This window comes from Candidatus Dormiibacterota bacterium (assembly GCA_035544955.1).
GTDB lineage: Bacteria > Chloroflexota > Dormibacteria > CF-121 > CF-121 > CF-13.
Genome location: DASZZN010000009.1, coordinates 170,142 through 226,968 on the forward strand (window position 1 = coordinate 170,142; position 56,827 = coordinate 226,968).

The following is a 56,827-nucleotide window of genomic DNA, read 5'->3' on the forward strand; positions in this document are numbered from 1 at the left end:
CCGAAATCAGACGCAAGCGTTGCCAGACCTGACCAGTCAGCCCAGCCATCGCCTTCAAGCGCACTCACGCCTATCTTGCTTCGCTACGTAGAGCAACCTCACCGAGGAAGCTAGTCGGAGCCGACTGGTCCCCGTCGGTATTTGGGTCCATCCGCCTGGAGCTCGACCGCATAGCCGAAGGCCCGGGGGGTCACATCTGATCGGCCGCCAAATGTCCGCGCAATCTCAGCAAGCTCGGGACCCAGACTGGTGGCCACCTCATCGAAGACGGCGGCGGGATCGCCGCCGAGACGCCTAACGCAGTCATGGAAAGGAGCAAGGCCGACCATGACGTCACGGTCGTCGAGGACAGGCTCGCAGGAACGTAGGTATGCGATCAATCCCTCCCTGAGGACCGGGAGAGACCGACGGCGCAATGCCCGGGTACACACTTCGAGCGACTGAGATTCCGGTCGCGGCATCTCGCTGAAAATACCGTATTCTCCGGTCTCCGCCGGAGCCGGGTCCTAAGTCCTGCTTTGGATCATAGATCGGGCTTCTCTAAGAATGGAATGGTGCCGAGAAGGCTCCCGATTAGCCTCCTCGGAAGCTCGTCTACCTCAGCGATGAGAGTTGCTAACCCTGACCAGTTGACCCAGCCATTGTCCACTATCGGTTCCTCGACGCCGCGGACGACCCGAGCCTCAAGCCAGGCCACGGACGAACCGCCTTCTCTCGGCGGCATCTGTTCACTCATAGGTCTTCGCAGCGTGAAGGATCTTAGCCACCAGGCCCCATGACGGCTCACGGGGCTCCTCGATATGCTGGTTCTTGAAAAAGCCTGGCATGTCGTGAATCCATGCCGCCAGCGCCTCCAGGTAGCGGTCGAGCGTCGGATTTTCCCAATCGTCTTCCGACACGCGCAGATCGTCTCGAAGCGCATGGACAAAAGCGGCCAAATCTGTTCGCGTCTGAACAGCCTCTTCACGCGCGAGTAGCTCCATGTTAGGCAAAGTCATCATCTCCCGAAGCTGAATCGTAGCTGGATTGAGAGGCCGTCGCTGATCGTTGTCTAAAGGCTGGCCCAAAGGTATGCGATCTCATTGGGCGTGGTCATTCTGAGCTGACGTCAACGCCCAGGAGACGATGCAGAGAGACAGCGACTGCTTCGGTGACCTCGGCTAACAGAGTTGCGAACTCTGACCAATTGACCCAGCCTTCGCCTTCAACCGACCTCGGCGTCTGCCGGCGAGGTGAAGGTACAGTCTGCCGTTGCAGAACCGAGATATAGGCAGGCCGCCCCTACGGCCTGCCGGTCAGGTAGCGGCGCGGGTTGTCGACAAGTAATTTGGAAATCGTGTCCTGCTTCACGCCGGCGGCCCGGAGCCGGGGAACGATCGCCTTCAACACGTGAGAGTACCCGTTGCCGCCGAAGCGGATAAGCTGGAGTTTGGTGCAGACATCCTGCGAGAGGAGAATCTGGGCTGACCACCCGGCTTCGAGCAGCCGGAGGAGCGCATCGAGCCGCTGGTCGTCGGTCGGCTCTTTTGAATCCGGCCCGAAGACCTCTTCCGAGCCCAGCGTGTCGAAGCTGAGCCAGGCGCCGCGGACCGCCAGCGAGCAGTGGTAATCGTAGTCGAGCTGCTCGTCCATGTGGCTCAGCGCCACCCGCCGAAGATCGACGCCCTCCGCCTGCAGGATGTCGAGGATACGTGGGCCTTCGCGATGGAAGATCGCGGGATGGACATTGATCGACACCCCGGTCTTAAAATGCGCGCGGGCCGCAGCGCGCAGTACCTTGACCTCCTCGGGCAGGATGGGTGAGGAGGTGCCCAGCTCGCCTAGCAGGCCGGCGCGCACGCTGGTCCCGTTGATGCCGACCAGGATCGCCCCAACGAAGCGGGCCGCAAGCTCGTCGACGGTCATTCCGGCGACCCAGGGCGGATGCGCGAACGCCCGGTAGACGCCAGTCCCCACAACGATCTGGACGGCACTGCGCTGCGAGATGCGCCGCAACGCCTCTGGCTTTGGATCGAGGCCGTCGACCGTCATGTCGATCACGCTGTGCCCGCCGGCTTGCCCGAAGGCGCGCAGCTCCTCGGCCGCCGCGTCCTCGTCGTCGATGAGTAGGTTGTCGCGCGACTCATAGGGGTTCTGGACCCAGGTCGCCCGCGACTGCACCGTGACCGGCGTCTGTGCCAGGGCCCGGCGCTCGTCGGTCGCGGGTTCGTTCCACAGCCCACGCAGATCGATCAGGAGGTGCTCATGCCCAAGGGTGACCCCGAGCGTCTCCGGCTCGATCGGACCGCAAACCGTCTGGATCATGCTGACGTGGTCGGATCCACCGGCGACCAGCATAGGGCGCCGTGGAGCCCCGCCTTCGGCCCGCCGTTAGCTGGCCCTGTTGCTGTGAGAAGACGATTCAGTCCGGCGGCGAAATCACGGCCCAGATGGGCTAAGCGAGTTGCCAAATCTGACCAATTGACCCAGGCATCGCCTTCGACTTACCTGCGTCGCATGAGCGACGCCGCGTCACGAATCTGGTTTACATTTTCCAGGGAACCATTTTCGAGGCAGCTCGGTCGAAATATGGTCCCCGCTCCAGGCCAGTCCGCACCGTCAATCCCATTGTCAACGGACATGCGTCCAGCCGCGTGGCTCCCCGCGACGGCGGGTGCCTATCTCCTCCCTTCTCGCAGCGCTCGCCCAGCTAATTCAGACACCGAGCAGTCCGAGCTCATTCCCCTCTAAGTCGCTTATGACGGCAAACCGGGCGGCCGCAGCTGGAAGCTTCGTCGGGGGCACCACCGTCGAAGCTCCGAGCGAACGCGCTCGTGCGAGGGCGGCTTCGAGGTTGTCAACCTGGACATAGAACGTCAGCCCGGGCGAACCTGACGGCGACGGCATGATTCCGCCCGGGATCCCGGCGCCTGGCGTCGCGTAGCGGTGCTCAGGGTTGGTATCGATCATCGAGTAATTCAAGAGCTCGCTCTCGGGGCCCAGCTCCCAAGCGAAGAGCGCGGAATAGAACGATTTCTGGCGCGTCAAGTCCCGCGCGCGGATTTCGAAATGAACTACAGGGTTACCCATGCTTCTGATCTCCTCTCTTGCCTCTCCCTTCATCGCGATGGCGGATGGCACGCCGGTTGGCTATTAAGGATACGTGGCTCACTCTTGGTTGTCCGGCGGCGTAGGCGCATGATGGCATTGCTATCAAGCGGAAGCCGCCTCAGTAACAGACGAAGGCTGGCGTCAACGCTCCCCAAGAGAGTTGCTAATTCCGACCAATTGACCCAGCCAATCGCCTTCAGCCAGCCACGGATACCATGGGGGTGCAACTGGCCGGCGCGATGAAACGGTAGGCGCGCAGCTTCGCCCCGGTCAGAACACCCGACGGCCCTCTCGGTATCGATCAAGCAGCCCCGGATAGTCCATAAAAACCTCGACCTCGGCCTCATTGATCTCTTCGATCAGGTCTGTAATGGTTATTTGCGCCCCAGTTATGGGCTGAGCGTCTGGGCCTACGAGCGTGAGGCCAAGGGAACTGACCCGCCGTCTGTACTCTGTGAGCTTCGCCTGATCCGTGGCTGCTTCGCCGCTCCAGGACACCGCCTCGGCGTACAGCCTGATGATTGGCTTGAACTCGGCGTATCGATCATTAGGTAAGAAATGGCCTCCATACACGCCCATTGATTCATCCGCCCACTCCAAGAGTGTCTCGCCGATGTCGACGGCATTGGCCAAGAGGTGAAAGCTAGGGAGTTGAGCTGGATTGTGCACCGTCTGTAAGGGTCTCACAGGAATTAATGACACGAACGGGCGCTGGTCTGGACTCGCCCTTCGGTGCTCGGGTATGGCTTAGGCCTTCACCACCGCAAGCTTGAGGGTCGACGACGCAAGGAACCAGGAGGCGATGCAGGGCGCCGACGACCTCTTGAGTGACAGCGGCCATTAGAGTTGCCAAACCTGACCAATTGACCCAGCCATCGCCTTCAACCAGACTTGCCGGCGCTGCGAATGGTCTCCAACTCAGCAAGAACGAGAAATAGGATGCCTGCGCCCACCGCTAGCGTCCCCCAGACTTGGCCCACGGCTCCGGGGGCGTCGGGGAACACGACTGATGCCGCGCCGACGAAGATTGATGCCGCTCCGGCGCTCCAAGCCGAAATCCTCCAGCCCTTTGTTTTCAAGCAAGCGAGCATGCCAACCAGCACGATGGCAATAGCGGCGGCCGCCATCTCCGCGAAACGGTCGGCATGGTGAGGCGGGCCGACGAACTGACGCGCCTGCGCAAGCATGTTTATGGCGTAGGCAACAGCCGGGACGGCCCCGACTATGCAGACTGCAGCCAGCGAGGCGGTAGGACCAGCCCCCCGCTTGAAGAATTCTCGGCGGGCTGGGTGGAGAACAACCAGGATCGCCACCGCGGCCAGGAAGAGTAGCGACGCCTGCAGGGGCTCTTGCCGACTACCGATCAGCGCCGTGATAAGGAAGGCAAGAATCCCGAGGACGGCCTGCTGCACCCCAGCGATCCTGCGTGCGGGCGACCGCAGCTGGACCAGCAACCCTACAGTAATGATGATCCCGGCGAGCGCGCCATGACTGAGCTCGCTGACCGGGGTGGACACCCCGAAGGGTTTTTCGAACCACCCGATCACGAGCACGGTTAGCCCGAAGAAACCGATTCCAAACGCCAGTGACAGGACGGTAGCCCAGAGGAAGAATGCGATGCGACGGACGGAACTGGGTGCGGGGGCTACCGGGGCGCCCACGTGGTGCTTCCGCCTCCGTGGGATCGCCCAAGGGAATTCGCGCGACTGCTATCTGCCTTTCGGCACATCGGTATCGGTCGCATCTTGGCGCTCAAGAATAGCCGGACGAGACGGTTCACGGACGGTTCGACCCGGTGGCAGAGGCGGGCCAACCGAGTTGCTAACTCTGACCAGTTGACCCAGCTCTGCCCCTAACCGCCAATGGGCGACACCAGCAAGCTTGCGGTAATCAAACCTCAGCCCAGGTTTCCGGGTAACACCCCGACCATGGCGCCCGGCGTATCCATTGGACTGACGGCCCCACTCGAAGTGTCAAAGAGAGCCAGTTTTCCTTGTGGTGTCTGAAAAACCAAATGCCTCGAATCTACCCAACCCTGTGCAGTACCCCCGACGTTCGTGGATACCCGTTTCCCCGACAGGTCGACGAGAGTGATGGATTCTCCACCGCCGCAGCCACCATCTGGCTGCTGGTGACGAAAAACAGTGGCGATTTGCCGGCCATCTGGGGATACCGGACCGCCAACTCCACAGACGTCGCTTGGGATAGTACGGCTACTTCCATCCCAGCTCTCGAGCAGCGACTGATGGTGGCTGTCGCCGTAGTGCACCTCGCATTCGATCCCTGCTGGAGTCGGGAGCCCAAAGGAGACTGCACCCGAAGGCCCGGAGCAAATGGTAGCGAGCCGCGTTGCAGTGGTCGCGTCGGCGACGTGATATTCGTAAGCCCGATAGGCGCAGATGTCGCACGGGTTCTGGCCATATGGACCGCCGGCTACGCCGATGACAAGCTGACCAGCGTGCCAGCCAATCGGCCACTCGACCGCGCTCCGCGATTCGAAGAGGTCAACGTGGTGGCCACCACCTAATAAGTCCTCGACATATAGTCGCGTATGGATGCTCCCCATTGAGACGCTCGGGTAATCAACGACGGTCACGGCAATGCGTTGATCGTCAGGACTAACCGCAAACGCCGCGTGAGTCAGTGTTCCGGCCGGCAGCGTATGTGCAAGTCCAGCCGATCCGCTGAGCGCCACGAAGCGGACGGCTGATTCTCCGTCCAAATAATAGACGCGATTGTTGGACGCGCTCACTTGTGGGAGGGACGTCGGATGTCCGTAGCCATCGTCGGTGAAATGGATCTCGGACCAACTCCGGTTTGCCGCAGTCGCCGTCCGGATAGTTTTGCCGGTGAGGTCCACCAACGAAACGGTGTAGCTTGGTGGCGTCGGGTACATGTCTAAGCCACTGATGATCACGGCGAGCGGCGTGATCTGTACCTGACTTGTAGTCGGCGTGGGACTCGAGCCAGGCGCCGTCAGGCTAGGGCCTTGCGTTTTTGCGGGAGGTGACGCCGTCTGGGCGCCGCAGCCGCTCGTTAGGACGGACAGCCCAAGGAGCGAGACGACGATTACCCGCTTCACTGCCTGCTTAACGAATCAACTAGGGGTTTGGTTTCGAGGCCATCGATATCCTGCCCGCTCGTGAGACCGAGGAAATCGGTCCCATAAGCGACCGCGTCTCACCGTTTCGTGCGGTTCGGCTGAAGAGGCATAAGCACCGCGAGGCGGTTAATGACCGCCATGAGTGCGCCATCTACGTCTGTCACCAGAGTTGCCAAACCGGACCAATTGACCCAGCCATCGCCTTCAATACGGGAAGATCTCGTGAGGACCTCGCTCAACCGCGATTACGACGCTCAGATGTCGCATGACGGAGCATGTTGCGAGTGGCGTCATGGGCCCAGACGTCGACTGGAGAAGCCCCGCCTGCGGTTCCGGCGACAGGACGACAACTGCAAGCGGCCGAAACCGTGGGTCGATGAATGCTTCGGCGGCTCCGAGTGCGTAACCCGGTTGCTGCAGTTGGCGTTACCCTTCGCGTGAGGCGGCTGATCCCGGCTGCTATCTTGCCGTTGATGCTCGCGGCATGTGGTAGCAAAGCCCATCTGGCGGCTGCATCGCATCCCTCGCACTCGGCCAGTCAACCTAGTGCCACCGTTACCGCCACCGCCGCGGCCACCACGACGCCAGAGACGGCTAGTCCCTCGCCGGGCAACCCCAATTGCAGGTTACCGGTGGCTATCGACCAGGTTGGCGGTTTCGTGGCCTTCCCGGGCGCTGCTTTCACATCCGATCCTGCCAGCAAGCTAACCTTCGACGGCGCGACAAACACCTTCCGCACCGAGGCCTCGCCGGTGTTGCACGGACCGAATTCCGGCAGCACTCTCAGCTACGACCCGGGCCACGGTCGCTGGCTCCCGGTCGACACCACGGCCGTATCGCCGGACGGAGCCAGTTATGCCTATGCGCAGGGCATTGTGCCGCCCGACGCGCAGGGACCGATCGTTCCCAGTGGATCCCACATTCACGTAGTCGCCATCAAGACCGGCGCCGACCGCATCGTGTACAGCGGTCAGCTGCTCGCAGTCGTCGGATGGCGGCGCGAGGGAATCTATCTCACTCATCCCTGCGCTGAGGGCTGCGGCGAAGCGGGTGGCCTATGGCTACTCGATCCGTCCGCTGGTTCGCTGCAGCAAGTCGTTCCGCTGCCGACGCCAAATCCTGAACGTGTAGGGGCCGTGACCTGGTCGGGCTTGGGTGGCGGGGCGGCCTGGGCAGTTACGGGCGATCCCAGCAATCCGAATTCGCCGCCTGATCGGCTTCTCCGCCATGACCTGAACGGCGGACCCCAGGAGCCCTGGTTTACGAAAGCGGGCAGCCAGATGAGTTTGCTTACCGTTGCCGGGACCCAGCCGATCGTGTCCGTATATACGGCTGCCGAGACGGACGTTTGGCTGGTGACGGGGCGAAACCAGGCCCAGCTTTTGGTTGCCACGCCTGCTTCCGAAACCAACGGCCTACTCTATCCCACCGTTGCCAGGCGGGATGCTAATGGGATCTGGTTTGGCAGCTCCTCGGGCGTTTTTCTGTGGGCCAACGGTTCCATCAATGAGCTTTACAGCCAACGGGCCTCGCCTGCCGGCGTTTGCAGCTAGTGGCCTCTCAGGAGAGCATCGACCGAGCTTGCAAACGGACGACGGTCCATTCCGGCCCGTCGCCCAGGTCCTGAAGTTTGCGCGGGAAGCCGTTCGATAGCTTGCGCTAGTTCTCCGATCACATTGGCAACTTCAGTTGCTAACCCTGACCAATTGACCCAGCTCCCTCGGAATCCAGTAACCGGTCAAGTTGGCGGCGATTCGACCGCGACCACGGAGCGCTCGGGCGATGGGTGATCTCCTAGAGAAGCGAGCCAGTCAGTTCCGAGAGACGCTCGGCAATCATGATCGTGGGGATGTGCGTGAAGCCCGAGGGCACGTTGGGCATGATCGACGCGTCGATAACGCTCAGTCGATCCGTGCCGTGGACAGGCCCGGAGGCGTCTCCCACCGCGCCAGCCTGTGGCCGCAGGCCCATCGAGCACGTTCCGACGACCGGCGCGGGCGGATCGGCGCAAAGCTGTCGAATCGCTGGCTGGCGAGCAGCGTCCAGCGCCCGGTCGTGCTACAATACGCATATGTCGACACCAATTAGTGCGTTACAACGCAATGCATCACGGGTAGTACGGCGGGTGGCCGCATCCGGGGTGGCTGAGGAGATCACCGATCATGGCCGCGTCGTCGCGATCCTTGCTCCGCCGCCTCGTACAGAGGGCCTCGAGCGTCTGCGCCAAGCCGGCGCGGTGCGCCCCGCCAAGCCAGGTCGGCTCGACGAGGTCATCAAGGAGCTTGGGACGCTGCCTGAGCTCGGACTCATGGACGCTCTGCAGGAGCAGCGTGACACAGACCGGTGAGTAAGAAGGAATCGCTCGAAGCGCTCTACGTTGACTCGTCGGTGTTGGTTGCGCTCCTCGCCCCGGGTGACAGGCATCATCGATACGCGGCCCGGCTTGCTCGTGCCGACCAGCGGCCAATGGTGACCTCGTCGGTAAGTGAGGTCGAGATCGGTCGCGCCTTGGGCCGGCGGGCAGCCCCCGCTGCGGTCCAGGCGGCAGCTCGCGAGCTACTGGATCACTGCGAAATTGTGGACCTCACTCCCGAAATCCGGCTCCGGGCGATCGAGGTGCGTCCGGCCAGCGTCAGATCGTTAGACGCCATTCACGTCGCCACAGCGATGGTCGCAAGGATCAATCGCTTCGTATCCTTCGACGCCCGGCAGCGGATCGCCGCCGAAGAGATGGGGATGAAGCTCGTTGGGGCCAGCACCTAAGAGAGGAGTCGACGCAGACCAGCCGAAATTCCCTGGCTGAGGTCAGCGGCGATCGTCCGAAGCCTCGGAGGGATGTCCAACTGCGCTGCCAACCAATGCTGAGCTCGGTGACTTGACAGAACGCCAATGTTGAGCGCAGAGTGAAAATGGACTCACCGGCCCATCTCGCGCCCCTCTCACTGGAGTCGGGATTCTGATCCGCCCCTGAGTTGAGCGAAGAGCTTCGCACGTTTCTTGGCGGGAAGGATTCTAGGAGGTGCACGGCAATGACTCGGCTGACAAGGCCCCTGATGGCCTCGCTTATCTCCGTCTCAGCGTTGGTCCTCTTCGCATGGTCGATGGCGGCGCTGGCGTCCACGGCCCCAGACCTCGGGAAGGCCAAAAGTTTCGCGGTGCTGGCGGGCACAACGGTCACCAACACCGGCCTGACGGTGATTACGGGCGATCTCGGGGTGAGTCCCGGCACCGCCGTCACGGGTATGACCGGCCCCCCGGATGGAACCCTTCACGGGACGCAGCACACTGGTACCGACGCGCTGGCGATACAGGCCAAGAATGACCTGACTACGGCGTATGGCGTCGCAGCTTCGTCCCCCTGCAATTTCAATGAGACTGGCAAGAATCTCGGGACCCAAACTCTCACGCCTGGCACCTACTGTCAGACCACGGCGCCGACGCTAACCGGGACGCTCACGCTCAGCGGCAATGGGGTCTTCATCTTCCAGATCGGGAGTACCCTCGTCACCGGACCCGGCGCAACCGTACACCTCACGGAGGGGGCTCAGCCCTGCAACGTCTTCTGGCAGGTCAGCAGTTCGGCAACCCTTGACACGACGACCACCTTTGTTGGAACCATCATGGCGCTTTCAGATATCAGCCTTAAGGACGGAGCAAGCATCCAGGGCCGAGCTCTGGCACAGACCGGCCAAGTGACGTTGATCCACAATCAGATCACGGCGCCGACCGACTGCAGCGAAGTCACCGTGCCGGGCCCGACAGCCAGCCCCACACCGACACCCACGCCAACACCCACGGCCAGCCCCACACCGACACCCACACCGACACCCACACCGACACCCACGGCCAGCCCCACACCATCCCCGGCACCCGCGCTCGCGACCACCGGCGATGGTCCGCAGAACGCTCTTCCCTTGATGCTGGTGCTGATCGCCGGGTATTGCGTCGCGGGCTTGGGCCTGATCGTTCGAGAGCGGGGCCGCAGAGTGTAGACGGCGAGCGATTCGCCAGGGCGGCCGATTGAGGACTGAGCGCACGGCCGCGGCTCGGCCAGATCCAGCTCTCGTACCTTTTTGTTCCGACAAGCGTTCACTAACGGGATGACGACTGCCGGTCGATCGGGCCTTGCCAGCCTCGCGGCACTCGCCATCACCGCGGTTTCTCCCGGCGCGGCGAACGTAACGGCGGCGGGCAACCCGTGGTCACCAGCCGCGAGGATGGTGCAGGCGCACGAGGCCGCGACCGCGACGCTGCTGGCAAACCGCAAAGTGCTGGTGGTCGGCAGTTGGCCAGACCTCAACACCGGCGCCGAGCTCTACGACCCCGCCCTGGATACCTGGTCGCCCACCGGGCCCATGGTCGTCCCGCGGGCGTTGGGCACGGCCACGCTCTTGCCCTCCGGCAAGGTGCTGATCGCTGGGGGGATTACGGCGGACACCGGCCACAGCACGACACGAACCGAGCTCTATGACCCGGAAACCAACTCCTGGTTCTCAGGAGAAAACATGGCTGTCCAGCGCAGCAGCCACACGGCCACGCTCCTGTCGAGCGGCAAGGTCCTGGTCGCCGGAGGCCAGAACGCGAGCGGCTACATCGCCACGGCCGAGCTCTACGACCCGGTCAGCAATCACTGGACGATGGCGGCCCCGATGGAAGCCGGATACGCCGGCGCCCGCGCAACCCTGCTGGCGAATGGAACGGTGCTTCTTGCCGGCGGAGCCACCCTTGGCGACGCTCGAGCGGAGCTTTATGACCCGGCGACCAACCGGTGGTCGAACGCCGGCACGGCAGCGCGAAATACAGAAACCATGACCAGGCTGACTGACGGTCGGGTCTTGATCACGGGGCAAGGCAAGGAAGCTAATCTGTATAACCCGGCCACCAATCGCTGGTCCGTTGCGGCAGCCATGCTCCAGGATCGCGTTGCTCCCAGTGCCACCCGCATCGCCGACGGTCGGGTCCTGGTCGCCGGCGGCAGCACCACGATCGGCGGTCAGCAGGTCTGGTTGACCAGCGCGGAGATCTACGACCCTAAAGCGAATCGCTGGTCACCAGCAGGCTGCATGGCCCAAGCACGCTGGGAGCAGACAGCCACCCTGGTGTCGACGAGGCTGCTGGTCGCCGGTGGCAGCGTACCGCCAGCTGCGCTATCCAGCGCTGAAATGTTCGATCCGGGCAACGAGTCCGCCAGCCAGCTGATTGACTTCTGCCCTACCGCTTCGGCGGGCCAATCCGCCGTGGACACGCCATCTCCGCCGCCCTCGGCGACGGTCGCGGCACCGTCCGCCTCCTCGACTGGTGCTGCGACACAGGCATCGGTCCGGCCCGCGGGGGAGCTGGCGCGGCTTACGGGCGTCCCGGGCGTGGGCACTCTGACCGTCAGTCGAGTGGCAGCCGTCGGGATCGTTGCCGGTGTCCTCGTGCTACTCGCGCTCGCTATCGCGCTCCTCCTGCGGGCTCGATCGCGGAGGCGCGGCATCTAAACCGCTAAACCCCGGCGGTCACCTTGCTGCGCGTCGTGTCGTGCACGACGCGGCCGTCTTTGACGACCAGCCGCACGCGGGATCGGTCGGTGAAGAGATCGATGTTCGCCAGTGGGTCGCCCTCGATCGCGACCAGGTCGGCCAGCTTGCCCGCGGCCAGGGTCCCGAGCCGCTCCTGCGTACGGAGTACTTCGGCCGGAACTCGCGTAGTCGCTTCGATCGCCTGCATCGGTGTCATCCCGGCTTCGACCATGAGCGCGAGTTCCCGTCCGTTCTCCCCATGCGCACCCACGCCGGCATCCGTCCCCATCGCGACCGTGACGCCGCTCTCAATTGCTGCCTGCACGGAGGCCCGGTGGTGCCGGATGGTCTGGCGCGCCTTGTCCACCATCCTCGGGGGCAGGCTCCCCGGATTTCCCTCGGCCCCGGCGATGACGTCCCGGGGCGCCACCAACGTTGGAATCAGCGCGGCGCCCTTGGCCTTCATCATCGCGATCCCTTCCTCGTCGAGGAAACAGCCGTGCTCGATCGTCATCACTCCCGCCTGGAGCGCATTCTTGATCCCTCGGGCTGACATCGCGTGCGCCATGCAGCGTTTGCCCACCGCGGCTGCCTCGTAGACGGCGACCGCGATCTCCTCGACCGTGAGCTGGGCCGCGTCCGGATCGTCGCTCGCCGATAGGACGCCGCCGCTGGTGCAGAGCTTGATCCAGGTGGCGCCGGCCCGCAGGACCTCGCGCACCTTGCGCCGCATGCCATCGATTCCGTCCACCACACCGTCGGGCACGTCGAGAGGCGCGCCCAGCGGCACCTCCACGCCGCATGGCATCCAGGGATCGGCGTGACCGCCGGTCTGGCCCAGGATGCTGACTGCGATTTCCATGCGAGGCCCGGGAAAGAGGTTGCGCTCGACCGCCAACTTGACCCCAACCGGGGTCAGTCCGGCATCTCGCACGGTTGTGAAGCCGGCCTGCAGCGTCGCCGCGCAATTGGGAACCGCGTGCAGGAGCTCCAATGAGGCAGGCGTCATCAGGATCCGGGAGAAGTTGATGCCGGCCTCTGCGCCCAGGTGGACATGCAGGTCCATCAGGCCGGGCAGCAAGGTGAGGTTGTCGCCTTCGAGCACCCGCGTACCAGGCGGAATGCGCACGGAAGATCTGGGCCCGACCGCCTTCAGCCGCTCGCCCTCCCAGACCGCCACGGCATCCGCCACCGGGTCGCGCCCGGTGCCGTCGATGAGTCGGTCGACGACCAGGGCAAAAGTATCTTCCTCGCCCATACCAGCATCCTAGCCGAGGGTCGACGCGCTGTCACAAGTGCCCGAAGGTTTCCGCAAATTTCCCTCCTGGCGCTGGTTCTACGGATCGTGCTGTCCCGCCCCTCTGAAGAGCCCGTCATCCAGCTTCCGACCCATGGCTTAGTCCGCTGGGGCCACCCGATCCGCTGGCTCCTCGGCTACCTGAACAGCCCGGCACCCCACTACGCGCCGGCGATCGCCTTCAATGCCTTCATCGCGATCTTCCCCATCACGCTCGGGCTCGTGGCACTGCTCGTGATCACGTCGCCGGGCCAGCTCGTGACCCGCGAGGTGGAGCGCATCATTCTCGAGGCATTTCCGGTCGGCACGCGCGCGGACATCGGGCACCTGATCTTCTCCGCGGTCAAACACCCCAAGACGCTTGGCCTTATCTACCTGGTGGCCATGCTGTGGAGCTGCTCGGCGCTGTTTTCCTGCATCGGTGGCGCGCTGAACGCGCTGCATGGGGTGACCGGACGCCATGTGATCAAGCAGCGCCTGATGGGTCTGCGGTTGAGCCCGGCGCTGCTCGGCACAATTGTCTGCCTGGTCGCACTTGCAACCCTGACCGACCGTTTGCCAAAAACGCCGCTCATTGGCATCGTGGCAGCCACCGTCGTGCTGACCTTTTTGATTGCGTTCATTTATCGCACGGCGCCCAACACGCATGTGCCGATTCGACAAGCGCTGCCAGGGGCGTTCCTAGCTGCTCTGGCCATCGTGGCGGTGACGCTGGCTTTCCCCCTGTACACGAGCCTGTCCTCAGAGATCAGCATGCTGGGCCGAGGGCTGGCGATTGCGCTGGTGCTGCTTGGCTGGCTCTACCTGGTGGCGCACATTCTGCTACTGGGCGCCTACTTCAACAACCATCATCGTCACCGGCAGGGGCCGGCCAGGTCGGCCACAATCGTCGAGACTCTCTGAAGACCACGCGCCGGCGTGTACAGCGAAATGGCCTGCTGGTCGGCAAACCAGATCCCATGGTCTTCGGCCACGATCTGCGCGATCTGGCTGCCGGAGTACAGTTGGTGGCCCTGGTTCGCCGCGGGCACTTGCCAGATCTGGACACTGTCCGGGGAACCGAGCGACTCAGCGACGATCAGCGGACGTTTGTCGTGGTCGAAACCCATGACCGCAAGCGACTTCCCGGGCTGGTAAAACCAGGGCACGGTTGGTCCGCCGTTTAGATCCCGGCGCAGGATTTGGTTCGGCATGTTCGTTCCGCTGTACTGGGAAAAGACCGGATGGGGGTCGGCCGCGTTGACATCAGGGAGCCAGGCTGCAAATCCGCCGACCGCTTGGACCGACTTGTCGCTGAACACGGTCTGCACGGTGCCGGTCGTGGGATCGAGGAGCCAGAGCCCGGGTCCGGGCGGCCCCTCCCATGCATGGTTGAAGTAAACGCCTTCCTTGGCGTAATAGAGGACGGTCTCCGGACCGTCGGGGGCTTTGTACGTTCGGTCGATTCCGGTCGCCACGTCAACGAGGTGAATGGCGCCGAAGTCGGTGCTGTAGGCATAGTGCGCACCGTCTGGTGAGACGCTTGGCAGCTTAACCGGCAGCCAGCGCCCGAGTGGCCAGTCGTAGGAGCCCGCGCCTGGCCCACCGCCATACAGGTACGGCTTAGCACTGGACCGATACCGCGTTCCGTCCAGAACGATGGCGCCGGTCGGGTCGCCGCTGACCTGTCCGCCCGGATACGTCAAGAAGCCTGCGGACGGAACCTGTCCTTGTGCGGTTTGCGTCCACGTCACGACCGGCAGCTGGCAGGGCAGTCCACCCGAGGAGGCGGTCGTGCCCGAAGGCGAGAGGGACGGTGTGTGGGTCGGCGAGGCGGTCGGACGCCCACCAGACGCAGTCGTCGGCCCGCCGCAGGCGGCCAACATCACCGCCAGCGTGCAGATTCCAAGTCGTTTCATCAGCCAGAGAACCCGCTGAGCAGCCCGTTAGTTACGGCCTCTCGCCAGTGACGCTGTAGCCTGAGAAGCGCTGTGGGCACGTCGACGAAGCGGCGATCGCTGGCGGTGTTGATCGTCGCCGTCCTCGTCTTTGCCACCCTGTTGGGCACCGGTGTCTTCCTGCTTCTGCAGAACGCACAGACCCTGCCAGCCTTTATCCAGCCGCTGGTCGGCCGGCGAGCCATTCACATCCTCGGCGATGCGATGGCACCGGCTCTGCGCGACGGGCAGTTCGTGTCGGTTGACACCCATGCCTACGCCCATCACCCGCCGCAACGCGGGGACATCGTTCTCTTTACGCCGCCGAGTGAGGCCTCGACGCTGTTCATTAAGCGGATCATCGCCATCCCAGGCGACCGGCTGTTGATCACCAATGGGACCGTGTCCGTCAACGGCCAGGCCATCAGTGAGTCCTATCTGCCAGAGCGATGGATTTACAACAACTCCTGGCCGGCGGACGGCCAGGCTCAGATCGTGCCGGCGAATCGGTACTTCGTGATGGGCGATAACCGCAATCACTCGAGCGACTCTCGCGTTTTCGGCTTCGTCAGCCTGGAGGCCATCCAGGGCAAACTGCTGCCCTGAATTCCGGGCTTTAGATCAGGCGAGGAGCGCGTCGATCGCCGCGCGGCCGCGGCGGGCGATGTCTTCGGGGTCCTGCTTCCAGTAGCCGGGATTGAAGGTCTCGAGGCTCCAGGGCCCGGTGTATCCATGGGCCTTGAGCGCGGCGAGCAACGTCTTAAGTTGAATGACCCCCTCGCCGGGAAGGAGACGGTCTTCGTCCTCGATCTCCCGCGGCGGCTTATCGGGCGCGTCATTCAGGTGCACCAGCGCGAGCCGCTCGACCGGAAAGGCGTCCAGTGGCTGGCTGCCACTCGCATGCCAGTGACAGGAGTCGAGAACGAGTTCGATGCCGTCGATGCCGTCGACGGTCTCGCTCGCGATCTCCGGCGTGTTGATCGGGCAGTCGCCGAAGCCGAGGAACTCGAAAGCGATCCGGATGCCCAGCCTGTCGGCTCGATCGCGGGCCAGCTCGAGGGCATCGCGTGTCGCCGGCATGGCCCGGCGCGTTTCGAGTCCCGGCGCCCGCGGGGGGATCGCCAGCAGGTACGGCGCGCCGAGGCCCTGGCAGATCTGCAGTCGGGGTGTCAAGTCATCCTCGATGAGCCTTCGGTCCATCCGGCCGTCGGCTTGAACGGTGAGGGCCACGCCATTCAGGGTCAGGACGTCCTTCGGCCGCCCGATGGCAGCGGTGGCGCGCACCTCGGCCGCGTCCTTCAGCAGGCGCTCCGCGCGTGCCTCGATTCCGGCGTACCCCGTTCCGCGCGCAATCTCCAGCACGCGTTGGGTCGGCGTCGTCATCAGCGTCGCGCCGTTCAGGTAGATCGCCGTCATCACTTATCGCGGATGACGCCGAAGGTCAGCCCGGCCACCATGTACTTGCGTGCGATCACCATCAGGACGAGCGGCACGGACATGGCGATAACACCCGACGCCGCCATGTCATTCCAGATGATCTCGAACTGGGTGACCAGGCCCTGGACGCCGACCGGGAAGGTCTGGGACTGCGGCGTGGCGGTCAGGATCAGCGCGAAGAGGAACTCGCTCCACGCAAACGTAAAGACGATCGTCGCGGCGGCCAGCAGGCCCGGGGTGGCCAGCGGCAGGAGGACGCGGCGGAATGAGGTCCAGCGGTTGGCCCCATCAACCAGGGCTGCCTCTTCGAGCTCGATGGGGATCTCCGCGAGAAAGCCTTTCAACATCCAGATCGCAAACGGCAAATTGAACAGTGAGTAGATGCCGATCAGGGCGATCGGCTGGTTGTAGATCTGCAACGTGCGGACGATCGCAAAGTACGGGACGACCACGGCGACGGGTGGGAGGAAGCGAAGCGAAAGCGCCCAGTTGAGGACACCAACGCGCAGCTGGGGAGGCACGGAAAGGCGGGTGATCGGGTAGGTGATCACCAGCCCGACGGCGATCGTAACAACAACGGTGGCGGCGCAGACGATCACACTGTTCTTGAGCAATACCCAGAAGCCGCGATCGAAAAGGACGCTGGCGTAGGAGTTCAAGCTCGGGTGCTGTGGAAAGAGCGTGATCGACTGATACAGTTCCGCTTTGCTTTTCAGCGAAGTCGCGATCAGCCAGTAGAGCGGGAACGCATAGAGAAAGCCGGCCACGCCGAGGCCGGCGACGATCAGGATGATCCGGGCCCAGACGGCGGCACCGCGGCTGCGCATCAGGCGCGCTCCAGCGGGAGGGCTCGCGTCACGAGCGAGTAGAGGATGCTGATCGAGACAAGCACCATCACGGCCAGCGCCGCGGCCTGGCCTCCGTCGAAAAATCGAAACTCGATCCGGTAGATGTAGAGGCTGAGCAGCTGGGTGGCCGTCCCGGGGCCGCCACCGGTGAGGATGTAGACATGGTCGAAGACGCGGAGCACGTCGGCCACGCGAAAGAACAGGATCAAGAGAAACAGCGGCCGCAGGTAATGAAGCTCGATGTAGCGGAACTGCGTCCACCACGTGGCCCCGTCGACCTGTGCCGCCTCGACCGACTCTTTGGGAACCGTCTGCAGCCCGGCGAAGAGCACGAGGTAGACGAATGGCGTCCATTGCCAGATGTCGACGCTTGCCACCGAACCCATAGCGAGAATGGGGACCCCGAGCCACTGTATGTCGGAGTGCGTGATGCCAAGCGAATGCAACACGTAGTTCAGTACCCCGTAGCCGGGCGCGTAGATCAGCCGGGCCACCACGCCCACGGCGACGGGCGGGACGACCAGCGGCACAACGGCCAGCACGTAGAGTGTCGCCCGCAGCCCGGCGCGCTTGACGGCGCGATGAACCAGCAGGGCGAAGCTGAGGCCGAGGAGGATCTCGGTGGGGAGAACGATCAGGGCATACAGGCCCGTGGCGCGCAGCGCGTCGACGAAGAGGGGATTGCCCAGGGCCCGCGCGTAGTTGCGGAAGCCGACGAACGTGCCGTCGTCCAACGTGACCGACTGCCAGACCGCGATCACGAAGGGGATCGTCACGATGACGAAGACGATGCCGAGCGCGGGTAGGAGGATCGTATAGGCGAGCCGCTCCTGCCGGCTCCGCCGGCGCCGACCGGCCCCCACCGGTTTCGAACCGGTCGGGACCGGGAGTTCGGCGACCACGCGGCTCACATCGTCAAATGTAGGACGGTTCGCTTAGGACGGGTAGTTGGCGGCCTTCATCAGCGTGCGGATTTCGCCGGCCGCCTTCTGCATGGCGGCCGCCGGGGTCATCAGGCCGGCCACCGCGGCGTTCATGGCCGTCCCATAGGAGGTTTCGACGGCGCCCCACTGGTCGGTCCGAGGCCGCCAGTTCGGCACGGCCGCGAAGGAGGCTGCGAGCGCCTTGAAGTAGGGGTTCGCCGACGCCAGCGACGCGTCGTTGAGGATGCTGTTGCGGATCGGGATGCCGCCCTGGGCGACGTAGTTGCGCATGTTGCTGGTCTGGAGCATCCACTTGATGAAGTCGGCGGCGGCCTGGCCATTCTTCGAGCCCTTGGGAATGCCGAGCAGCCAGTTGCCCATCATGCCCAGGCCCTTGCCGCTGGGGCCCTGCGGAATCGGGATATACGCGACCTTGCCCTTGACCTGGCTCACCGTCGGGTCCTCGACGATGCCGGTGATCTCGCCGGGCCAGACGGTGGACTGGTACGCCTTTCCGGTGGCCATCGCTTGCGAGCGCTCGGCAGCATCGAAACTTTCGGCGCCCGGCTCCGCGTATTGCTTCAGCTTCCGGGTGAGGAAGTCCACCGCCGTGATGGAGGCGGTCGAGTCGAGCTGGACCTTCCAGTTGTCGTCGAAGATGTTGCCACCGAAGGACCAGAGGATGGGCAACGAGTCGCTGCTCACCGGGTTGGTCGCCTTGCCGCGGATGACGTAGCCGTAGAAATTCGCGGCATTGTACTTTGCCGCGTTACTTAGCACGTCATTCCAGCTGGTCGGCGCGGCCGACTTGTCGCTGCGATACATGAACATCTCGACGTTGCCGACGATGGTGATGCCGTAGAGGTGTTTTGCCTTGCTCTGCTCGGTGGGCGGCACCGGCCCACTTGGTGGAGGCCAGGTGCCCACGTCGTAGACCACCGCCGGAATGTCCGGGTCGCGCGTGAAGCCAAAGTTCGAGTCGAGCGGCTGGAGCGCGCCCATGGTGCCGAATTTCGGCATCCAGGGGTCGTCCATCATGCACAGGTCATACGACGAGTCGTTCGCCTGAAACGTGGTGACCAGCTTCGAATAGAGCGAGTCGTACGGGAATTCGACAACCTGCACCTCGATGCCGGTCGCGCTCTTGTAATTTCCCACGACCTTCTTCAGCGGCCCGTCCTCGTTGCCCTGGACGGCCGCGACGACCAGCTTGGTTACCTTGTTCGTCCCGGTGCTCTCTCCGCAGGCGGCCAGGAACGCTGGGAGCGAGGTGAACGCGGCGGTCGTGACCGCCGTCCGTTTGACAAATTCCCGCCGGCTAATTCGCTGCATTCCCTTTCCTCCTCATGAGGTCGTCGCGATCCTTCCGTTGCGCTGAACCCCTCTATAATATTGAGGTCAGGTTGTCATGACAACTGGTTTCTGCGGCAGCGGCCGCAGTGGGTGAGGAAATGGGGGCCCGGAGAGGACGTACCGACACCGTGCTCGACCGGGAAAGCCCCGTCCCCCTCTATTACCAGCTCGCCCAGAACATGGAAACGGCCATCCGTTCGGGGCAACTCTCATCCGGATCTCACCTGGAGAACGAAATCGAGCTCGCGCGACAACTGAGAGTGAGCCGGCCCACCGTGCGTCGTGCGATCGCCCTGCTCGCGAACAGAGGTTTGGTGATCCGCCGTCATGGCATCGGAACGCTGGTGGTACCGGTGCGCGTGCGACGGCCGGTGCGCCTTAGCAGCCTCTACGATGACCTCAAGGAGGGGGGTCAGGCTCCGTCCACTCGCCTGCTCGCCCACGAGATCGTGCCGGCGCCGGTGGACGTCGCCTCCAGCCTGCAACTCTCCAAGGGCACGCGCGTGTTGCATTTCGAACGGTTGCGGCTGGCCAGCGACCAGCCGATTGCGTTGATGCGCAACTTCGTGCCGCTGGCACTCGAGGACGTGGTGACGGAGGAGGGCCTGAAGGCCACCGGTCTCTACCAGCTGCTGCGGCAGAGCGGGATCCACTTGCGGTTGGCCTCCCAGACGATCGGCGCGCGCAGCGCCCAGCGGCGGGAGGCGCGCCTGCTAACCGTTCCCGCGGGGGCGCCACTCCTCTCCATGCGTCGCATCAGCTACGACGATGCCGGCAAGCCCGTTGAATACGGCTCGCACGTCTACCCGGCCGAACGCTATTCCTTCGAGATGTCCGTCGTGGCAGACTCGAGGACGTGACTCTCGCCGCCACCGAGCTGCTGGCACGCCTCACGGAGGCTCGAGCGACCGATCCTAGCGCCGTGCACAACGCGCTGGCCAAGCGCGGGCGACGGCCCCTGCTCCAGCGCGGCTCACTCTTCCTGGTGGCCGCCGACCACCCGGCGCGCGGTGTGCTCAAGGTCGGGTCGGACCCGATGGCGATGGCCGACCGCGGTGAGCTGCTGCGGCGGCTCCTGATCGCGCTCGAACGGCCGGGTGTCGACGGCATCCTCGGCACGGCCGACATCATCGAGGACCTCGCGCTGCTGGGAGCGTTGGAGAACAAGGTCGTCTTTGGGTCGATGAACCGTGGCGGGTTGACTGGCTTCCGCTTCGAGCTCGACGACCGATTCACGGCCTACACTGCGGACGGCATCGTCGCCGCCGGTCTTGATGGCGGAAAGATGATGGTGCGTGTCGCCGACGAGCCCGAGACGCTGCGCACGCTGGCCGCGTGCGCCCATGCCATCGACGAGCTGTCCGCCCGGAAGTTGCCGGCGATGGTGGAGGTTTTCGCCAGCCATGTCGAGGAGGGACGCCTCCACAACCGCGATGACGCCGACTCGCTGATTCGCGCGATCGCCATCGTTTCTGGATTGGGAACCACGTCGGCCTACCTGTGGTTGAAGCTCCCCGCGGTCGATGACCTGGAGCGGGTGATGCGGTCGACCAGCCTCCCGACGCTGCTCCTCGGAGGTGACCCAGGGGAGGACCAGGCGGAGACATTTGCGATCTGGCGGCGCGCCATGGCGATTCCGCAGGTGCGCGGCCTGGTGGCCGGACGGTCGCTGCTCTATCCCCGGGACGGGAATGTCGCCCAGGCGGTCGATGCGGCGGCGGCCGTGGTGGCCGAGAAGAAGGCCCCCACCCTACCCTCCCCGGGAGGGGGAGGGAAAAAGTAATGCGTCTCACAATGGCGCAGGCCCTCGTGCGGTTCCTGGCGGCGCAATTCGCCGAGCGCGACGGTGTGGAGCAGCGCTTCGTCACCGGCTGCTTCGGCATCTTCGGCCACGGCAACGTGGCCGGGGTGGGCGAGGCGCTCTTCGAACAACCTGAGCTGCTGCCCTACTACCAGGCGCGCAACGAGCAGGCGATGGTCCACGCCGCCGTCGGCTACTCGCGGATGCGCAACCGGCTGGCGACGATGGCCTGCACCAGCTCGATCGGACCCGGCGCGACCAACATGGTGACCGGCGCAGCGCTGGCGACGATCAACCGGCTGCCGGTCCTGCTGCTCCCAGGCGATGTCTTCGCCTCGCGGCCGGTGGACCCGGTCCTGCAACAGCTCGAAGTGCCATGGCGGGGCGATGCCTCGGTGAACGATTGCTTCCAGCCGGTCTCGCGCTACTGGGACCGCATCACCCGACCCGAGCAGCTGATCCCGTCGGCGCTGCAGGCGATGCGCGTCCTCACCAACCCGGCCGAGACGGGAGCGGTCACCCTCGCCCTCCCGCAGGACGTCCAGGCGGAGGCGTTCGACTATCCACCGAGCTTTTTTGAGAAGCGGATCTGGAGCGTAGCGAGAGCTGAGCCCGATTCCCGCGCGCTCGACCGCGCGGCGGCGATGATTCACGCGGCGGACCGGCCGATGATCGTTGCCGGTGGCGGTGTCATTTATTCGGAAGCCAGCAACGCGCTGCGCCAGTTCGTCGAGCTGACCGGCATCCCGGTGGGGGAGACGCAGGCCGGCAAGGGATCGCTGCCCTTCGATCACCCGTCGAATTTGGGCGCGGTCGGCGCAACCGGCACCCTGGCCGCGAACCGCCTTTCCCGCGAGGCCGACGTCGTGATCGGGATCGGCACGCGCTGGACCGACTTCACCACCGCCTCGCACACGGTGTTCGCCAACGGGCATGTGCACTTCATCAACCTCAACGTGCTCGACTTCGACGCCCACAAGAACAGCGGCCTCGCCCTGGTCGGCGATGCGCGCGCCGGCATCGCGGCGCTGGGCACTCGGCTACGTGGCTACGCGGTCGATGCCTCGTATCGCGACCTCGCTGCCCGCCTGAACAAGGATTGGAATCGCGAGGTCGACCGCCTGTACCACCTGGGACATGGGCCGTTGCCGGCGCAAAGCGAGGTCATCGGCGCGGTCAACGATGCCGCCGGTCCGCGCGACGTGGTCGTGTGTGCCGCCGGCTCGATGCCGGGCGACCTGCACAAGCTGTGGCGAACGCGCGATCCCAAGCAGTACCACGTCGAGTACGGCTACTCGTGCATGGGCTACGAGATCGCGGGTGCGCTCGGCGTCAAGATGGCGGCGCCCGACCGCGACGTCTTCGCCATGGTCGGCGACGGATCCTATCTGATGATGAGCAGCGAGATCGTCACCGCCATTCAGGAAGGGATCAAGCTGATCATTGTGCTGGTCGACAGTCACGGCTTCAATTCGATCGGCAGCCTCTCGCGGTCCCTCGGCACGGACGGTTTCGGGACGCAATACCGGTTCCGAAAGAACGGATCGCTCGGGCTCGACAGCGACACCGCCTCGGGGGCGGTCTTGCCGCTCGACCTGGCGGCGAATGCTGCCAGCCTCGGGGCCGACGCCGTCCGGGTCGGCAGCGTCGATGAGCTGCGGGGAGCACTCGCGCGCGCCAAGCAGGCGACCCGGACATCCCTCATTTGCATCGAGGTCGATCGCTATGAGGGAGTGCCGTCCTACGAAAGCTGGTGGGACGTTCCGGTCGCCGAGGTGGCGACGGTCGAGGCGGTCAATGCGGCGCGGCTAGAGTACGAGCAGGCACGCAAGAAAGAGCAGCGGTACCTGTAGGAGGGAAGCGCGAATGGCAACGACCTATCCCGACGTCATCCCGATGATCGCCTACGAAGATGGGCCAAAAGCCATGGACTGGCTGTCGTCCGCCTTCGGCTTCAAGGAGCGGACACGGATGCTGGGCAAGGACGGTCGCCTCAGCCATGGCGAAATGCAAGCCGGTGATGGCGTCATCATGCTGGCCACCCCGACGCCCGACTACCAGGCGCCGCGCCACCATCGCGAGGGCTGCGAGCCGGCCCAGAAATGGTCAGCAGTCCCGTACATCGTCGACGGCGTGTTGGTCTACGTCGACGACGTCGATGCCCACTTCGCGCACGCCAAGCAGCGAGGCGCTGCCATCATCAGCGACGTCGAGGCGGATCAGTATGGGAAGCGCTACCGCGCCGAGGACCTCGAAGGCCATCGCTGGATGTTCATGGAGCGCGCCTAGGCCGTGGCTAACCTCCCTGAGGCGACGCAGGTCATTCTGGCAAAGATCAAGGATCAGCGGCGCCCCGGGTACATCCGCACCTCCGAACGCTTTCGATATCCGCAGCGGCCGGAGCGGATGCCGCAACGCCGCGGAGAGAGCGACAAGGACTACGCCGCCCGCATCGATGCGGCCCGCGAAGAAGCGTACGAGCGCGCCCGCCGCCGACTGCGGCGGACCTGAGGCTCGGTTCGCGCGGCCACATGACGCTTGAAATGCGGCCGTCGTGCGAGAAGTGCGGGGCCGCGCTGCCACCTGGTGGCGAGGCGCGGATCTGCAGCCACGAATGCACCTTCTGTCCGAGCTGCGCCGCAGGAATGAATGGCATCTGCCCGAACTGTGGCGGCGAGCTGGTGGCCCGGCCGAAGCGAAAGTAGCCGGAAAGACCCCCGTGTCACCGGCGGGTGGAGCGCCTGTTTGCGAACGCAATTTCGGGGTTGTCGCGCAACAAACGGAGCAATAAACTTCTCAAAATCCGGCACAGAGGTGTGGAGGGTTGCACCAACCATTCCCCCCTGGGACGTGCAACCCGTCCCTCTATGGAATGGTCGGCACGATGAAACCGCCCGTGTTTGGCGGTAGGGCGAGCTTCGCGACCTGGGAGCCATCGGTTCGAAGGACGCGTAGCTGATCACCATTTTCGAGAAGGTAGATCGTCTGCCCATCGGCCGAAACCCAGACCGATTTGAGCGAGACATCAGGTAGCCATCGACCTTTCACAGCCACATCCGGCAAATGGACCAGCGTCACCCCGCCGGGCGCGCCAAAGTCGCCGACCGCATACAGCCAGTTTCCATCCGGAGACACCGCGACCGTTCGGGGGATGCCACCGGCGGAAGCATCCGTAACCAACAGCGACCTGAGCCAGGCCAGGGGGTTGGAGTCAGCCGTGGCGACCTTAGCCGAGGTGACGAGCTTGTGCCGCACCAGGTCGATCGCATTGAGCGCACCGGTGCCGCCTTCATGGAGATAGAGGGTGTTGCCATCGGCAGATAAGACCGGCGAAACCCAGAAGGGGTTGCTCTGAGTGATTCGGACCTCGTGCGTCACCGTCATGGCAACCAGGTCGAACCACGTGACCCGGCCGTCGCCAGGGCAGAAGGCAACGAGCGTGCGCCCGTCAGCGAGCACCCGAAACGGCAGTCCCCCTGCGGTATTCGCACCCCCGGCGGCCAGCCCGTTGCACGTCGACGTGCTGCCGCTCGCTCGCTGCTCGACCCGAAGGCCAGTGCCGTCGAACGCGATCCTGACGATCGTCGAGCCGACGACATAGACGTGCTCGGCGTGGGCGCCGACGATGACGGGAATCCCATAGGGCGGCGACCCGACATCGATCGACGCGATGGACCTGCCAGCCGAGAGGTCAACCAACTGGAGCGTCGAGTTGCCCATGACGGCCAGGTAGCGTCCATCCGCGCTCAGCATCTGAACGCCAATCCCTATCGGCGACAGTTGAATCGTCTGTTCTTTGTGACCGTCCACCGCGCTGAAGACTTCGACGCCGGCATCCGTCATGGCGTACAGATGGGACCCATCGGGCGAGCGAAGCTCGTCTCGCGCTTTGATCCGGCCCACAACGTGGCCGGTCGGATCGATCCCGGTGACGATGTCGCCCGTGTAGGCGCCGCCGCTCGATTGTTGGCTCGTCACCCATGCGATGTCGGCGCCCGGTCCGGCGACGATCGGCGTGGTCGGCGATGTCGTTACGCGTGCCGGCCCCTGGATTGGAGCTCGATGCATGGACAAGATGACCGCGCCCACAATCAGGATGCCAAGCACGGCGGCGACCTGTCCAACCAAAACGGGCCGGCGGCGCGACACTGGGCGAAGCCGCTTCACGATCCCCGGGAGCAGCTCCGGCGTGGGGCCGGCGACCGAATCGAGCGCCTGGTGGACTTCGTTTCGAAGCGCGTCTTCCTGCTTCACGCTTGGACCTCCGTAATCGGAAAATCCGCTCTGAGCTCGCGAATGCCGCGGTAGAGTCGTCCACGAACTGCGGCAAATGACGCGCCGGCTACGGTCGCGATCTCATCGAGCGGGAGATCGAGGTAGAAGTAGAGGACGACGACGAGCCGCTGCTCCGGCCGCAAGCGCTTCAGCGCGCTACGGAGGTCGATTCCCCGCACCGCCGCGTCATCTAACGCCTCTGTGTGGCGTTGCTCGGCATCGATCTTCAACACGCTCCACCAGCGGCTCCGTCGGGTGGTCCGGCATTCGTTGGCGACGATGCCGAGAAACCAGGGTCGCATCTCCGTTCCCTCTCGTAACTGGTGCATCTTCCGCCACGCCTTCACTGCCGCCTCCTGGACTGCGTCTTCGGCGAGTTGCCGGTCCTGGAGCATGCCGGCCGCCAGCCGGTAGGCAGGTTCCAGCAAAGGCCGCAGCAGCGAGGTGAACGCCGCTTCATCACCGCGCTTCGCGTCCCGAACCAGGTCCGGGTCGGCGGCGTGCTCCATGCCGTCGTCCTGTATACGCTCCATCGAGGGTGCTCTGTGACAATTACAACCATGCGACCGTTTCGGTTCGCCGCAGGAGTCAGGACCCGCGAGACTCGCGCTGAGTTTGTCGACGCTATCCGCGCGGTGGAGGCGCTCGGTTACTCGTCGGTGATGTTTTCCGATCATCTCGTGGACCAATTCGCGCCCATCTCCGCCCTGAGCGTGGCGGCTGCGGTTACGTCAACGTTGCGAATCGGGACGTTTGTCTTCAACAACGACCTGCGCCATCCCGTCGTCCTCGCCCAGGAGCTGGCAACGCTTGACCGGCTGAGCGACGGGCGGATCGAGGTCGGCATTGGCGCCGGCTGGAACAAACCAGAGTACGAGGGCGCCGGGATTCCCTACGATCCGGGTGCCACCCGAATCGACCGGCTGGCCGAAGCTGTCACCGTCATCAAGGGGCTCTTTGCCGGCCCCGTCCACTTTGAGGGCCGCTTTTACCAGGTGAAAGGCTTCGAGGACTTTCCCCGTCCAATCCAGCGCCCGCATCCGCCGTTCCTCATCGGTGGCGGCAGCCCCAAGCTGTTGCGCTTCGCCGCGCAGAATGCGCAGATCGTCGGCATCGCCCCTCGGGTCCGCCCGGATGGCACGGCGGACGTGATGGGTTGCACGCTCGCGGGCAGTGAGAAGAAGATCGCCATTATCAGGGAGGCCGCCGGCCCCCGCTTCGACCAACTGGAGATCAACACTTACCCTTCGCTATCGGCACAATCGGCGACGGTGACCGATCAGGCCGGCCCGGTGGCGCGCGAGATCGCCAGCCAGATTCGCCGGCGTTACGGCATCGACCTATCCGAGCGCGACGTTCTCGAGTCCCCGCACGTGCTCGTCGGTAGCGTCGACAGCCTGGTCGAAAAGTTCCAGATGCTCCGCGAGCGCCTTGGGATCAGCCATATCCTCGTCGGCGATGACTACCGCGCGTTCGCGCCGGTCGTAGAACGCCTTAGCGGCTCCTGATCCGTTAGGGGGGGCTGAAACGGTTGCCGCCTTCAACCGTTGTGTATGCAGTCCGAGGATCAGGAGATGACGTGACCGAAGGCGACGATGCCGGCCGGGCGTTCGAGGCGCTATATCGCGGCCTCTATCCGCTCGTCGTCCGCACCGTCTATCTCGTGGTCCTCAATCCCGACGTCGCTCAGGAGATTTGTCATGAAGCGTTTCTCCGACTGTGGCAGCATCGGAGCCGGCTCGGCGAGAGCGCGAATGAGCGGGCCTGGCTGATGCGAGTTGCAATCAACCTGGCGATTGACCAGCGCCGGAGTCTGCTCACCGCCCTCCGTCACCGAGCCAGCGATGCTACGCCCCCGGATCCGGCAACCGCGGCTCTTGCTCACATCGAGCGCGAGGAAATGCGGCGCGCGCTCCTCAGTCTTCCGAGGCGAGAGCGCGCCCTTCTCGCCCTCCGCTTCGAACAGGACCTTAGCTTTCCCGAGATTGGCAGGATTTTCGGCCGCCCCGAAGCGACCGTCAAAACGTGGGTCCATCGCGCCCTCGACCGGCTGCAACAGGAAATGGGCGGGCTTGCCTCGCCGGCGGTGGAGGAATCGTGACGAACAACCAGGATGAACTGATCGCACGCCTGACACGCTTCTACAAGGAAACTGGAAGCGAGGTTTCGGGGGCGCCACCCGCCTGGGTGGTCCCCGTCAAGCGCCGAACGGCAGGTTGGTTGCAGCCCGCGCTGGCCACCATCGTGCTGGTCGCTCTCGCCGTTGGGCTCGCCGTGACGATCCGGTTGGTTCGCGAGGAGGCACATCGTAAGATCCCGCCCGTGCCCATTCCGAGTGCATCGCCATCGCCGAATCCCTCAGCAACTGCGACGCCACCGTCGGGCTGGGTCACGCGCAAAGTGCCTGTCGGTCCGGTCACCGCAATGGCGCTCGACGGCTCAGCCGTTTTTGCTCTGTACGCGCCGACACCGGTGAACGGCGGGATCGATCCCTCCAAGATGGCACTGGCTCGAATCGACCGAGCGACCGGCGCAGTCGCGACGACGGGGATTTTCCCGTACGCCAAAACCGTGGCGAGAGTCCCGGCCGGGCTCTGGGTTGCCGCCGGCCCTGGCATTGGAGATGGGACGGTAGCGGCGGACACAAAATGGCTTAGTCTGGTCGACCCCGTGACCTTGAGCGTCAAGCAGCGGGTTCACCTACCGGCCCAGGCGGACTCGGGGAGCAACGCAGGCCCGCAGGTTGCTGGGGCGTCGAATCTGTTGTGGCTCGGTTACGCCCACTCGCTGTACCGACTTGATCCCATCAGCGGACGCATATTGCTCACGGCGAGTGTGCCGGGAACGGTGACGTCCATCTCGCTCGACCCGTCGGGCCACCGCCTTTACGTCGGAGTGGACGTAACGCCAAGCCAGACTAGCCAGGACCTCGTCGTCGAGTGGGATGCCTTGACGGGCGCCCGCCTCGCCTCGGCGACAACGGGCGGGCTCGGACTGGGTGGTCCCCAAGTCGCAGCGGCGGCAGATGGGGTCTGGATCTCTTTTGCGACTGGCATGATGGGCGCAGTCGGGCACCTAAGTGCGACGGGGCTGGCACTACTCTCGTCGCCGCAATACCCAAACACGAATGGTATCCATGTATTTGTCTCTGGAGGAACGTTATGGCTTGTCGATGGCGGGCTTTCGCAGGTCGCGTGTGCCGACCCTCTGACCGGCGTGGTAGCGGCATCCAGCCACGAGCCCTCCTCAGGGGCGGTCGTCGCCGATGCCAACGGAAGCTATCTCGGCGCCTTCGATGGCGTCGGGTTCCTGCGACCCGACTCTTCCTGCCCGCACTAGGGGAACTCGGCAAAATCTAGCGGCGAGGCGATGGAAATCTGGGCTCGAGGCTCGGTGGCAGGCGCTTGATTGACCGACGGTTCCAAATTCCCATCAGCGCCAGGGCGAGGACGAAGACCGCAGCGCCCGCCAGCGCGATGGCGAGTGGTTGAAACGCGAAGGCGAGAGCTGCCAGGGCTCCAATAGCGCCCGCGACGGCGGCAACAATCACCGTCAGCATCCCCGGCAGGGTCTGCGGCACGTGGAATATCGACCCCAGGCGTCGACTGGCTGTGACGTCGATGCCAAGGGTCTGCAGGGCGCCGGACAAATCGTCGTATGGACTGGTAATGAAGTACTGTTCCAGCTCGGGGTGGAGGTCGACGTAGGCGTGTCGGAGTCGGTTCATTCCGATCACCCATCGATAGTCATCGCCATTGAGCCCGGTCAGCCGCGAGATGGTGATGAGGCCGGCGAACAGGACGAGCGCGAGCAGTGGGATCGCGATCGAGATGAAGATCGCGCCGAAGTGATCGGCCTGCGCGACCAGCGCCAGCGCGATCAATGCGCCGGACAGGATGGCCAGGAATATCGTCACCCGGGTGAGGGCCTCGTTGTAGGTCAACGTCCGGGTTGCCAACAGGCTCCAGTGCTCGGTAGCCAGGATCTGCAGCTTGGCGGCGGCTCCAGTGTCGCGTCCAACCGGCGGAATTTCGGTAGACATTTCTCTCTCCTTCAATACGAATGGGTTCGCCTGGAATCGACCTTATCGAGGTGGTGGCAACGAGATCAGTACAGCAGCAAGGGCTAAAACGATGGAGGCCACCCAGGCTTCGATCCGCTGGCGGCCCAGCACCGCAGTAACGAGGGCGGCGGCAACGATGCCCGCCTTTACCAGAATTACCCACCCGTAGCCGGTGGTTATCAGCGCCGCCGCGGAGCTGAGGTGGGCGAGGGCGAGCAAAAGGCCACTACCGATCGCGACCGCCAACGCGTCGATCGCGTAGCGGCTGAAGCGGCGGTCCGGCGCGAACGCGAAAGCCGTGAGCCCGCCCACCCAGATTCCCATCGCCGCGACGTGAATCGCGTCCAGCACGAGACCGGCACCGGGCAGTCCCGCAATCGCATGCGCACTGGCGCCATCGACCAACGCCATACCGGCGCCCAGCGCGAGGATCGGCCAGGGGGATTCGAGGGCGAGCAGTGCCCATACCGACAAGGCGATGGCCAGCCGTAGCCCGAGCAGGCGGCCGAAGCCGGAGGCCAGCACCGCGATGGCGGTGTCGCCGTCGAACGACAGGCTCGCCAGCTGCGCGATCAGCGCGACTGGTTCCGCGGCGATCAGCAACAACACACCCGCGACCACCAACCGGCGCAGGCGTGGCTCGCGGCGCGTCACGACCTGGTACGCGATCGTCCCGAACGCCAGCGCCACGCCGATGAAATGGATCCAGCGGGCGAGCGCCTGAAGAGCGAACCCGAGTGGCGTGGCGGTCCCGATTTCGCCACCGGAGAGCGCGGGCAAATAGGGGTTGGCGCTCGGCTGGCCCACGACGAAACTGAATGCCCCGCGTGACGGGTGGGTGTCGGCGGCGAGGGCCTGCCAGGTCACCACGTAAGTTCCGGTCTCGGTGGAATTGATCGGCGCCGTCAGCGCATGGCCCACAACGCGGACCGGCCCGGCGACCTGATGGCCGGTCGGGCTAAAGACCTTGATCCCTTTGCCCGCAGGAGCCACGGGTTCCGAGAACGTCAACGAAACGGATGCGGGCGGTGCGCCGAGAACCGCATCCGGGGATGGGTCTGAAAAGAACAGCACCGCATGCGCCCAGGCCGCGCGCGGCGCGAGTGCCAGGATAAGCGCGAGGCCGACGACCAGGAGTCGCCGGCCCAAGCTCAGGTGTAGGCGGGCGCCTCGGCGGGAGCGGGCAATCCCGGTCCCTCCGTCCGGCGCGTACGCGCGATTCGGAGCACCAGCCCGGCCGCGAAGAGGCAAAGGAGGCCCGAGCTCATGAAGGCCAGTTGGTAGTCGCCAAAGAACGTCCGCACGGCGCCGGCCGCGAAGGCGATCGACGCGGCGCCGAGTTGATGGGCGGCGAAGATCCATCCGTACACGATCGTGAAATTCTGCTGTCCAAAGAGCTGGCGAGCCAGCTGGACGGTGGGGGGCACGGTCGCGACCCAGTCGAGCCCGTAGAAGACGATGAACAGGATGAGGCCGAAGTACGCCGTGCCGAAGGCGTAGGGCAGGAACAGCAGCGACAGGCCACGCAGGCCGTAGTACCAGAACAGCAACCAGCGGCTATCGAAACGGTCGGTGAGGACCCCCGACACCAGCGTGCCCACCACGTCAAAGACACCGATCAGGGCCAGCAGGCTGGCCGCGGTCACCTCGGCCATCCCGTGGTCCATCGAGGCCGGGATGAGGTGCGTGCCGATCAGGCCGTTGGTGGATGCCCCGCAAATGAAGAAGCTGCCCGCCAGCAACCAGAAATCACGCGAGTGGGCACCGAGTCGCAGGCCGCGAAACGCGTTCGCGATCGGGTTGCCGACCGCGAGTGGTCCCGTGTCCGCGGTGGTCGCACCGTAGGCGCGCAGGCCGAGGTCGGCCGGCCGGTTGCGGAGAAAGAGCGCGACGATCGGCACGACCGCGAGCGCAGCGATGCCGACTGTGATCGCCGCGCTGCGCCAGCCGCGGTTCTGCGCCAGCCAGCCGAGAAATGGAAGAAAGATCAGCTGACCGGTCGCGCCCGCCGCGGTGAGGGCACCGATCACCAACCCGCGACGCTGCACGAACCAACGGCTGGCGACGGTCGCCGCAAGCACCGACGCCATGCAGCCTGTGCCGAGACCCACGACCACGCCCCAGAGCAGGTACAGCTGCCAGGGGGCCGTCATCACCGTCGTCAGCAGCGCGCCGGTGGCGACCGTGATCAGCGCGCCGACGGTGACCGTGCGGATGCCGAACCGGTTCATGAGCGCGGCGGCGAACGGCCCTGTCAATCCGAAGAGGAGCAGGTTGATGAAGACCGCAAAGGAGATGATCGCGCGGTTCCACCCGAATTCGTGCTCGAGTGGAACGATCAGGACGCCGGGCGTCGCCCGAAATCCCGCGGCGCCCATGAGGGCGATGAAGGTCACGGCGGCGACGATCCAGGCGTAGTGGATGCGCTTCATTGTCTCCCGGAATATACAGGCCACTCGGCAAGAAGTTTGCCGATGAATTTGACTGTTCCCATCAGTCTTATGGGCAGGCCACCCCGAAATCGGGAATTGAGAGGAGGTCGACGTGGAACAGAAGAATCTCGACATCTACGGCAACGCACCGATCCCGTGGTCGCGCGCGCTCAAGGCGCTCGAGCGGGCACCCGCGAAACCGGAAGATCCAGGCGGCCCGACGACATACTGGCTGGCCACGACTCGGCCCGTCGGGCGCCCGCATCTCGCCGTGGTCGGTGCGGTTCGGGTCAGATCATCCGCACGATCGACGTGCCGCTCGATTCAGCCAGTTCGGGCGATGTGGCGCGGTGGATGGTCGCCTTCAACGAGATCCGAGATGCCGATATCAGCGATGAAGAGCGCCTCATTCGTGGCGGGCTCATTTGCGAGGCGCTCCACGAGAACTGCGGTGGGAGTCTGAAGGAGGTTCAGCGATGAAGTGGGTCACGCGAAAGAATGCCAACGTCGACCGGATTGCCTGCCCATGGCTCATCAGGCGATTCGTAGATAAGGATGCGGAGTTCCTTTTCGTCCAGGCTGACGAGGTCTCCGGTGTAGCGCAGCGTGAGGGTGCCATCCCCTATGACGTGAAGGGAGCCGAGTTGGGGCATGTCGATGGGCGATGCAGTTTCGAGTCCATCATGGTCAAGTACCAGCTGACCGACCCGGCTCTGCAGAAGCTCGCCAAGATTGTGCACGGCGCCGATGTATCCGCCGACATCAACATCGTGCCGGAGTCGGCCGGGCTGCAGGCGATCGCGCACGGCTTCGCCCTGGCTCATGGTGACAACGACCACGAGAAGATACGACTCGAAACACCCATGTACGACGCCCTCTACGCTTGGTGCAAGGCCCAGCCAGGATAGCGACCTGAATCCGATCCGCTCCATCCCGGAGCTCGCTCGCCGACGTGGCTAGGCGACCTTCCGTTCCTAACTTACCGGGTGACGGCGACCGTCGGCGGCGTCGGGGCAAGTCCAAGCTGCCGTAGCATGCCGAGCCGATCGATGTCGCCCCAATGGTCGGTCACTTGGCCATTCTTGATCCGGACAAAGTGGCTCTCCGTCCAGGTGGCCTGCTTCCCAGTTGCCGGCATACCCCTAAAGTCACCCTTCATCGTGCCGGTATAGGTAACCTTGGTGGCCACAAGATCGCCTTCGGCAACCTGCAAGTCGATCGTATTCTTGAGATCCGGGAACGCCGAGCGGAGGGCGCGGGCCATCAACTTGAGGCCCTCCCGCCCGGGCGGCACCCCTGGCGGAAGCTCACCGTGTTCACGGCTGTCCGGTGCCACCACCTCGTCGATCACTTCGAATCGCCCCTGGCCGAAGACTTCCACCGAGATGCGGCGGCCGATTGCCTTGATGTCCTCTGTCATGGTTCCGCCTCCATGTGAGCGCCGAGCCGATACAGCAGGGCTAGGGTAGCACCGCGACCTCCCAGCTGACTCTATTGAGAACGCTACCCGTGACGATCGTTGGTCGGCGTCGCGTCAGCGGGTGGCTTCGTCGAGAAGCAGCCGCAACTGGCTGGCAAGGGTTTCGAGCCTCGCTGGGTCGACGAACATGATTGACGTATTGGCGATTCGGTCGATCGCTTGAATGAACGATGCCCGGTTCGGCAGTGTCGCGCCAAGGATTTCGTTTACCTTTCTCGAGCGATTCTGAAGCGCGGCATCGGCCAGTTGTTGCATGTGGTTGAGCAGGCCAGTCCAATCCACGGATTCCGCTGAGCGCGGCGATGTCACAGGAGTTGCGACGCTCGTAGGACCTGCGACGCTCGCAGCATCTGCCAGCACCAGATCGGTCGGGCGCTTTATCGTTTCGGCGGTCGGCAAGCGGGCCTTGGGGTCAAACGAATAGCTTCCGTCCGCCCACGACAAGGCCGCCTGAACGGCCTGCTCCCCCTCGACCTTGCCGCAGTTGGCGTGGAAAAGATGTCCAAATAGAAGGTGGAGCGAACAAATCTCATCGTTGCGCGTGAGCGTCAAGGTGCCCGTCGCGCGACGGGCTTGCATCGTCAGCAGGAGGGTCCCAAGGAAAGTCTGCGCGATCGAGCCCGACTGGTTCAGGTCTGGAGGCGGCGCGGGTGCCGGTCTCGCGGCTACCGGTCTCTTGGGGCGGTCAAGTTCCGCCTGGATCGTTCGGGGTCGGCGCGTTCCGATAAGCAGGAGAACGATCACGCCCGATGCAACCGCCGCCGCGAGCAGCACCCAGGTATTCATCAGCAGCTATCCGCCGCCTGCACTGAAGCTTCCGCATCGCCCCACGCAAGCTGCAACGCGTTCGCAGGGGCAAAGGTATTGCCCCCGGTGCGCTACTCACCGACGCCGGCCTTGATGTCCCGGAGGTAGGGCATCGCTTCCGAGCAGGGAATCTGGCTGGCGACGTAGGCGCCCGACCAGCTCGCGCGCCGGACTGCGGTTTCCAGATCGATCCCGCGCAGCAGGCCGTGGGTGACCGTCGCCAGAAAGGCGTCGCCCGCGCCGAGGCCGTTGACGACCTCCATCCGCACCGGGGGCACCTCGACGACGCGATCACTGTCGAATAACACCGCACCGTCGCCGCCGCGCTTGAGGATGAGGACGCGCGGACCCGCAGCGCGCAGTTCCGCGATGGCCTCGCGCGCGTCGTCGAGCCCGGTGGCGGCTCGAACCTCGTCTTCATTGCCGAGGACGATGTCAGCGTACGGTAGGACGTCTTCAATCGCCGCCGCATAGTTCCTTTCGTTGCGCCAGAACATCGGCCGGTAATCGAGGTCGAGGATAGCCGTGTGGCGGTGCCGTTTGAGCGCCGCCAGGTGGGCCTTGTAGCTCTTCCAACGCGCCAATCCCGTTCCCGACGCAAGTAGGACGGGTGCGTCGGCTACGGCGTCGACATCGAAGTCATTGGTCGTCAGTTCCCAGTCGGGACAGGTGGGCGTTCGATAGAAGAGGAGCGGGAATCGCCCCGGCGGCCAGATCTCGCAGAAGACGATGGGCGTGTTCAGGGTGTGGTCGATGCCGAGCCAGCCGACCTCGACGCCCTCGCGCGAGAGGAAGTCGCGGATGAACTCGCCGTGGCCATCGTCGCCAACTTTGCTGACGATGGCGGTGCGCACTTGCAATCGAGCGAGGCCGGTGCAGACATTGCCCGCGAAGCCGCCCACGTAGCGGACGAAGTTTCGTTGCTCGCGTAGTGGGGTCCGGAGCTGGGCGGGATACAGGTCGGCGCTGAGCCGGCCCATCACGACCACCTCGACACTGCCGGCGGCGGTCCAGGAGCGAAGGCTCATGTTTTCTTCCAGTCCATCAGCCACTCGTGGTCCGGGTCGGTCGTGAAGAGCCACTCGCGCACGTCACCGGCCATCGCGTTCAGGTAGTAGCAGTCGTATCCGGGCGCAGCCGACACGACGTGGTAACCGCGCGGGACCAGGACGAGGTCTTCGTTGCGGGCGCGGATGGAAACGTTGAGGCCCCCACCCCGACCCTCCCCCGCCAGCGGAGGGAGCGGCTTGGTATAGATGCCCTGGAAGGCGAAGCCGTGCTCCGGGTTGAATCGGTAGTAGTACAGCTCCTCGAGGGCGCGCTCAACGCCGGGTTTGTCTTCGTCGTGCTTGTGGGGTGGGAAGGTCGACCAATGACCCGCCGGGGTCAGCACTTCGACCAGGATCAGCCGCGCCGCGGCGTCTCCCTCCGACAGAATCCAGTGAATCCGTCGCTCGGTGATCCCTTTGCCGCGGACCTCGACGCGAACATCGTTCGGACGAATGACGCGTGGCGGGAGGGTCGACTCGGCGGGCGCCGACACGATCGCGAGGTGCAGGGACGTCAGCGCGCGCAGGCGGTAATCGGCGCGGGGCGGGAGCAATAACGCCGAGGGCTTGCCGTCAAAGACGTGATCCCTTTCGCCGACGTCGCCGAATCCGTCGACCTCGGCCGTGCCACCCAGCCAGATCAGCGCCGTTTCTTCCGCCGTTGTGTTCCCGGCAAGCTCCTCCCCGGCATTGAGCCAGCGGGTCCGAAACGATAGGTACCGCCATCCGGCCGTTTCGGGACGAACGCCCTCGGTCGCCCGCCGGACCAGGCTCGGATCGCTCATATGCCCCGAGCCCGGAGAAACTCGCGGTTGCGTTGCTCGTCCCGGGCCGCCCGGTCGGGCGGCTCACCGGCGCGCGGCAGCATATCCTGCTCGACGACCAGCCAACCGGAGAACCCTCGTTCGCGAAGCGCGTCAAGGACACCGTCGATGTCGAGGTCGCCCTCACCGAGCGGGCAGAACGCCCGCTCGCGCCAGAAATCGATCATGGTGCCCTCTGCCGCGATCACCCGGGCGACGACATCCCGCCGAACGTCCTTCAGGTGGAGGTGATTGATCCGCCTCGCCCAATCCCGCGCCGCCGTGACCGGGTCGCCGCCCCCGATCACCAGGTGACCGATGTCGAGGCAGAGGCCGACATCGGTGCGTTCGAGCAGCGCCTCGACCTCCTCCGGCGTTTCAACGTAGCTCGCGCCGTGATGGTGGAAGGTCGGTTCGAAGCCGCGTTGGCGGCAGAGTGCGGTCACGCGCTTCATGCTCTCCGCAAAGCGTGACCAGGCCGCGGCGTCGAGCATCAGCGATGGATCGTCATGGGCTCGGCCCGGCGTGCGGCGGCGCGCGTCGGACCCGGCGTCCGCCAGGGTCGGGCGGGGCGGCACGCGCGCGTCGTCCTTGATCCCATCGAGGGTATCGAGAAGACGACCGAGCTCGGTCATGGCGGGCGCCATCCGGTCCGGCGCAGAAAAGGGCATCGCGATATAGCCGCCCGCCAGGCTGAGGCCTCGATCCCGGAGACGCCGCGTCAGCTCGCCCCCGGTTCCAAGGTACCCCGGTGGGCCGAGGTCGATGCCCGCGTATCCTGCAGCCGCCACCGCATCGAGAACGGTGATCGCGTCAGGGACATTCGGGTCGATCCCAACGGTGACTTCGAAAGCGCCGAAGGACACGGGAGCGCCAGCGACGGCAATCGATTTGTTCAGGTCTTCAGACGCGCAACGTATTGACCGCTCATCGGTGGTCGGAGTATAGTCGCGCGCAGCTTGGCTCAACCTCGACTGCGCGTCGGCGTCATCGGCTGCGGACTGATTGCGCAGGTGATGCACCTGCATTACCTGCGGGAATTGAGCGACCGCTTCGAGATCGGGGCGGTCTGCGACCTGTCCCGGACCGTGGTTGATCGGGTGGGGGACGCCTACGGCGTCGGCCGCCGTTTCACCGATTGGACCGCGCTGCTCGAGGAGCCGTTGGATGGGGTGCTGATCCTCACGTCCGGCAGCCATGAACCGATGGCGGTTGCCGCGGCGCAGGCCGGGCGCCATGTCTTCATCGAGAAGCCGATCGCACTCTCTGAGACAGAGGGGAGGTCGATCATCGCGGCCGGCAAGAAGGCGGGGGTGCGGCTTATGGTCGGCTACATGAAGCGGTATGACCCGGCGGTCGAGCGAGTGACGGAGGAGCTTCGGGAGTTGAAGCCGCTGCGGTTCGCCCGTTCGACAACCGCAGAGTATCCACTGAAGTGGTACGTGGCGCACTATCCGATCGTCCGCGGGACGGCCATCGATGCGAAAACGGTCGCGGCGCTGCAGGCGGAGGACGAGGCGAGAGTCACGGCGGCGATTCAGCTGACCGATCCGGTGCTGCGCTATGCCTATCGGCACTCCCTGCTTGACAGCATGATCCACGACCTCAACCTGATGCGCGGCCTGCTCGGCGAGCCGAAACGGCTCCGCTTCGCCAGCGTTACGCAGCAGGAGATCTCCGTCTTTCTCGAGTTCCCACAAACGACGGCGGCCATGCACTGGGTCAACCTGACCGATGGGGTGGCCCGCTACCAGCAGGACTTCTCCTTCTTCAGTCCGGAGCGGCGAGCCGCGCTTGTCTTTCCCTCGCCGTTCCTGCGCAGCGCGCCGGTCGAGCTGGTGCTGGAGGGCGGCAGCCAGGAGAGCTCGCGCTCGTGGCGGACCGTCGAGACGGTCTCGTTCGAGTCCGCGTTCAAACGCGAGTTGCTGGAGTTCTACGCCTGCATTACCGAAAATCGGGAGCCGCGCACCACCGCCGAAGACGGGGTTCGTGACGTCGCGCTGTGCCAGGCGATCATCCGGCAACACCTCGCCACAAAAGGCTCGTGAGCGGCGTCTAGTGTCGGATGCGCAGCGTCAATAGCAGCATGGGCCGGACGATGCGCCACCAATCGCGAAGTCCCTTCATCTTGGTGTACCCGACGGAGCGGTCCGGCGGGTAGTACTTCGTCACCGGCACCTCGCAGACGCGGCAGCCGCGCCGGATCGCCTGGTAGAGCAGGTAGGGTTCGAGCTCGTAGCGGTCCAGCCATGGCTGCTGCAGCGGCCACGTCCGGCAAATCTCGGTGCGGAACAGCTTGAAGCCGTTGGTCGCGTCGCTGATCCAGTGCAAGGTGACCGCGGAGAACACCACCGAGTAGCCGATCGTCATCACGGTGCGGCTGAGCGGCTGGTGGAGCCGGGTGCCCCCCCGCAGGTAGCGCGACCCCTGGACGAACTCACAGCCTCGATCGACGATGGCTTCGGCGAGGCGGATCAGCTCGTTGGGATCATCCTGATCGTCGCCGGCCATGATCCCAATGAGCGCGATCCCGTGATCCTGTCCCCAATCGATGCCGGTGCGGATCGCGGCGCCCACCCCACGGTTGACCTGGTGCCGGAGGACACGGGCGCCGGCTGCTTCCGCCTCCGCGGCTGTGGTGTCGGTGGAGCCGTCGTCGACGACCAGGACTTCGTCAACCAGTGGCCGTGGCATCCGCGAGATGGCGCGCCCGATCTTTCCTGCCTCGTTGAGGGCGGGCAGGATCACCGCAATTGACTGATCCTTGTACATCAGCCGCGAACGTACGTCGTCACGGGTGCTGCGCCAGGTAGGAGGCGGAGTGCGTCAGCTTGTCAACGGTGTTGACGACGCGGGCCGGGTTTCCCACCACGACGGCCCGCGGCGGGACGTCTTTGGTGACCACCGCGCCGGCGCCTACCAGCGCCTCCTCGCCGATGACCACCTCGGGCAGCAGCGTGGCGTTGACGCCCACCCTGGCGCCCCGCTTGATGGTGGGTCCCTTCATGCACTCGCGGCAGATCGGATGGCGGTCGTTGGCGATCATCACGCCGGGGGCCAGGAACACATCGTCCTCGATGACGGTGAACTGCGCCACATAGACGCCGTTGTGCACCCGCACGCGGTTTCCGATCACGCAACCGTAGTCGATCGTCGAGTTGTTCCAGATGCTGAAGGCATCGCCGATGCGGTTCTCTTCGCGAATCACCACTCCGTGTCCCGTCTCGAGGTGGGCGCCAATCGTCGAACCGGCATAGATGACGGTAAACGAGCGGACGATGGCATGAGGGCCGATCGTCAGCGTCAGGTCCTTGATCTTGCGTCCGGGCACTTCGCCGATCACGGCCCGCGGATCGATCTGGAAGGGCGCGGCGGGTTGAGGACTGCTCAGGATGAAATTATTCCCCGGTCGGCAGACCCAGTTCGCGGCGCGCCAGGCGCACGCCGGCCGTCATGTTGCGCAGCTTTTCGTAGGCGACCTTCCAGGAACGCGTCCGAAGCCCGCAATCGGGCGTCACGTGGATCCGGTTTGGATCGCCGAAGACCTTGACGGCATAGAGCACGCGATCGCGAACGAGTTCCGGTGACTCGATGAAGTCACTGTGGATGTCGAGCACGCCCAGGCCCAACGCGGGCTTGTATGGCAGGTCGCGGAACTTCTTGATCACCTGGTAGCCGGGACGCGCCGCGTCGGTCGTTCCCAGCTCGCGGCTGTCGTAGTTGGCGAAGCCGACCGCGTACTGGCGGCATTGCTCCATCCGCTCGATCGCCGGAAAGAAGAGGTTGTAGTCCGAGAAGCAGAGGTGCGTCGAGAACATCGCGTGGAGGCCCTCTACGCTGGCGTTGAAGCTGTCAACGAAGAGGTCCAGCTCGTCGGCCTCGGTGGATGCCCCCGGCTCGTCGACCTGGATCCAGCGCGCGCCGAGCGTGATCAACGCTTCGAGGTTGGGCCGGATCATGTTGCGGGCGACCTCCAGGACAAAGTCGCGGCGGGCCGCATGCCGCTGACGCGCCCGTTCGGCAGCCGGCTGAAGCAGGTTTTCCGGCGCGCGGTTGCGCTCGTCGAACGACCAGTCGGCGATCGTGTAGGCGCCGGTCACCGGGATTTTGAGCTCGGCCTCCGCCACTGACACCAGGTAGGAGAACTCCGCATTGTGGAATGGCGAGCGAAGTGAGATGGGGCCGACGACCGCCTCCTTCGTGTAGTACTTGTTGTCGAAGGCACGAACGCTGCCGCGGCGTTCGAATCCGTTCGTATGGCTGACGGCCCAGTCGTACATCTCGGTGCGTTGCTGCTCGCCGTCGTACACGACGTCGAGGCCCGCGCTCTCCTCCAGCCGTACGGCATAGAGGCTGGACCAGCGCTGGAGCTCGGCCTTTTGCTCTTTGCTGAAGGGCGCGTGTTGCAGCAGATCGATCAGTCGCTCGTACTCCGGAACCTGGAGCCGCTCGCCCCAGCTGCGGGCTTCCTCGACGTCTTTATCGTCCAGCGGTTTGCCGGCGTAGGCCTTCACGCGCCAGCCGGGCTTGTCCAGCGATCCCACCTCGTGGGTCAGCAGTGGCTTGTGCTCGACGACCTCGTTCATACCGACACCAGCTCCTTTACCTTGCGTGCCGCCTCCCCGAGGCGCTGCACCTTCTGCTCGGCGACGCCGGTCGGGAGATACCCCAGCTCGCAATTCGATGAGAGGTAGAGGTTGCGGGGGCGAACGGTGTCCGCGAGGTGGCGCGCCACGTCGACGAGGTCCTTGGGCGATTCGAGAATCGAACTTCTGCCATTGATGACCCCGGCGACCAGCCCCTTGTTCCACCCCGAGCCGAGGGCCTTGACGTCCGTCTGGACCAGGTCCACGCCAATCGCGTCAACCGGAAGTTTCAGCAGCTCATCGATATGTGGCGCAGCATCCCCAAAGTAGACGTGGAAGGCCAGCGTCGCCTTGAGGTCGCGGTGCAGGATTTGCAGCGCCTCGCCGAGCGGCGCCCAGTCCTCGCGCGTGATCCCCGAGTAGCCCAGCCATGGATCCTCGAGGTGGATCAGCTCGGCGCCGGCCGCCACCGCGGCATCGATCGCCGGCCGCAGAACCCGCTCAGCCAGCTCGACCATCAGGCGATTGCGGTCCTGGTCGGTGTGCGCGGCCCGCGAGAACATGTACGGCGACGGAAGCGTGGTCACGCGCGGACGCGGCACCGAGGCATCCGCAACGACGCCGTCCGGACGCCCCTTCGGCAGGCTGCCCAGGAGCTCAGGCTCCCTGAAGAACGTGTTGGTATCGAACCAGCGGACCAGCGTGTGGGGCTTCGCCCCGAGCCCGTCGGTCAGGGGCCGGAAGATGTCCTGCCATTTGAGGAGGCCGTCGGAAAAGAAGTCCATCCCGGCGTCTTTCTGCACGCGAACGAAGGCGGCCAGGTCGTCGGCAAAGGCGCGCTCGACGGCGTCGGCGCCGACCCGGCCGCGGTCGATCCCTCGGGTGGCCGCGACCACCTGCTCCGAGCGTGGATAGATCCCGTGCTGATAGGCAAAGACGTTGATGCGGAAAGTGTAGACGAGGCTCCCGTCCTGGATCAGGGTCGCTGCATCAACGCCAGCCCATCGCCGACCGCGACCGTTCGGTAGCCTTGAGACTCGAACGACGCGATCTGCTGCTGCAACGCGGCGGCGTTGTGGCCGAGCGCGGCGTCGTCGAGGGCCAGGTATTCGGCATTGTTGGGGCCCTCGTACTCGAGGTTATAGATCAGCCGGCGGTGCGACAGGTGGGGCGTCAGATTGTTCTCCGCGGCGACGCTGGCGTCCGGTGGGATGCGGTCCAGGTTGCCGGCAAACGCCGCGTAGCGTGGCTCCGACTGGAACATGCGCGGATCGAAGTGCCGCGAGAACGGCAGATCACCGAACAAAATCGAAAACACCAGCGAGCTGGCGAGCACGGCGGCCGCGGTGGGCGCCCTGAAGGACGGCCCAAGACGGGCGAATCCCAGGATCGAGGTCCCGATGACCAGCGGGATCAGCGGGGCCGCGTAATGACTGGTGAACGCGTACTGGGGCGCGTAATTGGAGAGCAGCAGGATGCCCAGCGTCGGCAGGACGAGGATCGCGGCAAATCCGGAGAGCGCCGTGAGTCCGAGCACCGGCCCGAAGATGCCCACCAGGAATTTCAGCTTCTGCGTCTGGAACAGCAGGTGCGCGAGCCGCCCCGGATTGGTGATGGCGTTCGTCACGATCTCCTGCGGCGTCGTGCCGAGCTCCGCGTAGCGGTAGTTCAGGCGGCGGGCGAAGTATTCGTAGGAGCCGCCGCCGAACGCCGGAATGATGACGCGAACGATGGCCAGGAAAGCTGCCAGGCTGCCGGCGAGCACGCCCAGGCCCAGCTTCCAGTCGCGCTTGGCGAGCAGGATATAGGCGCCGAAGCCAACGCCGACGAGTGGCAGCTCCTCCTTGATGAGAAAGGTCGACGCCAGGCTGACGAGAAACCAACCAGACCGGCCTTTCTCCAGGAAGTAGATCGCAAACCCGAGGGGCAGGACGGCGAGCGCGAGCTCGTGGAAATCGAACAGGTTGATGAAGGCAACCGGCAGGAAAAGGAAGTACACCAGCACCCAGACGATCCGCTGAAAGCCCGGCTCGAGCCTGAGCCGCGCCAGCAGGTAGAGCGGCCAGACGCCGAGCGCAAGGAACAGGGTCTGGATCACTAGCAGCGTTTCGGGACGCGGAATCAGCAGGTACGCCGGCATCAGCAGCAGGTAGACCGGCGAAAAGTGGTCCGCCAGGTACGAGTGCGGCTGCGCCTGGACCAGGCTCATCGTCGACTCCAACAATCGGCCCTGCGTCGTATTCCAGAAGACCTGGTCGAAGATCCCCAGGTCCGGGCCGAAGGAGTGGTAGGTCACGTGGCGCAGGACCGAGAGGATGCTGTAGAGCACGAAGTAGGCCAACGCGAGGCCGGCCACGACGTAGGGCTCGACGCGAATCAGCCGGCGATTGATTTCACCCATGGCGAGCGCGACCTATAATGCGCCTAGCGTGCCAGCCGCCGTAACCGGCTGGGGTCGCCGGTCGTTGAGAGGGGTCATGAAGGGATTCGGCGCAGCGCTTTTGCTTGGTTTCGCCTGCCTCGTGTTGGCCGGATGCGGCGGCGACAGCACGACCACCTTCGTGCTGGAGAGCGGATCGCCGACGGCCACCGCCAAAGCGGGTGCCACCACCTCGGCCCAGGCCAGCGCCAGCCCCGCGAGCTCCACGCTTCCTGTCACGGCCGCGACGCCGATCCCCGACAACCTGAAGATCATCATCGACAGCCCGGATGCAAGTACCGCGATCAGCTCGACGGTCCAGGTATCCGGGACCGCGAGTGTCGACAAGGGGACGGTCGTTGCCGTTGTGCTGGATGCCGCAGGCAACGAGCTGGGCCGCGCCACGACGACAGCCTCCGCCGTGAAACCGGACTATGGTCACTACGACGTGACGGTCACCTTTACCGGCGGCGTCTCGGGGCAGAAAGGCCAGATCAAGGTGTTCGGGGTCAGCCCGCGCGACGGGACGACGCCCACCTCCTACTACTTCATCCAGATCAGGTTCGGCTAGCCGATCGCAGTCCGGCCGCGATCGGCAGCGGACTGGCGGTGGGCACACCGGTCGCCTTTCGAAGACTGAAGATCATTTCCGAACCGCCCACGTACTCGAGCGCGTCGATTGTGAATCCGCGCGCCTTAAGGTACGCCGCCAGGTTCGACCGGCTGTAGTGGGTGATGTGCTCATCGGCGTACCCGCCGGGCGCCAGCCGGCCGTAGAGCCACTCCATCGCGCGCCAGCGCCAGCGGTCGTAGTCCGGGGTGCCCAGGATCAACCGGCCGCCCGGCTCGAGCACACGCTCGAGCTCGCTGAAAACGCGCTCGTCGGCCGCGACGTGCTCGATCACTTCGGAGCAGATCACGCAATCGAAGGCCGAGTCCCTGAAGGGCAGTTCGAAAATCGAGCCGTGAACCAGCGGATTGCCGTAGCGCCTCGCAAAGCGCAGCTTGGCAAGGACGATGTCGAGCCCGACCATCCGGCCGGATCCGATGATGCGGCTCGACCCACAGCCGACGTCGAGCACGCGGCGCGCGCCGGCCGCCATCGTAGTGATCACCTGGTAGCGTCGCCGCTGCCAGTAGCGCTGGAGCGGGACGACGCTCTCATACGCGCGGGCGTCGTAGTCGGCCGAGGCGATCGAGTTGCGCAGCTTCCACATGGCACCGAAGGTCTTGAGATGGGAGAGGGCGAAGCGCGCCAGCCAGGCCCGGTGCGTACTCCGCGCCCGGTAGTGGAGCGGCACTTCGCGAATCGCGTACCCGGCGGCGGCCATGCGGATCAGGATTTCCTGGAGGATGTCGAAACCGGTGGCCTGCAGTGGCAGGGATGCGAGCGCCACACGATGGTAGAGCCGGTAGCCGCTGGAGAGATCCGAATAGGGGAGGGAGAGTCCCCGGCGCAGCGCGAGACTCAGCGCCCGGCTGAGTGCCCGGCGCGCGCGCGGCATCTCGGCACGGCCACCCTCGACGTACCGGGACGCGATCACGACCTCGACGCCGTGGCGCGCCGCCCAGATTGCCGCGAGAAAGCTCGGATCGTGCGAGCCGTCGGCATCGAGCGTCAGGATGTACTCCCCGTGCGCCCGATCGAACCCCGCCCGCAACGCGGCGCCGTAGCCGCCGGCCGAGCCCTGGTCGATGACCACCAGTTCATGCGTGATCTCGAGCGAACGCAGCGCCTGTTGCAGCGCCGGAAGAAGCCCGTCCGGGTTGCCAGGCTGCTTGGCGGTCACGATGAGCACCGTTACGTTGACGGTTGAGTGGCGACCGGGGGCAGCAGAACCCGGGACGAACGAGGGAATGCCGTCCAGGATCGGGTACCCGGCGCCGCAGCCTCCGCAGGTGAGGTTCGCGTCGCCGTCCGCTCGGAGGTCGCCCCGGCAGGCCGGACAGGCCAGCCCGGGGACGGCGTGCATTGCGTCATGCTACCCGAGCACAGGCCACAGAAAGACCGTCACCTGCCGTTACATCGCTGATGGCTGGCGCCGTGCTTTCGATTTCGATCGTGATTCCCACGCTCAACGCGGGCCGAGCCTTCGGGACGGTCCTGCACCGGATCATGGGCCAGGGTCGGATGCCGCTCGAGATCGTCTGCGCGGACTCGGGCTCGACCGATGCCACCCGGCACATCGTGAGCCAGTTCCCTCTCGCCCGAATCGCCGAGGTCAACGGGTCAGCTGGCCCGCGCAAGTGGAACCTGGCGATGGAGGAGACCCGCGGCGACGTCGTGGTCTTTCTCGCCCAGGACGCGCTGCCGTCAGACGGCGATTGGTTGAACCATCTGACGGCGGCGTTCGACGACGCGTCCGTGGGCGGCGTGTACGGCCGCCAGGAAGTCGCCATCGACGGCGATCCGGTATCGGGGTTCAGGCTCGCCCAACGGTTCTGCCGCGAGCCACACGCCCGGCGGATCCGGGTGGGTGACGCGATTGCCTACAAATCGCTGCCCTTCTTCATCGACAATGCGGCGGTCCGCGGCTCGGTCTGGCGCGGCATCCACTTCAACGAGCACCTTCCGGTCGGGGCCGACCGGGTCTGGGCGCGGCAGGCCGTGCTGGCCAGCTACACGATCGCGTACGCGCCGGATGCGGTTGTCGCCAGGGACGTGCCGGCCAGCCTGCGGGCCGCTTACCGGCTGGCGATGTTGACGGGTTACACCGACAAGCACTATGGCGACCAGGGCGGTACGCTCTGGCCCGATTCGCGCCACTTCGTCAAACGGGCGTCCTGGTACCTGCTGAAGGGTTTCGCCTGGGGCCGCCTGCCCTACCTCGCGCTGGAGGACGTCGTGCAGCGCTATGGCTACAGGCTCGGGCGGCGCCTCGAGCGGATGAGCCCCCAGTTTCGTGGGCGCTTTGCGCCTGAGACCGCCCAACCCGATCGACCGCTCGACGTCGACGACTGGGCTGCCTGACCGAGGTCTAGTAGCACCCGCCGGCGAGCTGGGCCCCAATGCCCGACATCCAGTAGAGCCCTGACCCTTGGACATACAGGGCCACTCCCGTTGCCGAACCACCGTTGAATCCGGCGCTGTAGTTGCCGGCAAACCAGATCCCGTGGCTGTCGGCGATGGGCGTGTTGTATGAGCTGAACCCGTTCCCGCCTCCGTACTGGGGATTGGCGAAGCCGGCGATCACCGTCGCGCTCGTCGCTCCTGTCGCGATCCAGATCTCTGAGCCGGTGTTGTTCAGAAAGCTGACGTTGATGATGGGATTGCCTTTGGCGTCGAGACCGATGATCGAACTCTGAGTTTCGGGGCGCGTGAACCAGTCTGTGCTCGAACCCGTCGCGAGGTCGAGGCGCTGGATGACGTTGCTTGTGCCCTGCGGCACGGCCGACGTGGAGGTCCCATACGCGGCCGTCTTCGATGCCGCTCGCCAGTAGCCGGTCCTGGTGATTTGTCGCGGTGTGCCCGAGAAGGGAAGCACCCATAGGCCGCCTGCGTTCGGGTCGCCGGCGTAGACAGCGTCTGTTTGGACGGCAACGATGGCCCAGCTGTGACCCGCGCCCAGCTCGGACTGCGAGTTGCTGGCGACGTTCACGACGTATACACCATCCGCCGCCGCATAGGCATAGCGACTCCCGTCGGGCGAGATCTGATTGGCCGCCACCGGTACCCATCGGGAGTACTGGCGGTCGTAGCTCAGACCATAGCCTTGACCGTAGCCGGGCCCGGGTCCGCCGACTGGCGGCGCCGTCGGGCTGGTCGCGGGGACGGTCACGCTGCTGGCCGGGTCAGGAATAAACGAGCCCCCCGGAAACACGATGAAGCCTCCACTGCCGGGCGGGCCCGCATACACCGGCAGGCGGCAATCGAGGGGCAGGGTGGAAACGACCGACCCGTTGGATGCCGGTGCGTAGAAGGGCGGATAGTGTCCGCTTGGGCTGGCTGAACCGCCCTGGGGTGGGTACGCCCCGGAGGCTGGATTCCCGTACGGCGGGTAGGGCCCCGAGGCCGGATTCCCGTACGGGTTGGAGGCCGGGTTGCCAAACGGTGAAATAGGTTGCGGACTACCCGCGCCGCTCTGAGTCGGGCTCGGCCGGATGGCCACCGATGCCACCGTGATGCAGCCGCTGGCAATGTTCGTCAGACCGAGTGCTCGGGCCGGTCCGCATCGCAGCGGGGTGGTGAACGTGACGGCGGTGGCGAGGACCACAAGCGAGACGACGCTGACGGCGATGGCGAGGACAGGCCGATTGCGAAAAACCGACTGGATGCCTAGGAGCCACCCCCGGCCCGCGCTCTGCCTCATGCCACTCAATCGCTCGAGCTGTCCGTTTTGTTACGGCCCCGCCCCGAATTGGGCGAGCAGTGCTCGGTTCGCGGGGTCGAAGCGATCCAATTCGACGGCCTTCGCTGCCGCGGCTCGCGCCTGCGTGAAGCGCCCGAGGTTGAGATCGGCCAGGGCGAGGTTTCGGTACACGAGCGGATTGTAGGTTCCGAGCTGCGCGGCGTCGCCATAGGCCTGCGCGGCGCTCGCCCAGTCCGTGCGCTCGAAGGCGATGTTGCCGACCTCGACCGCATAGACACCCTCCCGCGGCGCCAGGTCCCTCGCCTGCGCGGCGGCCCCTCGGGCGAGGTCGCTGCGGCCCTCGATATCTGCCGTAACCGCCACGCGAAGATGCGAATCGGCGAGGTAGGGAAACACGGTCGCGACGAGCGCCAGTGCCGCCAGCGCCGCGATGGCGATCGCGCCGGCCATCGATCTTTCCCGTCCCAGGGTGATGGAGTGCGCCGTTCGCGTTGCGCCCCACGATTCCATGGCCGCGGCGGCAAAGATCCAGAAGGGCAACGAGGCGGCGAGCGCCGAGAAATTGAGCTGGAGCGTGACCTGATAGGCGACCCATGCGGCGAAGATCGCGACGGCTCCTTCTCGCCGGCGTCCTTTCCAGAACGCGTGGACAAAGGCGGCAAGCACGAGCGCGTAGGCGGCCAGACCGACCAGTCCCTGGGTCGCCGCGACCTGCAGTGACTCGGCATGCGCTTTGTCCACCTGCGACCGCCCCAGGTTGGTTGCCTGGAAGCGTGGATAGACCAGTCCGACGTTGTCCGGCCCATAGCCGAATAGGGGGCGGCTCTCGATCAGTCGAATGCTGTCGCGCCAGATGGCTGGCCTCGGGCCCCACGCACTCACGTCGAAGACCGTCATGGCCCTCGCCTGGATCTGCGGCTCGAGCGGCAGGCGACCGGCGAGGCTGAGGCCGGCCGTGACGAGGACGACGAGCACGATCAGCGCGGCGACCGCGCGGGGTCGGAGTATCAGGCGCGGGCTGGCGACGATGAGGACGAGCACGGCGACGGCCGTTCCCAGCCACGCGCTCCTGCTCAATGTCAGGATCAATCCCGCGCCCAGCACTGCGAGCAGGTTGAGGGCGACGACCCGCTTGCTCCATGTATCCGACTGGAGCAGCTCGCGGAACGCCAGCGGGCAGAGCAGTGCGAGAAATGCGCCGAGGACGTTCTGTTGGCCCAGCGTTCCGAAGGCCGGCACGATGCCTCCCTGCCCGATCGAGTCCGTAACGGATTGCAAGATCGCGATGGCGGCAACCAGGTATCCGCTTGCGAGGAGCACGCGGAACAGGGCGCGCGCATCTCCCGGACCGGCCAGGGTTTGTACGGTCAGCCAGAACAGCCCGGCATACGTCAGGATCGTGAGCAGGCCATCGTAGCGTGCATAGGTGCCGAACACCGCGACGTTCTGGTTGTAGGCGAAGCCGGTTGATAGCACCGCCGAGAGAACAAACGCAAGTAGCGGCAGGTCGAGCGGTGTCCGCCTGATCGTCAGCGATCCAGTGGCGATGACGCGGGCCAGAAAGAAAATTACGAGACCGATGACGAGCACGCGGGCGACCAGCAGCTTGGGCAGGACGTAGCGGTCGTAGGTATCCCACCAGTAGGCGAGGGGGAGCAGGAACACGCCGGCGCGAAGGAACCAGCGTTCGACGGCGGCAAGCCGCGGCGGCGCCACCAGCAGAGTATGGCCGGTATAATCGGCGGCAATTCCTCCCATGCGCGCCAACGCTTCCGCGGGGTCCAAACGGCCCGTTTCGTCGGAGCCGCGCGTAACCGTAGTCGTCCTGGCCGCCGGCAAGGGCGTGCGGATGAACTCCAGGCTTCCGAAAGTGCTGCATTCCGTTGCAGGCCGGCCGATGCTGCTCTGGTCGATGGCGGCGGCCCGTGCGCTCGATCCGGAGCGGACGCTGGTCGTGACGAACCCCACGCATGACGGCATCCAGGCAGCGCTCAACGGCGACGTCCAGACGGTCAGCCAGGCCAAGCAGCTCGGCACCGGGCATGCGCTCGCGCAAGTTACGGCGGCGCACCGGACGTCAGGTCCTGTCGTCGTGCTTTATGCCGACGCGCCGCTGCTTCGCGGCGAGACGCTTCGCGCCTTGCTCGCCGAGCACGAAAAATCCCACGCAACCGTCACCCTGCTGACAGCCAATCTGGAACATCCCACGGGCTATGGCCGGATCGTCCGGGCGCGCAACGGTGTCTTCCGGGACATCGTCGAAGAAAAAGACGCCACGGACCAGCAAAAAGAGATTCGCGAAGTCAACTCCGGCGTGTATGTCTTCAATGGCCGCGAGCTCTGGCCGGCGCTGCTCAAGCTCGAAAACAACAATCGAGCCGGCGAGTATTACCTCACGGACATCGTGCGCTTGATCAAAGGCAAGGTGCATACGCTGCCCGTTGACGACGGCGACGAGATCCTGGGCATCAACGATCGCCGCCAGCTGGCCCAGGCCGAGCGCGTGATGCGCCAGAGAATCCTGGACGGCTTGATGACGAGTGGCGTCACGATCACGGACCCGGCGACGACGTTTATCGACGCCGATGTCCAGGTCGGCCGCGACACGGTCGTGCTGCCCTTCAGCTTTATCTCGGGCGAATCGAGCATCGGCGCGGACTGCATCATCGGGCCGTTCGCGCAGATCCGCGACTCGATCATCGGGGACTCCTGCCGGATCGAGCGAGCCCACCTGGAGAAAGCGACCCTGGCGCAAAACGTCCATGTTGGGCCCTTCAGCCGGCTGCGCACTGGCAGCGTACTGGACGAGGGCGTCCGCGTCGGGACTCACGCGGAGATCAAGAACTCGCACATCGGCGCGGGGACGGCCATTGCGCATTTCAGTGCCGTGCTGGACAGCGACGTCGGCGCCGGCGCGAACATCGGCGCCGGGACCATCACGGCGAATTTTGACGGCGTCGACAAGCACCGGACCGAGATCGGCGACCGCGCGCAGGTCGGGAGCGATACGATTCTGGTAGCGCCGGTGCGTGTCGGCGACGACGCCTACACGGCGGCAGGATCGGTGATCACGGCAGACGTGCCGGCGGGGAGTCTGGCGATCGAGCGTTCCGAACAGAAGGTCGTTCCGGGCTGGACAGAACGGCGTCGGGGACGGCGCAAACGGGAGGTTCCGACATAGCGCAGCCCAGGGTCGGCGAGCGAGTCGATTTGCGACCGCAGGCGCCCGAGGGTGCGCCCCGGCAGCCGGGCGCGCTCAAGCTGCTCTCCGGCGACGCCAATCCTGAGCTCGCTCGGAAGATCGCCGAGGCGCTGCACGAGCCCCTCGATGACATGCGCATCACGCGCTTCGCCGATGGCGAGATCGACGTCAAGATCGCCCACAGCGTCCGCGGCGCTGACGTCTTCCTGATTCAGCCGACCTGCCAGCCGGTGTCGGAGAACTACATGCAGCTTTTCATCATTCTCGACGCCCTGCGTCGGGCCTCGGCCGGTCGGATCACGGCCGTCATTCCCTACTACGGCTATGCCCGAAAAGAAAAAAAGACCCAGGCGCGGGATCCAATCTCGGCCAAGCTGATGGCCGACATCATCACGCTCGCCGGGGCGAACCGCGTCATTGCGCTGGACCTCCATGCCGACGCCATCCAGGGCTTTTTCGATATCCCGGTTGATCACCTGACGGCCGAAAAGCTCCTGGTCGAATACATTCGCAAGCTGCATTTGCCAAACGCCGTGATCGTGTCTCCTGACGTTGGCGGCGCCAAGCGCGTCGGGGACGTCGCGCGGCTGCTGGATCTGCCGATCGCCTTTGTCTATAAGCGGCGTCCAAAAGACGACGTCGTCAGTGAGCAGCGCGTCGTCGGCGACGTCGACGGCATGGACGCCGTCGTCGTCGATGACTTGATCTCGACCGGCGGCACGCTGGTCGGCGTCTCGCATGCGCTGCGCGCCGAGGGCGCGACCAGCGTTCGGGTCCTTGCCACCCACGGCGTGCTCGCCGGTGACGCCGTCGCCAAGCTCGTCGACTCGCCCATCGAAGAAATCGTGATCACCGACTCGGTTCCACTGCCGCCAGAGAAGCAGCACGCCAAGATCAAGGTACTTTCCGTCGCGCCATTGCTCGCCGAGGCGATCCTCCGGGTCCACGAGGATCGTTCCGTCAGCGAGCTCTTCAAGTAGACCTCATTGGACACCACGGCCTGGCTCGAGCTCATCATCATCGTCATCGCGCTCGTCCTGGCGGGGCTGGCCGCCTCGGCCGAGACGTCGCTCACGTCCATCTCACGGGTGCGGCTGCGGCAGCTCGTTGAACAGAAGGTCCCGCAGGCGATCGTGATCGAACGCTTGCATCGGAATCCGAACGCTTACCTATCGACCATCTTGATCGTCAACACGGTGGCGATCATCGTGGCCTCGTCGACAGCGACGCTTCTGGCCTTGCATCTCTATCACGAACGTGTCGCCGAGTGGGCGGTCAGCATCGTGCTGTCGCTGGTGGTGCTCGTCGCCTGCGAGATCACGCCCAAAACCCTGGCACTGCAGCGCGCCGAAAAGGTGGCACTGCGCATGGCCCGGCTGGTCGCCTGGGCGACCTGGGTGATGCGGCCCATCGTGTTCGTCCTCACGGCGGTTACCCGATTGATCCTGCGGATCATGGGCGCCAGAGCCCAGGTGCGAGGCCCGTTCGTCACCGAAGAAGAATTGAAAATGCTGGTCTCCGTGGGCGAAGAAGAGGGCGTCCTCGAAGAAGAAGAGCGCGAGATGATCCACGGCATCTTCGAGATGGGCGACATGCGCGTCCGCGAAGTCATGGTGCCGCGCACCGACCTCGTCGCCATCGAAGCCAACGAGCCGGTGGAGAAGGCCGTCGAGCTGGTCACCAAGCACGGCCATACCAGGATCCCCGTTTACGAGGGCAACCTGGACCACATCGTCGGCGTCCTCTACGCCAAGGACTTGCTTCGGGCGGTGGTGCGCGGCGAGAAGAAATCCCTGCGTGAGATCGCCCGCAAGCCCTACTTCACCCCGGAATCGAACAAAGTCCAGGACGTGCTGCGCGACCTGCGCAAGAATCGCGTCCATATGGCGATCGTCGTCGATGAGTACGGTGGCACCGCGGGGGCGGTCACGATCGAAGATATTCTGGAAGAGATCGTCGGGCCGATCCAGGACGAGTACGACATCGGCGAAGAGGACGAGATTCAATTTATCTCGCCCAACGAGGTCGTGCTGGACGGGCGCGTCAGCGTCGATGACGTCAACGAGCTCTTGAAACTCAACATCGCCGCTGACGACTACGACACGATCGGCGGGTACGTCTTGAACCAATTGGGGGCCGCCCCCAAAGTCGGCGCCACGCTCAAGCTTGGCAATGCCGACCTTCGTGTCGAGGCCGTCCAGGGCACGCGGATCAAGAAAGTGCGGATCAAGAGCCAGACGCCGTTCCAGATCCCTGAGCCGTCACAGGACGAGCCGACACTGTCGAGCACGCCGGAAACCGCCCGCGGACGCGAGTCGACACGGGAGCCCTAGCCGTTTCGGCGCGGGGGAGCGAAACGCGGACCGCGCCCGCGTACACGCTGACGACGTGGTTTGCCGCCGCGACCTGCGCGCTCGCACCGGCCTACACCGTCCGCTGGCACTACGGCTTCTATCCGACCACCCTGCTGGAGCATGCCGTGATCTTGACCGTCGTGGTCTTCGCGATCGAGACCATCCGGCAGCGCTCGCGGCTCGAATGGCGCACCCCGTTCACCTGGCCGGCCGCGCTATTGCTCCTGGCCGGGGCGATCTCGGTCGTGGTCGCCCCCAGTCGCCGGGACGCGCTCGGCCTTTACCGGGCCTATTTCGTCGAGCCGATCGCGTTTTTCTTCGTCCTCGGAATGGTGGTGCGCGAGGCCAGGCGAGCGTTCCTGATGCTGGCCGGCCTCGGCGTCGCCACGCTGGTCGTGGGCCTCGCGAATGCCCTCGTCGTCATCCAGGCCATCCTGGCGCACCGGTTGGACCTGGCCGGGACGCCGCCGGTTGTGATCTATCAGACCCAAAACGCGGTTGCGCTCTTCCTGCTGCCGGTCATCGCCGTCGCCGCCAGCATCCTGGCCTACGGTCGGGAGCGGAGCGCGCGTTTAGCCAGTGCCGCGTACCTGGTGCTGGCCGTGCCATCTTTCTTGTTGACGTTATCGCGCGGCGGATACCTGGCGCTGCTCGGCGTCGGGGTGGGACTTGCGCTTGCGAGCCGCCGGCGGCGGCTCCTGCTGGCGACCGCCGTGGGGGTCACCATCATCTTTGCGCTGATCCCACCGATAACGAGCCGCCTCGCGCACGAGATCAATCCGGCAGACGGAAACAACACGTTGGTCGGCCGTTCCTATCTCTGGCGTGCCACCCTGCAGATGCTGCAGCACTATCCCGTCACCGGCGTTGGACTGGCGGGTTTCGAGACGCGCCTGGGGCCCTACTGGAACGCGACGCATATCGACCGTTTTATCTATCCGCACAACATCGTGCTGAACTTCTGGAGCGCGACCGGCCTCCTCGGCCTGGCGGCGTTCGGCTGGCTTCTCTATGCGGCATTCCGTGCCAGCTGGCGCGGCTGGAGGACCGGCGCCTGGCCGTGGCGCGCGATGCATTTCGGCGTCCTGCTGGCCCTCGTCGGCATCGTGATTCACGGCCTGGTCGACGTGCCCTATTTCAAGAACGATCTGAGCCTGGAATTCTGGGTGCTGCTGGGGGTTACCTGGGCGGGGCTCCGCTGGGGGTCTCCGACCGGGCGGGAATCAGCTCCCGATACAGGTTGACGTGCGCCTCGACCTGTTGGGACAGTCGCGAGCCGGCGGGGCGCTGACCGGCGTCGGCCCAGCCGGTGCGAGCGGCCGATAGGATCGCCCGTGCCAGGTCCGCCGGCGTATAGGCGCCGGCCCTGACGAAGGTAATATTCGGCGTCGCGCGAAGCGAATCCGACGTCGCGGGCCCGTCCGTCGTCACCACCGGCAGCCGGTGCTCGAGCACTGCTTCCAGCGTCGTGTTTCGTTGCGACGCGCCTTCGCGGTAGAGAAGGGCGGCAACCTCGCACGCTTGAAGCGCTTCGGAGACTTCCGCGGAGCTGGCGTAGCCGAGCCACGTCACGGAACCTGATAAGCCGAGGTCGCCGATCTTTCTTTTCAGCACCTCGGTATATTCGCGAGCTCGCTGGGCGTCGTAGTCGGCCTCGCCGCCGACGATGAGCAGGTGGCTGGCCGTCGAGCGCCGCAACGCCACCAGGCTATCGATGATGTCTTCGAGCCGGCGGCGCGGGTGAATCAGGCCGAAGGTCCCCAGCAGGAGCTCGCCCGGAGCAAGCCCGAGCCGAGCCCGAAACGCCGCCCGATCCGCGTCGCCGTTGATGGGAATCGTCGAGATCATCTGCGTGACATCGACGCGCGTTCCAAAAATACGAAGCCGGCCGCGCAGCGCCTCGGCTTCGATCGGATCAGGGACGACGATGCGGCTCGACGTTAGCGCCATGAAATCCGTCGCCAGCCGTCCGTGCCAGCGGCGTTCGCTGCGCTCGTGAATCGTGAGCACGACCGGCACCCGCGCCAGCCAGCGCACCGCCAACGGCAGAAACAGGACGCCCAGACTTCGCTCATATCCGACGGCCGGATACTGGATGTGGACGACGTCCGGCGCGAGCCGGTGGATCAGCCGGGCCCACCTGATAACGGACGGCAATGACCAGCCTGGGACGAGCCGCACGACTTGAGCCGGGGCAACCGCCTCGGGTCGAACGAGCGCATTTTTCGTCGTGAGGACCTGCACGGTGATCCCGGGGGAGAGTGCCAGCTGCGATGCCAGGCGGGCCGTGTACTCGCCGATGCCGCAGCGGACCGCGGGGAGCGATCCGCTCACCAACACGAGTTTCACGCGCCCCCATCCTGCCCTCCCCCAGAGGGGGAGGGGAAATTTCCGGATGGGAAATTGCGCAGGACGGCCAGCTCCGTCTGCGCTCGCTCGTGAAGGACGCGGCTGCGGAGGCCGCCGACCGCAAAAATCACCAGGCGCGCCAGATGCGACACGAATGTCGCCACCATGATCAGGCTGGCCGTCAAACGCCCGTAGTGCTTCTCGAAATAGCGCCGGCGGCCGGCGATCGCCTTCAGGATGGTGGGTGCCGGCGCCAGCCGCTGGCTGGCTCCCCACTGGTGGACGACGCGAGCCGCCGGGACGTAGGTCACCCGCCAACCGGCCCGGCGGGCCCGCAGGCAAAAGTCGACGTCTTCGTAGCCCCAGGCGAAGCCTTCGTCGAGGCCGCCGATCTGGTCGATGACGCCGCGGCGAATCAGCATCGCGGCCCCGGAGACCTCATCGACATCGGCCGGTTTGGAGTAATCGCGCTGCGTCCCGTAGCGAGGCCGGCCGGTCAGCCGATTGAGTCCGAGCAGTGACGCCACGGCCGACGCCGGCGTTGGAAAACGGCCGCCCGAGGGCTGGAGGGTCCCATCGGGATTCAGCAATTTGGGTCCAATCACGCCCGCCTCCGGATGCTCATCGGCATACGCCACCAGCGTCCGCAAGGCGTCCGTCTCGACGGCGGCGTCGGAGTTCAGCAGGAGTAGGTAGCGGCCACGCGCTCGTCCGACCGCCTGGTTGTTGGCCGCGGCAAAGCCGCGATTGCTGGCATTGGCGATGAGCTCGACGGCCCGGAAGCGCTGCCGTACGAGATCAACGCTCCCATCCGTCGAACCGTTGTCGACCACGAACACCTCGACCGCCAGGTCGTGCCGAGCCGCGTCGACGGATTGCAGGCAGGCCTCGAGCAGCCGGCAGGTGTTCCAGTTGACAACGATCACGCTCAGGTCCGTCGCGCCGCCGCCGCTCACAGGCGCGCAATCTCGCGATACGCGGCCAGCCGCGCCCGGCGCCGGTCGCGTCGAAATACCAGGGCAAGGCTTCGGGCCAGCATGGCCGCGCGGGTGATGCCGCGAGCGGCGATCGTCCAGGACCGCGGGTAGTAGGTGGCGTAGAACCGGTACATGCTGCGGTAGCTTTCGATCATCAGGGGCAGCTCGTTCTGTCGCGAGCTGCCGCCCAGGCGATGGGTCGCAACCGCGGCCGGCTCAAACCAGATCTGCCAGCCGGCGCGCCGGGCGCGCACGCACCAATCGAGTTCTTCCGCGTACATGAAGTAACGGTCGTCGAAGGGCCCCACCTCCGAGACGGCGGCGAGGCGCACCAGCATGCAGGCGCCGACCACCCAATCGACCTCGCGGGGGGCGTCTTGCTTCGAGAGCAGGAGGTACCAGCGTCCGATCCCCGGCACGTATTTGAGCACTCGATAGAGGCGAAAGGC

Annotated in this window: 59 protein-coding genes (1 of these 59 running past the window's edge); 25 read left to right on the forward strand and 34 right to left on the reverse strand. The window is 65.2% G+C overall.

Translation table 11 applies throughout. The annotated features are described in order from the left end of the window. Positions 1–728: 728 nt before the first annotated feature. From VHK65_03335 to VHK65_03360, 6 genes are all read right to left on the reverse strand, one after another. On the reverse strand, positions 729–983 hold the full coding sequence (locus VHK65_03335) for a hypothetical protein (GenBank protein HVS05180.1): 255 nt from the start codon (positions 981–983) through the stop codon (positions 729–731). A gap of 298 nt (positions 984–1,281) precedes the next feature. Next, positions 1,282–2,304: a phosphotriesterase-related protein gene (locus VHK65_03340; GenBank protein ID HVS05181.1), complete on the reverse strand. Its 1,023-nt coding sequence runs from the start codon at positions 2,302–2,304 to the stop codon at positions 1,282–1,284. A gap of 390 nt (positions 2,305–2,694) precedes the next feature. Further along, the gene (locus tag VHK65_03345; protein ID HVS05182.1) at positions 2,695–3,069 is read right to left on the reverse strand and encodes a VOC family protein; all 375 of its coding nucleotides are present in this window, start codon (positions 3,067–3,069) and stop codon (positions 2,695–2,697) included. Between the two features lie 291 nt (positions 3,070–3,360). Beyond that, positions 3,361–3,723, reverse strand: a complete 363-nt coding sequence (locus tag VHK65_03350; GenBank protein ID HVS05183.1) for a hypothetical protein — start codon at positions 3,721–3,723, stop codon at positions 3,361–3,363. Positions 3,724–3,971: 248 nt separating this feature from the next. Beyond that, entirely contained in the window at positions 3,972–4,751 is a 780-nt protein-coding gene (locus tag VHK65_03355; protein HVS05184.1) for a hypothetical protein, read from the reverse strand. 236 nt (positions 4,752–4,987) lie between these two features. Then, entirely contained in the window at positions 4,988–6,007 is a 1,020-nt protein-coding gene (locus VHK65_03360) for a hypothetical protein (protein HVS05185.1), read from the reverse strand. A gap of 818 nt (positions 6,008–6,825) precedes the next feature. Between VHK65_03360 and VHK65_03365 the strand changes: the two genes are divergently transcribed. Next, complete coding sequence (locus VHK65_03365) at positions 6,826–7,746, forward strand: hypothetical protein (GenBank protein ID HVS05186.1); 921 nt, start codon at positions 6,826–6,828, stop codon at positions 7,744–7,746. Between the two features lie 241 nt (positions 7,747–7,987). On the opposite strand, the gene VHK65_03370 is transcribed toward VHK65_03365, so the two are convergent. Beyond that, complete coding sequence (locus VHK65_03370; protein HVS05187.1) at positions 7,988–8,239, reverse strand: GMC oxidoreductase; 252 nt, start codon at positions 8,237–8,239, stop codon at positions 7,988–7,990. Positions 8,240–8,333: 94 nt separating this feature from the next. Here VHK65_03370 and VHK65_03375 point away from each other — a divergent pair, with 94 nt between their 5' ends. The 4 genes from VHK65_03375 (at position 8,334) to VHK65_03390 (ending at position 11,676) form a co-directional block, all read left to right on the forward strand. Beyond that, complete coding sequence (locus VHK65_03375) at positions 8,334–8,540, forward strand: hypothetical protein (protein HVS05188.1); 207 nt, start codon at positions 8,334–8,336, stop codon at positions 8,538–8,540. Continuing rightward, positions 8,537–8,956 carry a type II toxin-antitoxin system VapC family toxin gene (locus VHK65_03380; GenBank protein ID HVS05189.1) on the forward strand — a complete coding sequence of 140 codons (420 nt, stop codon included), beginning with the start codon at positions 8,537–8,539 and terminating at the stop codon, positions 8,954–8,956. The genes VHK65_03375 and VHK65_03380 overlap by 4 nt, the downstream gene beginning before the upstream one ends. 290 nt (positions 8,957–9,246) lie before the next feature. Continuing rightward, positions 9,247–10,185 carry an ice-binding family protein gene (locus VHK65_03385; protein HVS05190.1) on the forward strand — a complete coding sequence of 313 codons (939 nt, stop codon included), beginning with the start codon at positions 9,247–9,249 and terminating at the stop codon, positions 10,183–10,185. A 108-nt stretch (positions 10,186–10,293) separates the two neighbouring features. Beyond that, positions 10,294–11,676 (forward strand): kelch repeat-containing protein, encoded by a 1,383-nt coding sequence (locus VHK65_03390; protein HVS05191.1) that lies wholly within the window; start codon positions 10,294–10,296, stop codon positions 11,674–11,676. 4 nt (positions 11,677–11,680) lie between these two features. Here VHK65_03390 and VHK65_03395 read toward each other — a convergent pair whose 3' ends face one another. Beyond that, a complete protein-coding gene (locus tag VHK65_03395; GenBank protein HVS05192.1) occupies positions 11,681–12,955 on the reverse strand; it encodes an amidohydrolase family protein in 1,275 nt (424 codons plus the stop codon). Positions 12,956–13,042: 87 nt separating this feature from the next. Here VHK65_03395 and VHK65_03400 point away from each other — a divergent pair, with 87 nt between their 5' ends. Further along, positions 13,043–13,897, forward strand: coding sequence for a YihY/virulence factor BrkB family protein (locus VHK65_03400; protein HVS05193.1), 855 nt, complete (start codon positions 13,043–13,045; stop codon positions 13,895–13,897). Here VHK65_03400 and VHK65_03405 read toward each other — a convergent pair. Continuing rightward, positions 13,849–14,892, reverse strand: a complete 1,044-nt coding sequence (locus VHK65_03405) for a hypothetical protein (protein HVS05194.1) — start codon at positions 14,890–14,892, stop codon at positions 13,849–13,851. The genes VHK65_03400 and VHK65_03405 overlap by 49 nt on opposite strands. Positions 14,893–14,964: 72 nt before the next feature. Between VHK65_03405 and lepB the strand changes: the two genes are divergently transcribed. Then, positions 14,965–15,516 (forward strand): signal peptidase I, encoded by a 552-nt coding sequence (gene lepB, locus VHK65_03410; protein ID HVS05195.1) that lies wholly within the window; start codon positions 14,965–14,967, stop codon positions 15,514–15,516. Positions 15,517–15,531: 15 nt separating this feature from the next. On the opposite strand, the gene VHK65_03415 is transcribed toward lepB, so the two are convergent. Genes VHK65_03415 through VHK65_03430 form a run of 4 tightly spaced genes read right to left on the reverse strand, consistent with a single transcriptional unit; the run spans position 15,532 to position 19,450 of the window. Next, positions 15,532–16,326 carry a sugar phosphate isomerase/epimerase gene (locus tag VHK65_03415; GenBank protein HVS05196.1) on the reverse strand — a complete coding sequence of 265 codons (795 nt, stop codon included), beginning with the start codon at positions 16,324–16,326 and terminating at the stop codon, positions 15,532–15,534. After that, positions 16,326–17,174, reverse strand: a complete 849-nt coding sequence (locus tag VHK65_03420; protein ID HVS05197.1) for a carbohydrate ABC transporter permease — start codon at positions 17,172–17,174, stop codon at positions 16,326–16,328. Before VHK65_03420 ends, VHK65_03415 begins: the two co-directional genes overlap by 1 nt. Then, on the reverse strand, positions 17,174–18,106 hold the full coding sequence (locus VHK65_03425; GenBank protein HVS05198.1) for a sugar ABC transporter permease: 933 nt from the start codon (positions 18,104–18,106) through the stop codon (positions 17,174–17,176). The genes VHK65_03420 and VHK65_03425 overlap by 1 nt, the downstream gene beginning before the upstream one ends. Positions 18,107–18,130: 24 nt before the next feature. Next, entirely contained in the window at positions 18,131–19,450 is a 1,320-nt protein-coding gene (locus VHK65_03430; protein ID HVS05199.1) for an extracellular solute-binding protein, read from the reverse strand. A gap of 119 nt (positions 19,451–19,569) precedes the next feature. Here VHK65_03430 and VHK65_03435 point away from each other — a divergent pair, with 119 nt between their 5' ends. From VHK65_03435 to VHK65_03460, 6 genes are read left to right on the forward strand one after another with little or no spacing between them, the layout of a single operon-like run. Further along, a complete protein-coding gene (locus tag VHK65_03435) occupies positions 19,570–20,331 on the forward strand; it encodes a GntR family transcriptional regulator (protein HVS05200.1) in 762 nt (253 codons plus the stop codon). Then, entirely contained in the window at positions 20,328–21,254 is a 927-nt protein-coding gene (locus tag VHK65_03440) for a deoxyribose-phosphate aldolase (protein HVS05201.1), read from the forward strand. The genes VHK65_03435 and VHK65_03440 overlap by 4 nt, the downstream gene beginning before the upstream one ends. Next, the gene (gene iolD, locus VHK65_03445; GenBank protein ID HVS05202.1) at positions 21,254–23,125 is read left to right on the forward strand and encodes a 3D-(3,5/4)-trihydroxycyclohexane-1,2-dione acylhydrolase (decyclizing); all 1,872 of its coding nucleotides are present in this window, start codon (positions 21,254–21,256) and stop codon (positions 23,123–23,125) included. The genes VHK65_03440 and iolD overlap by 1 nt, the downstream gene beginning before the upstream one ends. 13 nt (positions 23,126–23,138) lie before the next feature. After that, positions 23,139–23,561, forward strand: coding sequence for a VOC family protein (locus tag VHK65_03450; GenBank protein HVS05203.1), 423 nt, complete (start codon positions 23,139–23,141; stop codon positions 23,559–23,561). A gap of 3 nt (positions 23,562–23,564) precedes the next feature. Beyond that, positions 23,565–23,783, forward strand: a complete 219-nt coding sequence (locus tag VHK65_03455; protein ID HVS05204.1) for a hypothetical protein — start codon at positions 23,565–23,567, stop codon at positions 23,781–23,783. A gap of 32 nt (positions 23,784–23,815) precedes the next feature. After that, positions 23,816–23,977 carry a DUF1272 domain-containing protein gene (locus VHK65_03460; GenBank protein ID HVS05205.1) on the forward strand — a complete coding sequence of 54 codons (162 nt, stop codon included), beginning with the start codon at positions 23,816–23,818 and terminating at the stop codon, positions 23,975–23,977. 160 nt (positions 23,978–24,137) lie between these two features. On the opposite strand, the gene VHK65_03465 is transcribed toward VHK65_03460, so the two are convergent. Both VHK65_03465 and VHK65_03470 read right to left on the reverse strand, forming a co-directional pair. Then, positions 24,138–25,526 (reverse strand): hypothetical protein, encoded by a 1,389-nt coding sequence (locus tag VHK65_03465; protein ID HVS05206.1) that lies wholly within the window; start codon positions 25,524–25,526, stop codon positions 24,138–24,140. After that, a complete protein-coding gene (locus VHK65_03470; GenBank protein HVS05207.1) occupies positions 25,523–26,080 on the reverse strand; it encodes an RNA polymerase sigma factor in 558 nt (185 codons plus the stop codon). Before VHK65_03470 ends, VHK65_03465 begins: the two co-directional genes overlap by 4 nt. A gap of 27 nt (positions 26,081–26,107) precedes the next feature. On the opposite strand from VHK65_03470, the gene VHK65_03475 reads away from it, so the two are divergent. The 3 genes from VHK65_03475 to VHK65_03485 all read left to right on the forward strand — a co-directional run bounded on the left by VHK65_03475 (position 26,108) and on the right by VHK65_03485 (position 28,886). Next, positions 26,108–27,055 (forward strand): TIGR03621 family F420-dependent LLM class oxidoreductase, encoded by a 948-nt coding sequence (locus tag VHK65_03475; GenBank protein ID HVS05208.1) that lies wholly within the window; start codon positions 26,108–26,110, stop codon positions 27,053–27,055. Between the two features lie 71 nt (positions 27,056–27,126). Next, entirely contained in the window at positions 27,127–27,648 is a 522-nt protein-coding gene (locus VHK65_03480) for a sigma-70 family RNA polymerase sigma factor (protein HVS05209.1), read from the forward strand. After that, positions 27,645–28,886, forward strand: coding sequence for a hypothetical protein (locus VHK65_03485; GenBank protein ID HVS05210.1), 1,242 nt, complete (start codon positions 27,645–27,647; stop codon positions 28,884–28,886). Before VHK65_03480 ends, VHK65_03485 begins: the two co-directional genes overlap by 4 nt. Before the next feature lie 16 nt (positions 28,887–28,902). Here the strand turns inward: VHK65_03485 and VHK65_03490 are convergent, their stop codons facing one another. The 3 genes from VHK65_03490 to VHK65_03500 are packed head-to-tail and all read right to left on the reverse strand — an operon-like array spanning position 28,903 to position 32,042. Further along, on the reverse strand, positions 28,903–29,589 hold the full coding sequence (locus VHK65_03490) for a hypothetical protein (GenBank protein HVS05211.1): 687 nt from the start codon (positions 29,587–29,589) through the stop codon (positions 28,903–28,905). Between the two features lie 42 nt (positions 29,590–29,631). Continuing rightward, positions 29,632–30,759 (reverse strand): copper resistance protein CopC, encoded by a 1,128-nt coding sequence (locus tag VHK65_03495; protein HVS05212.1) that lies wholly within the window; start codon positions 30,757–30,759, stop codon positions 29,632–29,634. A gap of 2 nt (positions 30,760–30,761) precedes the next feature. Continuing rightward, complete coding sequence (locus VHK65_03500) at positions 30,762–32,042, reverse strand: MFS transporter (GenBank protein HVS05213.1); 1,281 nt, start codon at positions 32,040–32,042, stop codon at positions 30,762–30,764. Between the two features lie 312 nt (positions 32,043–32,354). On the opposite strand from VHK65_03500, the gene VHK65_03505 reads away from it, so the two are divergent. Next, positions 32,355–32,522: a hypothetical protein gene (locus VHK65_03505; GenBank protein HVS05214.1), complete on the forward strand. Its 168-nt coding sequence runs from the start codon at positions 32,355–32,357 to the stop codon at positions 32,520–32,522. Next, entirely contained in the window at positions 32,519–32,950 is a 432-nt protein-coding gene (locus tag VHK65_03510; GenBank protein ID HVS05215.1) for a chromate resistance protein ChrB domain-containing protein, read from the forward strand. Before VHK65_03505 ends, VHK65_03510 begins: the two co-directional genes overlap by 4 nt. A 71-nt stretch (positions 32,951–33,021) precedes the next feature. Here the strand turns inward: VHK65_03510 and VHK65_03515 are convergent, their stop codons facing one another. The 5 genes from VHK65_03515 to VHK65_03535 all read right to left on the reverse strand — a co-directional run bounded on the left by VHK65_03515 (position 33,022) and on the right by VHK65_03535 (position 37,047). Further along, entirely contained in the window at positions 33,022–33,462 is a 441-nt protein-coding gene (locus VHK65_03515) for an ester cyclase (protein ID HVS05216.1), read from the reverse strand. Positions 33,463–33,576: 114 nt separating this feature from the next. Further along, complete coding sequence (locus tag VHK65_03520) at positions 33,577–34,296, reverse strand: DUF4388 domain-containing protein (protein ID HVS05217.1); 720 nt, start codon at positions 34,294–34,296, stop codon at positions 33,577–33,579. A gap of 104 nt (positions 34,297–34,400) precedes the next feature. Next, positions 34,401–35,357, reverse strand: coding sequence for a 5-dehydro-2-deoxygluconokinase (gene iolC / locus VHK65_03525; GenBank protein ID HVS05218.1), 957 nt, complete (start codon positions 35,355–35,357; stop codon positions 34,401–34,403). Beyond that, positions 35,354–36,163, reverse strand: a complete 810-nt coding sequence (gene iolB, locus VHK65_03530; protein ID HVS05219.1) for a 5-deoxy-glucuronate isomerase — start codon at positions 36,161–36,163, stop codon at positions 35,354–35,356. Before iolB ends, iolC begins: the two co-directional genes overlap by 4 nt. Further along, positions 36,160–37,047 carry a sugar phosphate isomerase/epimerase gene (locus VHK65_03535; GenBank protein ID HVS05220.1) on the reverse strand — a complete coding sequence of 296 codons (888 nt, stop codon included), beginning with the start codon at positions 37,045–37,047 and terminating at the stop codon, positions 36,160–36,162. The genes iolB and VHK65_03535 overlap by 4 nt, the downstream gene beginning before the upstream one ends. Positions 37,048–37,140: 93 nt before the next feature. Between VHK65_03535 and VHK65_03540 the strand changes: the two genes are divergently transcribed. Continuing rightward, a complete protein-coding gene (locus tag VHK65_03540) occupies positions 37,141–38,229 on the forward strand; it encodes a Gfo/Idh/MocA family oxidoreductase (GenBank protein HVS05221.1) in 1,089 nt (362 codons plus the stop codon). Between the two features lie 7 nt (positions 38,230–38,236). On the opposite strand, the gene VHK65_03545 is transcribed toward VHK65_03540, so the two are convergent. Genes VHK65_03545 through VHK65_03565 form a run of 5 tightly spaced genes read right to left on the reverse strand, consistent with a single transcriptional unit; the run spans position 38,237 to position 43,168 of the window. Then, a complete protein-coding gene (locus tag VHK65_03545) occupies positions 38,237–38,953 on the reverse strand; it encodes a glycosyltransferase family 2 protein (GenBank protein HVS05222.1) in 717 nt (238 codons plus the stop codon). 19 nt (positions 38,954–38,972) lie between these two features. Next, positions 38,973–39,524, reverse strand: a complete 552-nt coding sequence (locus VHK65_03550) for an N-acetyltransferase (GenBank protein ID HVS05223.1) — start codon at positions 39,522–39,524, stop codon at positions 38,973–38,975. A gap of 55 nt (positions 39,525–39,579) precedes the next feature. Then, positions 39,580–40,767 carry a hypothetical protein gene (locus tag VHK65_03555; GenBank protein ID HVS05224.1) on the reverse strand — a complete coding sequence of 396 codons (1,188 nt, stop codon included), beginning with the start codon at positions 40,765–40,767 and terminating at the stop codon, positions 39,580–39,582. Beyond that, positions 40,764–41,747, reverse strand: coding sequence for a hypothetical protein (locus VHK65_03560; GenBank protein HVS05225.1), 984 nt, complete (start codon positions 41,745–41,747; stop codon positions 40,764–40,766). The genes VHK65_03555 and VHK65_03560 overlap by 4 nt, the downstream gene beginning before the upstream one ends. After that, positions 41,744–43,168 carry a DUF2079 domain-containing protein gene (locus VHK65_03565; GenBank protein ID HVS05226.1) on the reverse strand — a complete coding sequence of 475 codons (1,425 nt, stop codon included), beginning with the start codon at positions 43,166–43,168 and terminating at the stop codon, positions 41,744–41,746. Before VHK65_03565 ends, VHK65_03560 begins: the two co-directional genes overlap by 4 nt. A gap of 28 nt (positions 43,169–43,196) precedes the next feature. On the opposite strand from VHK65_03565, the gene VHK65_03570 reads away from it, so the two are divergent. Beyond that, positions 43,197–43,757, forward strand: a complete 561-nt coding sequence (locus tag VHK65_03570; GenBank protein HVS05227.1) for a Gmad2 immunoglobulin-like domain-containing protein — start codon at positions 43,197–43,199, stop codon at positions 43,755–43,757. Here VHK65_03570 and VHK65_03575 read toward each other — a convergent pair. Next, on the reverse strand, positions 43,744–45,159 hold the full coding sequence (locus tag VHK65_03575) for a methyltransferase domain-containing protein (GenBank protein HVS05228.1): 1,416 nt from the start codon (positions 45,157–45,159) through the stop codon (positions 43,744–43,746). The genes VHK65_03570 and VHK65_03575 overlap by 14 nt on opposite strands. A 59-nt stretch (positions 45,160–45,218) precedes the next feature. On the opposite strand from VHK65_03575, the gene VHK65_03580 reads away from it, so the two are divergent. Further along, positions 45,219–46,157, forward strand: coding sequence for a glycosyltransferase family 2 protein (locus VHK65_03580; protein HVS05229.1), 939 nt, complete (start codon positions 45,219–45,221; stop codon positions 46,155–46,157). Positions 46,158–46,164: 7 nt separating this feature from the next. Here the strand turns inward: VHK65_03580 and VHK65_03585 are convergent, their stop codons facing one another. After that, the gene (locus tag VHK65_03585) at positions 46,165–47,496 is read right to left on the reverse strand and encodes a hypothetical protein (protein HVS05230.1); all 1,332 of its coding nucleotides are present in this window, start codon (positions 47,494–47,496) and stop codon (positions 46,165–46,167) included. A 30-nt stretch (positions 47,497–47,526) separates the two neighbouring features. Next, positions 47,527–49,212, reverse strand: coding sequence for an O-antigen ligase family protein (locus tag VHK65_03590; GenBank protein HVS05231.1), 1,686 nt, complete (start codon positions 49,210–49,212; stop codon positions 47,527–47,529). Positions 49,213–49,252: 40 nt separating this feature from the next. Here VHK65_03590 and glmU point away from each other — a divergent pair, with 40 nt between their 5' ends. The 4 genes from glmU (at position 49,253) to VHK65_03610 (ending at position 54,296) form a co-directional block, all read left to right on the forward strand. Then, entirely contained in the window at positions 49,253–50,677 is a 1,425-nt protein-coding gene (gene glmU / locus VHK65_03595; protein HVS05232.1) for a bifunctional UDP-N-acetylglucosamine diphosphorylase/glucosamine-1-phosphate N-acetyltransferase GlmU, read from the forward strand. 29 nt (positions 50,678–50,706) lie between these two features. Next, positions 50,707–51,678 (forward strand): ribose-phosphate pyrophosphokinase, encoded by a 972-nt coding sequence (locus tag VHK65_03600; protein ID HVS05233.1) that lies wholly within the window; start codon positions 50,707–50,709, stop codon positions 51,676–51,678. 6 nt (positions 51,679–51,684) lie between these two features. Continuing rightward, on the forward strand, positions 51,685–53,031 hold the full coding sequence (locus tag VHK65_03605) for a hemolysin family protein (protein HVS05234.1): 1,347 nt from the start codon (positions 51,685–51,687) through the stop codon (positions 53,029–53,031). 146 nt (positions 53,032–53,177) lie between these two features. Next, complete coding sequence (locus tag VHK65_03610; protein HVS05235.1) at positions 53,178–54,296, forward strand: O-antigen ligase family protein; 1,119 nt, start codon at positions 53,178–53,180, stop codon at positions 54,294–54,296. On the opposite strand, the gene VHK65_03615 is transcribed toward VHK65_03610, so the two are convergent. The 3 genes in view from VHK65_03615 to VHK65_03625 are tightly spaced (each overlapping or abutting the next) and all read right to left on the reverse strand, a layout consistent with a single transcriptional unit that may run on beyond the window. Continuing rightward, on the reverse strand, positions 54,232–55,401 hold the full coding sequence (locus VHK65_03615) for a glycosyltransferase (GenBank protein HVS05236.1): 1,170 nt from the start codon (positions 55,399–55,401) through the stop codon (positions 54,232–54,234). The genes VHK65_03610 and VHK65_03615 overlap by 65 nt on opposite strands. After that, complete coding sequence (locus VHK65_03620) at positions 55,398–56,357, reverse strand: glycosyltransferase family 2 protein (GenBank protein HVS05237.1); 960 nt, start codon at positions 56,355–56,357, stop codon at positions 55,398–55,400. The genes VHK65_03615 and VHK65_03620 overlap by 4 nt, the downstream gene beginning before the upstream one ends. Further along, positions 56,354–56,827: the 3' portion of a glycosyltransferase family 2 protein gene (locus VHK65_03625; GenBank protein HVS05238.1), read on the reverse strand. 360 nt of this gene lie beyond the right edge of the window; 474 of the gene's 834 nt are visible here — the last part of the coding sequence; its start codon lies beyond the right edge, outside the window; it ends in the stop codon at positions 56,354–56,356. The genes VHK65_03620 and VHK65_03625 overlap by 4 nt, the downstream gene beginning before the upstream one ends.

What these genes read in the sequence shown, in the direction of transcription:
- VHK65_03450 (HVS05203.1), top strand. Translation starts at nt 23,139, where the DNA reads ATGGCAACGACCTATCCCGACGTCATCCCGATGATCGCCTACGAAGAT.
- VHK65_03385 (HVS05190.1), top strand. Translation starts at nt 9,247, where the DNA reads ATGGCCTCGCTTATCTCCGTCTCAGCGTTGGTCCTCTTCGCATGGTCG.
- VHK65_03395 (HVS05192.1), bottom strand. Translation starts at nt 12,955, where the DNA reads ATGGGCGAGGAAGATACTTTTGCCCTGGTCGTCGACCGACTCATCGAC.
- VHK65_03390 (HVS05191.1), top strand. Translation starts at nt 10,294, where the DNA reads ATGACGACTGCCGGTCGATCGGGCCTTGCCAGCCTCGCGGCACTCGCC.
- VHK65_03420 (HVS05197.1), bottom strand. Translation starts at nt 17,174, where the DNA reads ATGCGCAGCCGCGGTGCCGCCGTCTGGGCCCGGATCATCCTGATCGTC.
- VHK65_03405 (HVS05194.1), bottom strand. Translation starts at nt 14,892, where the DNA reads ATGAAACGACTTGGAATCTGCACGCTGGCGGTGATGTTGGCCGCCTGC.
- VHK65_03565 (HVS05226.1), bottom strand. Translation starts at nt 43,168, where the DNA reads ATGGGTGAAATCAATCGCCGGCTGATTCGCGTCGAGCCCTACGTCGTG.
- VHK65_03575 (HVS05228.1), bottom strand. Translation starts at nt 45,159, where the DNA reads ATGCACGCCGTCCCCGGGCTGGCCTGTCCGGCCTGCCGGGGCGACCTC.
- VHK65_03430 (HVS05199.1), bottom strand. Translation starts at nt 19,450, where the DNA reads ATGCAGCGAATTAGCCGGCGGGAATTTGTCAAACGGACGGCGGTCACG.
- VHK65_03580 (HVS05229.1), top strand. Translation starts at nt 45,219, where the DNA reads ATGGCTGGCGCCGTGCTTTCGATTTCGATCGTGATTCCCACGCTCAAC.
- VHK65_03545 (HVS05222.1), bottom strand. Translation starts at nt 38,953, where the DNA reads ATGTACAAGGATCAGTCAATTGCGGTGATCCTGCCCGCCCTCAACGAG.
- VHK65_03340 (HVS05181.1), bottom strand. Translation starts at nt 2,304, where the DNA reads ATGATCCAGACGGTTTGCGGTCCGATCGAGCCGGAGACGCTCGGGGTC.
- VHK65_03475 (HVS05208.1), top strand. Translation starts at nt 26,108, where the DNA reads ATGCGACCGTTTCGGTTCGCCGCAGGAGTCAGGACCCGCGAGACTCGC.
- VHK65_03510 (HVS05215.1), top strand. Translation starts at nt 32,519, where the DNA reads ATGAAGTGGGTCACGCGAAAGAATGCCAACGTCGACCGGATTGCCTGC.
- iolC (HVS05218.1), bottom strand. Translation starts at nt 35,357, where the DNA reads ATGAGCCTTCGCTCCTGGACCGCCGCCGGCAGTGTCGAGGTGGTCGTG.
- VHK65_03435 (HVS05200.1), top strand. Translation starts at nt 19,570, where the DNA reads ATGGGGGCCCGGAGAGGACGTACCGACACCGTGCTCGACCGGGAAAGC.
- iolD (HVS05202.1), top strand. Translation starts at nt 21,254, where the DNA reads ATGCGTCTCACAATGGCGCAGGCCCTCGTGCGGTTCCTGGCGGCGCAA.
- VHK65_03500 (HVS05213.1), bottom strand. Translation starts at nt 32,042, where the DNA reads ATGAAGCGCATCCACTACGCCTGGATCGTCGCCGCCGTGACCTTCATC.
- VHK65_03460 (HVS05205.1), top strand. Translation starts at nt 23,816, where the DNA reads ATGCGGCCGTCGTGCGAGAAGTGCGGGGCCGCGCTGCCACCTGGTGGC.
- glmU (HVS05232.1), top strand. Translation starts at nt 49,253, where the DNA reads ATGCGCGCCAACGCTTCCGCGGGGTCCAAACGGCCCGTTTCGTCGGAG.
- VHK65_03470 (HVS05207.1), bottom strand. Translation starts at nt 26,080, where the DNA reads ATGGAGCGTATACAGGACGACGGCATGGAGCACGCCGCCGACCCGGAC.
- VHK65_03585 (HVS05230.1), bottom strand. Translation starts at nt 47,496, where the DNA reads ATGAGGCAGAGCGCGGGCCGGGGGTGGCTCCTAGGCATCCAGTCGGTT.
- VHK65_03490 (HVS05211.1), bottom strand. Translation starts at nt 29,589, where the DNA reads ATGTCTACCGAAATTCCGCCGGTTGGACGCGACACTGGAGCCGCCGCC.
- VHK65_03515 (HVS05216.1), bottom strand. Translation starts at nt 33,462, where the DNA reads ATGACAGAGGACATCAAGGCAATCGGCCGCCGCATCTCGGTGGAAGTC.
- VHK65_03335 (HVS05180.1), bottom strand. Translation starts at nt 983, where the DNA reads ATGGAGCTACTCGCGCGTGAAGAGGCTGTTCAGACGCGAACAGATTTG.
- VHK65_03555 (HVS05224.1), bottom strand. Translation starts at nt 40,767, where the DNA reads ATGAACGAGGTCGTCGAGCACAAGCCACTGCTGACCCACGAGGTGGGA.
- VHK65_03345 (HVS05182.1), bottom strand. Translation starts at nt 3,069, where the DNA reads ATGGGTAACCCTGTAGTTCATTTCGAAATCCGCGCGCGGGACTTGACG.
- VHK65_03415 (HVS05196.1), bottom strand. Translation starts at nt 16,326, where the DNA reads ATGACGGCGATCTACCTGAACGGCGCGACGCTGATGACGACGCCGACC.
- iolB (HVS05219.1), bottom strand. Translation starts at nt 36,163, where the DNA reads ATGAGCGATCCGAGCCTGGTCCGGCGGGCGACCGAGGGCGTTCGTCCC.